General features: G+C 71.6%; 44 protein-coding genes and 5 pseudogenes. 29 read left to right on the top strand and 20 right to left on the bottom strand.

Annotation, left to right across the window (positions count from 1 at the left end):
- On the top strand, positions 1-458 hold a 458-nt coding region (locus NQU54_RS39980; protein ID WP_257635270.1), incomplete at its 5' end, for a TetR/AcrR family transcriptional regulator.
- A 99-nt stretch (positions 459-557) separates the two neighbouring features.
- Here the strand turns inward: NQU54_RS39980 and NQU54_RS39975 are convergent.
- From NQU54_RS39975 to NQU54_RS39965, 3 genes are all read right to left on the bottom strand, one after another.
- Positions 558-935, bottom strand: a complete 378-nt coding sequence (locus NQU54_RS39975; protein WP_257635269.1) for a hypothetical protein — start codon at positions 933-935, stop codon at positions 558-560.
- 232 nt (positions 936-1167) lie between these two features.
- The gene (locus tag NQU54_RS39970; RefSeq protein WP_257635268.1) at positions 1168-2070 is read right to left on the bottom strand and encodes a hypothetical protein; all 903 of its coding nucleotides are present in this window, start codon (positions 2068-2070) and stop codon (positions 1168-1170) included.
- A gap of 228 nt (positions 2071-2298) precedes the next feature.
- The gene (locus NQU54_RS39965; protein ID WP_372506285.1) at positions 2299-3441 is read right to left on the bottom strand and encodes a GlxA family transcriptional regulator; all 1143 of its coding nucleotides are present in this window, start codon (positions 3439-3441) and stop codon (positions 2299-2301) included.
- A 69-nt stretch (positions 3442-3510) separates the two neighbouring features.
- On the opposite strand from NQU54_RS39965, the gene NQU54_RS39960 reads away from it, so the two are divergent.
- A complete protein-coding gene (locus NQU54_RS39960; protein ID WP_372506284.1) occupies positions 3511-4563 on the top strand; it encodes an NADP-dependent oxidoreductase in 1053 nt (350 codons plus the stop codon).
- Positions 4564-4587: 24 nt separating this feature from the next.
- Here the strand turns inward: NQU54_RS39960 and NQU54_RS39955 are convergent, their stop codons facing one another.
- Positions 4588-5250, bottom strand: a complete 663-nt coding sequence (locus tag NQU54_RS39955; protein WP_257635267.1) for a phytanoyl-CoA dioxygenase family protein — start codon at positions 5248-5250, stop codon at positions 4588-4590.
- Between NQU54_RS39955 and NQU54_RS39950 the strand changes: the two genes are divergently transcribed.
- From NQU54_RS39950 to NQU54_RS39935, 4 genes are all read left to right on the top strand, one after another.
- On the top strand, positions 5212-7353 hold the full coding sequence (locus NQU54_RS39950) for a condensation domain-containing protein (protein ID WP_257635266.1): 2142 nt from the start codon (positions 5212-5214) through the stop codon (positions 7351-7353). The genes NQU54_RS39955 and NQU54_RS39950 overlap by 39 nt on opposite strands.
- A complete protein-coding gene (locus tag NQU54_RS39945) occupies positions 7299-7898 on the top strand; it encodes a class I SAM-dependent methyltransferase (RefSeq protein ID WP_257635274.1) in 600 nt (199 codons plus the stop codon). The genes NQU54_RS39950 and NQU54_RS39945 overlap by 55 nt, the downstream gene beginning before the upstream one ends.
- A 213-nt stretch (positions 7899-8111) precedes the next feature.
- Complete coding sequence (locus NQU54_RS39940; protein ID WP_257635265.1) at positions 8112-8888, top strand: SDR family oxidoreductase; 777 nt, start codon at positions 8112-8114, stop codon at positions 8886-8888.
- A 39-nt stretch (positions 8889-8927) separates the two neighbouring features.
- Positions 8928-9671: an SDR family oxidoreductase gene (locus NQU54_RS39935; RefSeq protein ID WP_257635264.1), complete on the top strand. Its 744-nt coding sequence runs from the start codon at positions 8928-8930 to the stop codon at positions 9669-9671.
- Here NQU54_RS39935 and NQU54_RS39930 read toward each other — a convergent pair.
- Together NQU54_RS39930 and NQU54_RS39925 are read right to left on the bottom strand one after the other, a co-directional pair.
- Complete coding sequence (locus tag NQU54_RS39930; protein WP_257635263.1) at positions 9620-10555, bottom strand: LysR family transcriptional regulator; 936 nt, start codon at positions 10553-10555, stop codon at positions 9620-9622. The two genes, NQU54_RS39935 and NQU54_RS39930, sit on opposite strands and share 52 nt — an antisense overlap.
- 183 nt (positions 10556-10738) lie before the next feature.
- Positions 10739-14152 carry a CARDB domain-containing protein gene (locus NQU54_RS39925; RefSeq protein ID WP_257635262.1) on the bottom strand — a complete coding sequence of 1138 codons (3414 nt, stop codon included), beginning with the start codon at positions 14150-14152 and terminating at the stop codon, positions 10739-10741.
- Positions 14153-14586: 434 nt separating this feature from the next.
- Here NQU54_RS39925 and NQU54_RS39920 point away from each other — a divergent pair, with 434 nt between their 5' ends.
- On the top strand, positions 14587-15018 hold the full coding sequence (locus NQU54_RS39920) for a DUF6069 family protein (protein ID WP_093704249.1): 432 nt from the start codon (positions 14587-14589) through the stop codon (positions 15016-15018).
- 208 nt (positions 15019-15226) lie between these two features.
- Here NQU54_RS39920 and NQU54_RS39915 read toward each other — a convergent pair whose 3' ends face one another.
- The 5 genes and pseudogenes from NQU54_RS39915 to NQU54_RS39895 form a co-directional block, all read right to left on the bottom strand.
- Positions 15227-15577 (bottom strand): ArsR/SmtB family transcription factor, encoded by a 351-nt coding sequence (locus tag NQU54_RS39915; protein ID WP_257635261.1) that lies wholly within the window; start codon positions 15575-15577, stop codon positions 15227-15229.
- Positions 15578-15823: 246 nt separating this feature from the next.
- Positions 15824-16174 carry a zinc ribbon domain-containing protein YjdM gene (locus NQU54_RS39910; RefSeq protein WP_069861613.1) on the bottom strand — a complete coding sequence of 117 codons (351 nt, stop codon included), beginning with the start codon at positions 16172-16174 and terminating at the stop codon, positions 15824-15826.
- A gap of 48 nt (positions 16175-16222) precedes the next feature.
- Entirely contained in the window at positions 16223-16618 is a 396-nt protein-coding gene (locus NQU54_RS39905) for an STAS domain-containing protein (protein WP_257635260.1), read from the bottom strand.
- 156 nt (positions 16619-16774) lie between these two features.
- On the bottom strand, positions 16775-18529 hold the full coding sequence (locus tag NQU54_RS39900) for a SulP family inorganic anion transporter (protein WP_257635259.1): 1755 nt from the start codon (positions 18527-18529) through the stop codon (positions 16775-16777).
- Positions 18526-18630: pseudogene (locus tag NQU54_RS39895) on the bottom strand (transcriptional regulator); the annotation flags it as partial. The gene NQU54_RS39900 and the pseudogene NQU54_RS39895, both read right to left, overlap by 4 nt.
- A gap of 275 nt (positions 18631-18905) precedes the next feature.
- Between NQU54_RS39895 and NQU54_RS39890 the strand changes: the two are divergent.
- From NQU54_RS39890 to NQU54_RS39880, 3 genes are all read left to right on the top strand, one after another.
- Complete coding sequence (locus tag NQU54_RS39890) at positions 18906-19100, top strand: hypothetical protein (protein ID WP_257635258.1); 195 nt, start codon at positions 18906-18908, stop codon at positions 19098-19100.
- A 5-nt stretch (positions 19101-19105) separates the two neighbouring features.
- Complete coding sequence (locus tag NQU54_RS39885) at positions 19106-19444, top strand: ArsR/SmtB family transcription factor (protein ID WP_257635257.1); 339 nt, start codon at positions 19106-19108, stop codon at positions 19442-19444.
- Positions 19445-19595: 151 nt separating this feature from the next.
- A complete protein-coding gene (locus NQU54_RS39880) occupies positions 19596-19751 on the top strand; it encodes a DUF6126 family protein (RefSeq protein WP_167459895.1) in 156 nt (51 codons plus the stop codon).
- 27 nt (positions 19752-19778) lie between these two features.
- On the opposite strand, the gene NQU54_RS39875 is transcribed toward NQU54_RS39880, so the two are convergent.
- Positions 19779-20516, bottom strand: coding sequence for an SDR family oxidoreductase (locus NQU54_RS39875; protein WP_257635273.1), 738 nt, complete (start codon positions 20514-20516; stop codon positions 19779-19781).
- Between the two features lie 93 nt (positions 20517-20609).
- Between NQU54_RS39875 and NQU54_RS39870 the strand changes: the two genes are divergently transcribed.
- Complete coding sequence (locus tag NQU54_RS39870) at positions 20610-21461, top strand: LysR family transcriptional regulator (RefSeq protein WP_257635256.1); 852 nt, start codon at positions 20610-20612, stop codon at positions 21459-21461.
- 20 nt (positions 21462-21481) lie between these two features.
- On the opposite strand, the gene NQU54_RS39865 is transcribed toward NQU54_RS39870, so the two are convergent.
- On the bottom strand, positions 21482-22060 hold the full coding sequence (locus tag NQU54_RS39865; protein WP_147967552.1) for a TetR/AcrR family transcriptional regulator: 579 nt from the start codon (positions 22058-22060) through the stop codon (positions 21482-21484).
- Positions 22061-22146: 86 nt separating this feature from the next.
- On the opposite strand from NQU54_RS39865, the gene NQU54_RS39860 reads away from it, so the two are divergent.
- From NQU54_RS39860 to NQU54_RS39845, 4 genes are all read left to right on the top strand, one after another.
- Positions 22147-23028 carry an SDR family oxidoreductase gene (locus NQU54_RS39860; RefSeq protein WP_257635255.1) on the top strand — a complete coding sequence of 294 codons (882 nt, stop codon included), beginning with the start codon at positions 22147-22149 and terminating at the stop codon, positions 23026-23028.
- Positions 23029-23189: 161 nt separating this feature from the next.
- Positions 23190-24038, top strand: a complete 849-nt coding sequence (locus NQU54_RS39855; protein ID WP_257635254.1) for an SDR family oxidoreductase — start codon at positions 23190-23192, stop codon at positions 24036-24038.
- A gap of 195 nt (positions 24039-24233) precedes the next feature.
- Complete coding sequence (locus NQU54_RS39850) at positions 24234-25529, top strand: family 2 encapsulin nanocompartment cargo protein terpene cyclase (RefSeq protein ID WP_257635253.1); 1296 nt, start codon at positions 24234-24236, stop codon at positions 25527-25529.
- Between the two features lie 5 nt (positions 25530-25534).
- The gene (locus NQU54_RS39845; RefSeq protein ID WP_257635252.1) at positions 25535-26461 is read left to right on the top strand and encodes a geranyl diphosphate 2-C-methyltransferase; all 927 of its coding nucleotides are present in this window, start codon (positions 25535-25537) and stop codon (positions 26459-26461) included.
- 63 nt (positions 26462-26524) lie between these two features.
- Here the strand turns inward: NQU54_RS39845 and NQU54_RS39840 are convergent, their stop codons facing one another.
- Positions 26525-27484 (bottom strand): Lrp/AsnC family transcriptional regulator, encoded by a 960-nt coding sequence (locus NQU54_RS39840; protein WP_257635251.1) that lies wholly within the window; start codon positions 27482-27484, stop codon positions 26525-26527.
- A gap of 181 nt (positions 27485-27665) precedes the next feature.
- Between NQU54_RS39840 and NQU54_RS39835 the strand changes: the two genes are divergently transcribed.
- The 10 genes and pseudogenes from NQU54_RS39835 to NQU54_RS50315 form a co-directional block, all read left to right on the top strand.
- Positions 27666-28955, top strand: a complete 1290-nt coding sequence (locus NQU54_RS39835; protein WP_257635250.1) for an amidohydrolase family protein — start codon at positions 27666-27668, stop codon at positions 28953-28955.
- A gap of 658 nt (positions 28956-29613) precedes the next feature.
- On the top strand, positions 29614-31146 hold the full coding sequence (locus tag NQU54_RS39830) for an acyltransferase domain-containing protein (protein WP_257635249.1): 1533 nt from the start codon (positions 29614-29616) through the stop codon (positions 31144-31146).
- Entirely contained in the window at positions 31143-37328 is a 6186-nt protein-coding gene (locus NQU54_RS39815; RefSeq protein ID WP_306279543.1) for an SDR family oxidoreductase, read from the top strand. Before NQU54_RS39830 ends, NQU54_RS39815 begins: the two co-directional genes overlap by 4 nt.
- 17 nt (positions 37329-37345) lie before the next feature.
- Entirely contained in the window at positions 37346-38374 is a 1029-nt protein-coding gene (locus NQU54_RS39810; protein ID WP_257635248.1) for a 3-oxoacyl-[acyl-carrier-protein] synthase III C-terminal domain-containing protein, read from the top strand.
- Complete coding sequence (locus NQU54_RS39805) at positions 38371-39825, top strand: cytochrome P450 (protein ID WP_257635247.1); 1455 nt, start codon at positions 38371-38373, stop codon at positions 39823-39825. The genes NQU54_RS39810 and NQU54_RS39805 overlap by 4 nt, the downstream gene beginning before the upstream one ends.
- 10 nt (positions 39826-39835) lie before the next feature.
- Entirely contained in the window at positions 39836-40945 is a 1110-nt protein-coding gene (locus NQU54_RS39800; RefSeq protein ID WP_257635246.1) for a Rieske 2Fe-2S domain-containing protein, read from the top strand.
- Positions 40946-41063: 118 nt separating this feature from the next.
- Positions 41064-41237: pseudogene (locus NQU54_RS50325) on the top strand (3-hydroxyacyl-CoA dehydrogenase NAD-binding domain-containing protein); the annotation flags it as partial.
- 60 nt (positions 41238-41297) lie between these two features.
- A pseudogene (locus tag NQU54_RS50320) lies at positions 41298-41405 on the top strand (3-hydroxyacyl-CoA dehydrogenase family protein); the annotation flags it as partial.
- Positions 41402-41692, top strand: a complete 291-nt coding sequence (locus tag NQU54_RS39790; RefSeq protein ID WP_257635244.1) for an acyl carrier protein — start codon at positions 41402-41404, stop codon at positions 41690-41692. The pseudogene NQU54_RS50320 and the gene NQU54_RS39790, both read left to right, overlap by 4 nt.
- 72 nt (positions 41693-41764) lie before the next feature.
- Positions 41765-42208: pseudogene (locus NQU54_RS50315) on the top strand (HAD-IIIC family phosphatase); the annotation flags it as partial.
- Positions 42209-42441: 233 nt separating this feature from the next.
- Here the strand turns inward: NQU54_RS50315 and NQU54_RS39775 are convergent.
- Positions 42442-43017, bottom strand: a complete 576-nt coding sequence (locus NQU54_RS39775; RefSeq protein ID WP_257635243.1) for a rhodanese-like domain-containing protein — start codon at positions 43015-43017, stop codon at positions 42442-42444.
- 79 nt (positions 43018-43096) lie between these two features.
- Between NQU54_RS39775 and NQU54_RS39770 the strand changes: the two genes are divergently transcribed.
- The gene (locus NQU54_RS39770) at positions 43097-43378 is read left to right on the top strand and encodes a metal-sensitive transcriptional regulator (protein WP_069861573.1); all 282 of its coding nucleotides are present in this window, start codon (positions 43097-43099) and stop codon (positions 43376-43378) included.
- A 30-nt stretch (positions 43379-43408) separates the two neighbouring features.
- Here NQU54_RS39770 and NQU54_RS39765 read toward each other — a convergent pair whose 3' ends face one another.
- Genes NQU54_RS39765 through NQU54_RS39755 form a run of 3 tightly spaced genes read right to left on the bottom strand, consistent with a single transcriptional unit; the run spans position 43409 to position 45948 of the window.
- Complete coding sequence (locus tag NQU54_RS39765) at positions 43409-44173, bottom strand: sulfite exporter TauE/SafE family protein (protein ID WP_257635242.1); 765 nt, start codon at positions 44171-44173, stop codon at positions 43409-43411.
- Positions 44170-44523 (bottom strand): rhodanese-like domain-containing protein, encoded by a 354-nt coding sequence (locus NQU54_RS39760; protein ID WP_257635241.1) that lies wholly within the window; start codon positions 44521-44523, stop codon positions 44170-44172. Before NQU54_RS39760 ends, NQU54_RS39765 begins: the two co-directional genes overlap by 4 nt.
- A 48-nt stretch (positions 44524-44571) precedes the next feature.
- Positions 44572-45948, bottom strand: coding sequence for an MBL fold metallo-hydrolase (locus NQU54_RS39755; protein ID WP_257635240.1), 1377 nt, complete (start codon positions 45946-45948; stop codon positions 44572-44574).
- A 346-nt stretch (positions 45949-46294) separates the two neighbouring features.
- On the opposite strand from NQU54_RS39755, the gene NQU54_RS39750 reads away from it, so the two are divergent.
- Complete coding sequence (locus NQU54_RS39750; protein ID WP_257635239.1) at positions 46295-47059, top strand: NHL repeat-containing protein; 765 nt, start codon at positions 46295-46297, stop codon at positions 47057-47059.
- A gap of 94 nt (positions 47060-47153) precedes the next feature.
- Positions 47154-47450 (top strand): annotated as a pseudogene (locus NQU54_RS49545) (response regulator transcription factor); the annotation flags it as partial.
- 148 nt (positions 47451-47598) lie between these two features.
- Here NQU54_RS49545 and NQU54_RS39740 read toward each other — a convergent pair.
- Both NQU54_RS39740 and manD read right to left on the bottom strand, forming a co-directional pair.
- Positions 47599-48384 (bottom strand): ABC transporter permease, encoded by a 786-nt coding sequence (locus tag NQU54_RS39740; protein WP_257635238.1) that lies wholly within the window; start codon positions 48382-48384, stop codon positions 47599-47601.
- A gap of 146 nt (positions 48385-48530) precedes the next feature.
- Complete coding sequence (gene manD, locus NQU54_RS39735) at positions 48531-49745, bottom strand: D-mannonate dehydratase ManD (RefSeq protein ID WP_257635237.1); 1215 nt, start codon at positions 49743-49745, stop codon at positions 48531-48533.
- Positions 49746-49904: 159 nt separating this feature from the next.
- Here manD and NQU54_RS39730 point away from each other — a divergent pair.
- Positions 49905-49991: helix-turn-helix domain-containing protein (locus NQU54_RS39730; protein ID WP_257635271.1), on the top strand; the 87-nt coding region annotated here is incomplete at its 3' end.

Here is a 49991-nt window from a genome sequence, read left to right as displayed (position 1 = left end):
GGCGGGGGGGGCGGGGCGGGCCGCTCACCCGCCACTTCGAGACCCGCGAAGCCCTCGTCGAGGAGGTCTACCGCCAGGAGGTCGACGAACTGTGCGCCGCACCCGCGGAACTCCTCGCCCGGAGCGCCCCGGAGGAGGCCCTGCGCCACTTCCTGCTGCTGCTCGTGGAGCACGCGGCCGTGGGCAAGGGAATGGCCGTCGCGCTGGAGAGCATCATGGCGACGGATTCACCCGTCTTCGATGACTCCCGTACGCAGATGGCGGAGGCTCTCGACCAGTTGCTCAAGGCGGGCGCGGCGGCCGGCACCATCCGTGGCGACGTCAGCGGGCGCACAGTGCTGCGCGCGCTGGGAGGCATCTGCGGAATGCACACCACGGAGGGCTGGCAGGACGAAGCCGTGCGCATCACGGCGATCCTCGTCGACGGTCTGCGGTTCGGCGCGGACCACGCGGGCTGAGCCGACGCGGCAGTCCCCTCCCCGCTCGCGAAAGCCCGCTGAGCCGGGAATTCCTCCCCGCCAGCGGGCTTCGCGCACCGTCGGGACGGCGGGAGCGGATCAGATGAGTGTGGCCACCTTCTCGGAGGGCTTGTTGCGCCGCCAGCCCACGGCGAGGTAGGCCAGCATCCCGGCGGGCGGGAGCGCGCAGACGGCCCAGCTGATGGACAGCGGCGGGCCCGGCTGGTCGAGCACGCCGACACCCCGCAGGGTGCCGCGCCCATGGCCGGCGTGACCGTCGACGTCGAACGTGAAGCTCCATGTGCCGGATTCCGGCAGGGCCTGAACGTCCAGGCCCCAGACATCCCGTTTGCGGGGGTGCCTGACCAGCGGGGTCTCCCGGTCGTCGGCGTCCAGACCGGGCCCGTCGAGAGTGAGCGTGCCGTCCTTCCCCGCGATACCGCCGTCGGGTGCGAATGTGAAGTCGAGTGACTGCATGGCCCCGCAGGGGCCACTCGGAGAACCCGACCGTCACCGTGTAGGGCCCCGCCTGTACCCGCTCGGTATGGACGACGCCCACCGGGGCGTACGCCGCGGCCGGCGCGGTCGACACCGCCACCAGCGCGAACGCGGCGGCCACCGCGAACACCAGCCGGCGTGCGTGGTCCCGCACCCACCGGGACGCGACGGCCACGGCGCGGAGTAGCGGTGAACGTGAGGAGCACATGGGTCATCGGCCCTTCGTGGCTGGTGCGGTGGAGTGCTCGCGCAGCAGAACGGCGAGCCGGGCGGCGAGATAGCCCGCGATGGCGCCGGTCACCAGGCCCACGGCCGTCATCGTCAGCAGTTCGGCCGCGGTCGGGCCGGTTTCGCCGAACAGGGCGCTCTGGACGGGAAGGGAGAGGCCGATCACGGCTCCGCCTCCGGCGCCCATGATCTGTGGTGCGATACGGCCCGACCAGCCCCGCTTCCTGCTCAGCCTCAGCAGTGCGGTGATGGCCGCCGCGGCGAGGAGCATGAACACCGGGATCTCGGAGGGCAGTTCGGGCGGGTTGTGGCCGAGGTTGTCGCGCAGCGGCAGACCGCTCGCGTCGGCGTAGACATGGGCCGCCCACGGGGAGAACCACCACAGGAGGATCTGTAGGGCGCCGAGGGTCGCGGCGGTCGTCAGTGCGGTGCTCCACCGGCCGATGGTGAGCGTTCCCATGATCAGCAGGAGGGTGGAGAACAAGATGTTCCCGACGAGATCGGGTTCGACCGGCAGCGGGAGGGCGTCGAACGCCTTCGTCGTGATGGGGCTGAAGGTGATGAGCACGGGGATGCTGAGGATCACCCCCGCTCGGCCCCAACGGGTGTCGCGCGCCGCGGCGAAGACGATGACGCTCCCCACCATGGTGAAGGAGATCGACAGGAACAGGCCGATATGGGGTGGTGAGTCCAGCACCGCGTCAAAGCCGTACAGCGAGTGCCACCACAGGTCCAGAAGCCCGAAGAGAAGGAACAGGGCGGCTCCCGTACCCGCGATCAGGTAGCCCAGCGGAGCCCGGAAGACCCCGCCGAAGACGCGTACGGGTTTGCCGCCGGGAAATCGGTCCACGGACCGGCCGGCGCGCTGGGCGGCGGTCGCGATCATCCGTCACCTTCTCCATGGACGGCACATGAGTCTGCGTATCCTCCTGGCCGACGACCACGCCATGTTCCGCTCCGGACTGAACGCGGTCCTGAGCACCCAGGACGACCTGTGCTGTGTCGCGGAAGTGGCCGACGGCCAGGCAGCTGTCGAGGAAACCGCCAGGTTGACGCCCGACGTGGCCATTCCGCATCGGGGCGTATGGTGCCCTGAAGTGAGAGGACGCCAGTTCTATTGTGAGCCGGACCGGCCTGAACCCGGCACTGACCGGGGACCGTCGACCGGGCCCGAGGCGCGGAAGGTGCGCCGGTACGCCGACGGGGCCACACCGGCCTCCGCCGCCAGATGGCGGCGGAGTGAGGTGGCGGTGGCGAAGCCGACCTCGTGGGCGACCCGTTCCACCGGCAGGTCGCTGGATTCCAGCAGGTGCCGCGCCCGCCGCAGCCGCTGCTGGGTCAGCCAGCGGCCGGGGCTCAGACCGGTCTCCTCCCGGAAGCGCCGGGCGAAGGTACGGGTGCTCATCGCCGCGTGCGCGGCCAACTCGTCCAGCGACAGCGGCAGTTCCAGCCGTCGCAGCGCCCAGTCGCGGGTCGGCCCGGTACCGGTTTCGCTCGCCGGGGGCAGCGGCCGCTCGATGTACTGCGCCTGCCCGCCGTCCCGGTACGGCGGTACGACACAGCAGCGGGCGACCTGGTTGGCCACCTCGCTGCCGTGGTCCTGGCGCACCAGGTGCAGGCAGACGTCGACACCGCTCGCCGCTCCCGCGGAGGTCAGCACGTCGCCGTGGTCGACGAAGAGCACATCGGCGTCGAGTTCGACCCGGGGGAACAGTTCCCGGAAGTGGCCGGTGAGGGCCCAGTGGGTGGTGGCCCGGCGCCCGTCCAGGAGACCGGCGGCGGCGAGCAGGAAGGCGCCGGTGCAGATGGACACCAGTCGGGCGCCGGGGCGGACCCGGGACAGGGCGGCGAGGGCCTGGGGGTCAGGGGCGGCGGCCGAGGCACGGGAGATCGCGTACGGCGGGATGACCACGGTGTCCGCCTCGGCCAGCACCTCGGGGCCGTGCCCGGGGGTGACGGTCAGGTCCGAGTCGGTACGTACGGGCCGCCCGTCCACGCTCGCGGACAGCACCTCGTAGCGGCCGTCCGCGGAGCCCAGGACCCGGTGCGGGATGCCGAGTTCGAAGGGGTAGACACCATCGAGGGCGAGGACGACGACCTTGTGGGCGCCGGGCCGCGGGGCCGGGCTCATCCGGCGGTCCAGTTCGGCCACGCGGTCGGCGAAGTCGCGGGCCGGGGCGGGTGCGGCGGACGCGGGGCGGGCGGTGGAGGTGGCGCGGGCACCGGGAACGCGGCGGGCGGCAGGGTCGACGGTCATGGCCAGAATGTATCGGAGACTGACCTTCTTGCCATCGCCCGGACCGGACCGTACGGCCAGGATCGAGGCATGACTTCGACGGACACCTCCGAGAACCTCGACTCCCCGGACCCGGCGGCCGCCGCCGACTCCCCGAACCCCGCCGCCTCGAACCCCGCCGCCCCGGAAGGCGCCCCGGACGCCGCCCCCGTGATGCTGGCCCTGCACCAGACGGCCCTCGGCGGCCCCGAGGTTCTGCGGCTGACCGAGCTTCCGCGGCCCACGCCCGGCCCCGGGGAGATCCTCGTCGCCGTGCACGCGGCCGGGCTCAACCCCACGGACTTCAAGCACCGCGCCATGTCCATCTTCCTGCCGCCCCCGCCGATGACCCTCGGCTGGGACGTCTCCGGCACCGTGCTGGAGACCGGCTTCGGCGTCACCCTCTTCCGGCCCGGTGACGAGGTGTTCGGCATGCTGCCCTACCCGCACGGGGCCGGGTCCCACGCCGAGTACGTGACCGGGCCCACCCGTGCCTTCGCCGCCAAGCCCGCCGGGATCGACCACGTCCAGGCGGCCGCTCTGCCGCTGGCCGCGCTCACCGCCTGGCAGGCCCTCGTCGAAACCGCGGACCTCCGGGCCGGACAGCGGGTGCTGATCCACGCCGCGGCCGGGGGTGTCGGCCATCTCGCCGTACAGATCGCCAAGGAGCGCGGCGCACACGTCACCGGGACCGCGAGCGCCCCCAAGCACGACTTCCTGCGCGAGCTCGGCGCGGATGCCCGCATCGACCACCGCACCGAGGACTTCACCGACACCGAGGAGCGCTACGACGTCGTCCTCGACACCCTCGGCGGGGAGAACGCCACCCGTTCGGTGAGCGTGCTCCGCCCCGGCGGCGTCCTGGTCTCCCTGCTGCCGGGCGCCCAGGACACCCCGGCCGCGGCGGAGAAGGCACAGGTCCGTGCCGTCACCCTGGTCGTCGAGCATGACCGGGCCGGGATGCGCGCCATCGCCGACCTCGTCGACCGGGGCAAACTCCGCGCCCATGTCTCCGGCACCTTCCCCCTCGCCGAAGGCGCCCGGGCCCACGTCCAGGGCGAGACGAACCGCACCACGGGCAAGCTGGTCATCACCGTGCGCTGAGCCGGGGTGTGGGCGGGCCGCGCCTCAGCCCGCCTCCAGGGGGAAACGCTTGTCCCACCGCGGCTTCAGCTGATCCGTGTTCCGGCCCACCAGGAATTCGGGGCGGACCGGATGGGGCGGCGCGTTGTCGATGGAGTTGTACGACACCATCAGCAGCGCCCGCCGGTCCGGCGAGGTGTTGTCCGACGAGGAGTGCACGATGTTCGGATGGAATGCCTGAATCGTGCCCGCCCGGCCGGTCGCCCGCGTACTGCCGTGGGTCGCGACCAGTTCCCGGGCGCGGTCGGCGTCCATGATGTGCTCGGGATCCGTGGCGAAGTTCCTGCGCCAGTCCCCCTTGTCGCCCGGTGTGACCTTGCCGGGGCCGAGGTAGCCCAGACGATGGGATCCGGGGATGAGCATCAGCGGACCGTTGCCCTCGTGGACATCGTCCAGCGGTACGGCGAGGGTGACCGCCGCGGGCCGTGGCATGCCGTCCTCCGCGTTCCAGAAGGCGAAGTCCTGGTGCCACGGCCACGCCCGGCCCTCCCGGGCCTGCTTCAGGTTCACCTTGAACTGGTAGACGTACACCGGTGTCCCCGCCAGTGCCTCGGCCGGCGCGAGAAGGTAGGGGTGGCGTACGAACGCCGCGCACACCTCGTCGAACGCGTGGCAGCCGTGCACCGCGCGAACAGCCGTGCTGTCCACGACCACCTCGCGGACCGGCTGCGTGCCCTGTGCCAAGAGGAGGGGGCGAGCCTGTTCATGGCGCTGCTCGCCGGGTTCTATGTCGTACTGCACCGCTACAGCGGTCAGGCCGACCTCCCCGTGGGCGGTACCAACGACCCTCACTGGCGCCGGGCCTGCGCCGTGACCGTTCCGGACATCGACGCCCATGTACGGCGCTGGCTCCCCGAGCCGGTGGTCCCGGCCCATTACGTCCCGCTGCCCGAGCTCCCGCTCACCTCGAACGGGAAGACGGACCGCGCCCAGCTGCGCCGTCTGGCCGCGGATCCCGAGGTCGTGGAGCGGGCCGCATGGACCGTGGCCACCCGGGAGCTCACCGGTACCGAACAGGTGGTCTCCGACGTCTGGCGCGAACTGCTCGACTGCGGTGACGTCACGCCCGACGACGACTTCTTCGGACTGGGCGGGCACTCCCTGCTCACCCTCCAGGTCGTCTTCCGCCTGCGCAAGCGCCTGAACATCGCCCTGCCTGCGCGCGCCCCGTTCGACCACCGGACCCTCGCCGAGCTGGCCGCCTGTGTCGACGCGCTGCGGGCGCCCGAGGCCGAGCCCGAGGCGGACACCGCACCGCCGCCGCTGACCGCCACCTCCCGCGCCGGAGCGCTGCCGGCCTCGTGCGCCCAGGAACGTCTGTGGTTCATGGACCGGTTGAACCCGGGTGATCCCCGGTACAACGTGCCGGCCTTCGACCGGATCCACGGTCCGCTCGACCCCGAGGCGCTGTCCCGGGCGCTGGACGCGCTCGTCGCCCGGCATGAGGTGCTGCGGACCCTGATCACCGCGCCCGAGGGCACGCCCCGGCAGGAGATCCGGCCGCCCGAGCCGGTGCCCTTCCCGCTGGTCGATCTCACCGCCCTGCCCCCGATCGCCCGCGAAGCGGAACTGGACCGGCTGGTACGGGCGGAGTACCACCGCCCCTTCGATCTGGCCGAGGGGCCTGTTCTGCGCGCCCATCTGGTGCGCCTCGCCCCCGAGGACCATGCCCTGCTGCTGTCGCTCCACCACATCGTGCACGACGGCTGGTCGTTCGGGCTGTTCAACTCCGACCTCGCCGCCTTCTACCAGGCCCTCGCCGAGGGAGGCGAGCCCGACCCGGACACGCCGCCGGTCCAGTACGCCGACTACGCCGTATGGCAGCGACGGCTGCTCGACGAGGGCCACTGGGACGGCCAACTGGCCTACTGGAAGCGCAGGCTGGCCGGTGTCACGGAGCTGCCCCCGTTGGCCACGGATCACCCGCGGCCGGTCCGGCCCACCGGCGGGGGCCGGCTGCTCCCGGTCTCGATCCCGGCGGAGGCCGTGGGTGAGCTCCGGCGGCTGTGCCGGACGGCCGGGACCACTCCGTTCGCCGTACTGCTCACGGCGTTCGGCACGGCCCTGTGCGGCTACACGGGCGAGCGGGAGGTGACCATCGGCACCGATGTCGCGGGCCGGACCGCCGCCGAGACGCAGGAGATGCTCGGCTTCTTCGTCAACCAGTTGGTGCTCCGGGTCGACCTGGCCGGCCGGCCGACCCGGTGGGAACTCCTGTCGCGGGTCCACGGCACGGTGCTCGAAGCGCTCAGCAACCAGGACGTGCCCTTCGAACGGGTCGTCCAGGCGCTCAATCCGCCCCGCAGCCGTCGGCACAGCCCGCTCTTCCAGAGCAAGCTCGTGCTGAACAGCACGCCGGGACGGCCCGGCCTCGAGCTCGCCGGGGCCGCTCAGCGCCGCCTGCTGGCAGGCGATGGCCGATGCCAGAGAGCCGGGCACGGGCGGCCGGCTCGACGGCCCCGGACGCGGGCCGGCCACACCGCCCCGCGGTCATCTCGCCCCCCTTGGTCTCCTCGCCCTCCGCGGCGCTCGTCAGGGATCTGGAGGCGCGCGGTCTGCTCGGGAACTCCGACTCCCGGATCGAGGCGTACGACGCGTTCTTCTACGTCCAGTTCGACCACACCGGAGTGCCTGACAGCGCCAAGAAGCGGCTGGAGTTGGTCCAGCTGCTCACCGCCATCGGGGATGTCTCCGCCGTGGCCACCTCGCTCGACGTCGGCAGCGGCACCTTGCGCTACCCCCAGGTGCTGAACCGGTTCGGGGTGCGGTCGTACGGGATCGACCTCAGCGACGCGGGGATCCGCGCCTGCGTGGACCAGCGGTGGGCGGGCAGGTTCGCCGTCGCGGACGGCACGGCGATGCCCTTCCGCGATGGCTCCTTCGATCTCGTCACCTGCATGATGGGCACGGTCAACCACCTGTCCGCGGCCCAGCGCGAACGCTTCCTCGCCGAGTCGTTCCGGACGCTGCGGCCCGGCGGACTCCTGGTGGTGAGCGCGTGGGATCCCGCGTGCCGCTTCCAGACGTTCATGTCCTTCTACTCCCCCGCCGAGATGGCCCAGCTGCGGACGCGGCTGACCGAGCGGGAGCCGCTCCGCGCGGAGTGCGCGGCGGCGGGCTTCGGCGATGTGCGCACCACGCCGTTCTGCACCTTCCCGGACTGGCTGGTGACGGGGGCCGGCGCGGCGGGAACGAACGCCGACCGCCTGGCCCGGCTGGTGGATCTGGACCGGGACCGCACGGCGCACGACCCCACGGTCTCCGGCCAGATGTTCCTGCTCAGCGCCCGTCGTTGACCTCTGACCGGGGCTTTCGGAGTCCGGTCGGGGGCCATAGGAGTTCCCTATGGCGCCTGCTGACATTTGGTCTTTGCCTCTCGTTCTTTTCCGGATCTACCGTGAAACAGCTCGACGAGGTGCTCACCGCGAATTCCCCGGAGAATCGCGCTCTGCGCATATCGACCCCTTTTCCGTCGAGCGGACGAATACGCGATCGAGAGGACCGGTGGCATGGCCACGAGCGAGAATGGATCGGGAACGCGAGAATTCGCGGGAAAGCGGGCCCTGGTCACGGGTGGTTCGCGCGGCATCGGAGCGGCCGTCGTGCGCCGGCTCCTGGACGCGGGCGCCGAGGTGCTCACGACCGCCAGGTCGGCGACGAGCACGGCGCCGGAGGGGGCCACCTTCGTGGCGGCCGATGTGCGCACCCGGGCCGGAGCCAAGGCGCTCGCCACGGCCGCGCGGGAGGTGCTCGGCGGGGTGGACATCCTGGTCCACAACGCGGGTGGGGCGGGACCGCACAAGAGCGCTCTGGACATCCCCGACGAGGAGTGGCAGAACGCGCTGGACCTGAACTACCTGGCGTCGGTGCGGCTGGACTCGCTGCTGGTACCGGGGATGCGGGAACGGCGTTCGGGGGCGATCGTGCACATCTCCTCGGCCGCGGTCCGCACCCCGGTAGGGCAGTTCCTGCACTACACGACGGCGAAGGCGGCGCTGGAGAACTACAGCCGGGGACTGGCCCTGGAGCTGGCCCCGTCCGGAATCCGGGTCAACACCGTGAGTCCCGGCAGGGTCGCCACCCCCGGCGGCGAGGCGACGCGGGAGCAGTGGGCGCGCCTGGCCGCGGCGCCGGCCCAGACCAATGTCGACGACGCTCCCCCGCTGGGGCGCGATGGCCGGCCGGACGACATCGCCCAGGCGGTGCTGTTCCTCGTGTCCGACCGGGCGGGCTGGCTGACCGGGAGCAATCTCTTCGTGGACGGCGGCGAATTCCCCAGGGGCTGACCCCGCCGAGTTGTGAGAGAAGAAACAAAGGAATCTGGCATGGATAAATACACCGGTAAGAATGCGGTGATCACGGGTGGCGGCAGTGGCATGGGGTTCGCCATGGCCAAGCTGCTGGTGGACGGCGGAGCCCGGGTGGTGATCACCGGTCGTTCTCGGACCACGCTCGACGCCGCGCGGGCGCGGCTCGGCGAGAACGCGCTGGCCGTCCGGGGCGATGTGGCCTCACTGCCCGACCTGGACGCTCTGGCCGAGCGGGTGAAGGACGAACTCGGCACGATCGACGCCCTGTTCGTCAACGCCGGTATCGCGACCCTCACACCCTTCGAGTCGACGACCGAGGAGATGTACGACGAGCTGTTCGCGATCAACGTCAAGGGCGCCCACTTCACCGTGCGGAAGCTCGCCCCGCTGCTGGCCACGGGCGCCGGTGTCGTCCTCACCACCTCCGTCGCGAACGTCATCGGCATGGTGGACACCAGTGTCTACGCGGCCGGTAAAGCGGCGCTGCGCTCGATGGCCCGCAGCCTCTCCCGCGAACTGCTTCCGCGCGGAATCCGTGTCAACGCGGTCAGCCCCGGTCCCATCGACACGGGCATTCTGGACGCCACGATGACCGAGGAGGACGCCGAGCGGTTCAAGGCGCAGCGGGTCGCGGACAATCCCATGCGGCGTTTCGGCACCCCCGACGAGGTGGCCAGGGCGGCCGCGTTCCTCGCCTTCGACGCCACTTACACCGCCGGTGCCGAGTTCGCCGTGGACGGAGGCGCCACCCAGCTCTGAGCTCGTCCTACCGGCTCGGACCAGGTCTCCTTGCGCAGGAGTTCGAGCAGGGCCGTCTCCGCCGGGCCCGCGGCGTGCCGGAGCACGGCGATGACGGGCTGGGACACGGCCGGGAAGACCGGGCGGACGAGGTGCTCATGGCCGTGGGGCACCGCGGAGGCCGGGACGAGCGTCACCCCCAGCCCGTGGGCGGCCCAGCGCACGGCCGTGGCCGTCTGGGACACCCGGGCGGCCGTGGTCGGGGCCAGATCGTTGTTCCGCAACACCTCCAGCAGCACGCCGTCGAGCGCGCTGTCGCGGTCGAACCTCACCCATGGCTCCCCCTCCAGCTCGCGCAGCTCGACCCGGTCCGCGGCGAGCCGCGGGTGCCCGGCGCCCAGCACCACGACGAATTCCTCGTCGCCGAGGTGGTGGGCGTCGTCGGGGGTCTGCTCACACGCCGCCATCAGGGCGAGGTCCAGCACGCCCCGGCGCCCCAACCGCTCCAGCTCGGCGGAGCTCGGCTCCTCGAAGACGGTGACCTCGAGCCGCGGGAAGCGGCGGCGCAGCGCGCCCAGCGCCCCCGGCAGCTGGCGCGTGCCGAAGCCCATCTGCACCGCGACCACCAGCTCGCCCACCAGCTGATCGGCACCGGCCCGCGCCGTCGCCCTCGCCCGCCGCGCGGCGCTCACCACGACCTCCGCCTCCCGCAGGAAGGCGCGGCCGACCACGGTGGGCACCAGCCCGGTCGGCGTGCGGGCGAACAGTTCCACGCCGAGCTCCCGCTCCAGGCCGCGGATCCGCTGGGACACCGACGGCTGGGCGACATGCAGCAGCTCCGCCGCCGCGGTCACCGAGCCCGCCTCGGCCACGGCCAGGGCGTACTCGAACTGCCGAAGGCTCATCGGCTCCCGTTCCCTTCCCGCGGTGGACCGCGGCCCACCCGGTTGTCATCGTCGCAACCGTAGGCAACCCGGTTCCGCCGACGGACATTCCCGTGGCCACCGGCGGGCCTCCCAGCAGCGGGCGGACGCCCGCCACGGCGCGTGTGCGCCGTGGCGGGCGTCCTCGGGTGACGGTGACGGCGGTCAGTCGCGTGGTGCGGAGGACCGGTTCGCGGAGCCGTTGATCACGAACTGTGAGCCGGGCTCCTTCACCACATCGCCCTGAGCCGAGTTGGTGATCGTCACGTTGGTCAGCGTGGCGTCGCCGCGTGCCCCGCCCATCGCGAGGATCCCGGACCCGTTGTTGGACTTGTCGATGGTGACGTTCTCGATCTGGACGCCGGGCATCGCGCCGCCGCCCGTCTTGAACTGGATGCCGTCGTAGGTGGAGTCATGGATGTCGGTGTCGCGGATCGTGACCCCGGGGATGTTCTGCCCCTGGGCGAACAGGGTGATCGCGCCGAACTCCTGCGCTTCGCCCCAGAACGCGCCGCCCGTGCGGTACAGGCCGTTGTTGGCGATGAGCGTCTCGCCCGAGAAGGGCAGCGGGTCGTGGTCGGTGGCCAGCATGATCCCCGGGTAGTTCATGGTGTCGGAGATCAGGTTGTTCTCGATCGTGTTGCCGTAGCCGCCGTAGACCGCGATGCCGTTGGCCCGCCAGGGCAGTTGGATGGTGTTGTTCCGGAAGTGGTTGTCGTGGCCGATGTCCGTCGAGGTGTCCTTCACGTACTTGTTGGCCCAGACCGCGAGTGAGTCGTCGCCGGTGTTGCGGAAGGAGGAGTTGTACACGGTGGAATTGCGGGTGCCGTTGGTGAAGTTGACGCCGTCGGCGTAGGTGTTGCGGATCCGTACGCCACTGAACTCGAGGCCGTCACCGGGCCCCCACAGCGCGGGGATGTTGGAGTAGTCGCGGCCGACCCAGGCACCGACGTTGGCGTGCTCGAGCCACACGTTGGTGATCTTGGTGTTCTTGCCGAAGCGGCCGTTGAGCCCGACCCCGCCCTCGGCGCCGCCGTCGCCGCCGCGGATGGTGCCGGAGCCGAAGATGGCGATGTCGGAGATCTTGGTGTTGTCGTCGATGTCGAAGCCGAAGTTGCCCTCGTGGGGGTGGTTGATGCCACCCGCTTCCTGGGGCGGGATGAGCGAGTAGAGCTGGGAGTGCCACATGCCGGCACCGCGGACGGTGACGTCCCGGATGCCCATCTGGTTGTACTGGCCCTGGTTCTGCGGATCGTCGGTCAGGATCTTCTTCTCCTGGCGCCACTGGCCCGCGGGGATCCACACACAGGGGATCGCGCCCTCCTGGTCCGCCGTGACGGCGCGCTGGATGGCGTCCGCGTCGTCGATGCCGTCGTTGGGCACCGCCCCGTAGTCGGTGATGGAGACGCATTCGGAGGGCTTGGCCGCCGGTGCCGCGACCTGCTCCAGATCGATCATGTCGATGATGTAGAAGGCCGCGTCGTCACCGCTGTCCCGCTGGAGCCGGAACTTCGTACCCACCGGGTAGGTGTCGGTGAGCAGGGCGTGGGACTCGTCGAACAGCCGCCGGGCGTCCCCGCCGGGCCGGTTGGTCAGGCCCTCCGGGTCGTCGGTCGTGCCGTAGAGCCAGCTGTGCTTGGAGGACAGGGTCAGTTTGCGGACGAACGTGCCGTCCGCGTAGAGGCTGATGGTCGCCTCCCTGCCGCCGCCGGCCGCCGCGTCCGGGATCGAGTTGCGGACGACGATCGAGTTGGACGGCGTGGTGGAGGTGAACTCCACGTACTGACCGGTGGTGTCGAGCCGGACCGACTCGCGCCCGGAGGACTCGGTGGCGAAGTTGGTGTGCCCGAAGGTGCGCTTGGCGTCCGTCTTCAGCAGGGTGCCGTCGTACCGGCCGTCCTCCGCCTCGTACTCGGTGTACGGCACCGCCGCGCCGCGTCCGACGACGAGGGAGCGGGCGAAGGTGTTGTTGTCCTCGTTGGTCTCGGCGACGGTGCCGGTGGCGTCGGCCGTCGCGGTGAGCGTCGCTCCCCCGCTGGTGGCGGTCCAGTCTCCGTTGACGGCCACGGTGGCCGTGCCACCGGCCGGGATGGAGCCCGTCGTGCCGTTCAGCGTGGTCCCGCCGACGGTGAGCCGGGTGACCGATCCGGCGGGCACCGTGCTCGTGCCCCTGTTGTGCACCGCGACGGTGAAGGTGACCTTGGCGCCGACCGCCGGGCTGGAGGGGTTGGTGGTGATGCCGGTGACCTCCAGGTCCGGTCCGGGGGCCTGGCCGACGACCAGCTTCGAGGCGGCGTTGCGGCTGTTGTTGGTGTTGTCGAGCTCGGCGACCGTGTCGGCCGGGTCGACGACGGCGGAGACGGTGTAGCTGCCCATGGGCCGCTTACCGACCTCGACCGGCACCTTCACCGACGCGCCCGGTGCGAGCGCGCCGACGGCGCCGCTGCCGGCGACCGTGCCCTCGAGGCTGACGTTCACCGTGGTCGCGGGCGCGGCGGCCGTCCCGGCGTTGCGGACCGTCGCCTCGACGGTGACCGCGTCCGCCTCGGAGGGCGACTCGGGCGACCAGGTGAGTTCGGTGACGGTCAGATCGGGGGCGGGCGCGGCCGTGCCGACGACCTCGAACTCGGCGACCTGTCCGCCGCCGACGCCGGTGTTGCCGAAGAACTGGAGGCGTATGTCCGCGTACCGGCCCGTGACCGGGATGGTCACCGTGTTCTTGTTCTGCGACGGGCTGAAGGTGTAGTCGGCCCGGTCCTTCAGCGAGGTGAACCCGGCCCCTCCGACCGGCCGTCCCAGCACCTGGATGCTCTGCGACCGGGCGCTCCAGACGGGATCGGGGTTCAGCTTGACGACGACACCGGTCAGATCGGCGTCGGAGCCCAGCTTCGCGGTCAGCGTCGAGGACTGGCCGCCCGCCTCCCAGTAGGTGGAGGTGCTGCCGTCGTTGGCATTGCTCGCGATGTAGTTCTGGGTGGTCGACGACGCCTCGATCGGCTTGCGCAGGGCCAGGTTGGTGCCCGCGGGCGGGTTCCCCGGAGGCTCCTCGTCGGCCTCCCCGCGCACCTCCACCTCGGAGAGCTGGGCGGCGTTCCAGCCGGTGTTGGCGGTCACCTGTACGCGCACGTACCGCGCCTCGGCCGTGACGTCGAGCGCCACGGTGTTGCCGGACGATGGCGAGAAGTCCTTGCGCGCCTCCGCGACCACGGTGGTGAAGTCCTGGCCGTCGGCGCCGGCCTGGACCCTCACGGCCTCGGTGCGGGACTCCCACGACGCGGGGAGCTTCAGGACCACCTCGTCGATGTCCGTCCTGGTCCCGAGGTCGACCTGTACCCACTGCGGGAACGAGCCCGGGGGACCCTCCCAGTAGGAAGCCTGGCTGCCGTCGGTGACATTGCTCGCCGGATAGGAGCCGTGTGCCCCGCCGGCCGTCACCGGCCTGCCCAGCGCGAGATTCGCTCCCTCCGCGGCATGGGCTCCCGCCGCGGCATGAGCTGTCATGGGCAGCGGCCCGACCGTGAGCAGACCCGCCGTCACAAGCCCGGCGAATAACCGCCGACCGTGCTGTCTTCTTCTCATGAGGCCCTCTCGATATGACGGTGTTCAGCGGGCCCAGACGGTGCCGCGGTGGATCCGAGCCAGCCGCAGTACAAGAGTTGAGTGATTTCGTCCATCTTTTGCAGCGATGCTTTGACAGATTTCTACCGCTCATCGACTTTGTCAACGGCCTGGTACGTCGCAGTACTTGATGGGCCGCCTGCTCACTCCGCCCAGGTGGCGGTCGACGTCCACGGCAGGGGGCGGGACAGCGGGACGGCGATCGGGCACAGACCGCCGGGAACGCATGCGCCCCTTGCCCCGGCGGGCCGTCGCCGGATGTGCCGGTGGCCGGAAGCGCGCCCTTCGAAACGATCAACGAGCAGAATGACCTGACCATTCAGCGGCCCCGCACTTCGCGCCATGCGATCCGCGGGCCCACCTCCCACTGTTCTCCCTGCCACGGAAGAAGTTCCATGACCTCCACCGCATCCACCCGCCCCACCGCCGCCATCGCGCGCCTCGTCATACCCGCTGCCCTGGCCGCGGCGGTCGCCGTCCTCGTGGTCTACCTGATCTTCGACGCCGCCGGAGCCGACTTCGAAGTCACCATGTCCGGCGACCAGAGCACCGTCACCGCGGTCCAGGCGGGCCTCGCGGCCTTGCTGGTGAGCCTGGTCGGCGGCACCGTCGCGCTGCTCATCGCCCGGCGTACCGCCCGGCCGGCTCGTACCTTCGCCACGATCGTGACCGTCGCCATCGTGCTGTTACTCGTCGGGCCGCTGGTGGGCGCCGACCAGGCGCTGACCGTCGTGGCCCTCGAAGTACTGCACCTGATCGCGGCGGCGGCCGTACTGCTCGTCATCCTGCCGCGCATCGACACCGACACCACGTCGACGGACGCCTGACCGTCTCGCGCCCGTGACCGCCTGACGACTCTGGACTCATGCCGCATCGCCGCGCGCACGAGTCCAGGGTCGGGCACCCGGCGCAAGAGAAGTGCGCTTCCCCATCCCGATGCCGCGCCGGATCCGGACAGTCCTGAACGCCGCCACGATCTCCACCCGGCTCCGGCGGGCAACTCCCGGTGGACGACCGCGAGTTCACGGTCCCTCGCTACGACCGCGGCTTCCTGGCGCCCTGCGCGGCCTTCAGGTCGGCCAGCAGCTCGGCCTGGCCGGCGAGCACTCCGGACAGGATCGTCCGTGCGACCCGCAGAAGCTCCGCGACCTGCGGGCTGGTCAGTGAGTAGTACACGGTCGAACCCTCCTTGCGGGTCCTGACCAGATTCGCCCGCCGCAACACGGCCAGCTGCTGGGACAGATGCGCGGGTTCGATGCCCACCTCGGGCAGCATCTCCCCGACCGCGTGCTCGCGGTCGCTCAGCAGCTCCAGGACCCGGATACGGGCCGGATGGCCGAGCGTTTTGAAGAACTCGGCCTTCAGCTGGTACAGCGGCGTACTCATCGTGCCGTCCCCTCCCCGACACCACAGCACGGCCCCGCCGGCCGGAGCTCGGCGCGTCCCATCCACCCACTCGTCAAGAACATACGGCCCATCCTCGCCTGCGCCACCGGCCGTGCCGAAACCCGCGGGCGGAAACCGAGCCGCCGAACCAGGCGGTGATGAGCCGGACCGAAGCGCGCCGGGGCCATACGCACGCGAAACCGCCCGGGACGTCGTTCCGGGCGGTCGGCATGGCGCGGTGCCGGGTCAAGCCTTCTTGACCACGCTGGATTTGAGCTGCATGGCGCCGAACCCGTCGACCTTGCAGTCGATGTCGTGGCCGTCCACGCCGTCGACGAGACGGATGTTGCGCACCTTGGTGCCCGCCTTGATCCCGGTCGGGCTGCCCTTGACCTTCAGCGTCTTGACCACCGTGACGGTGTCACCGTCCGCGAGCTCATTGCCGACCGCGTCCCTGATCACCTTGTTCCCGGTGCCACCCTCCGATTCCTCGGACGGCGACCATTCGTGCCCGCACTCGGGGCAGATCAGGAGCACACCCATCTCGTAGGTGTACGCACCGGAGCATTCGGGGCAGGCGGGAAGGTTGTCGCTCATGGCACCAGGGTCTTTCAGTCGGTGGGCCGATACGGGGGTGGGGCGGGGTCAGCTGGGCCGGCCGTCCGTGCGCCGCACCCGCTGCCCCTCCTCGGGGGCCGATGGGCGCCGGGCGTGCGCGGCGAGGGCGGCGGCCAGGTCGCGGTGGACGGGGATGTCCGGGCCGTCGCCGGGCGGGACCAGCGAGCCGTCGGCGGGGACGGCGGCCACTTCCAGGCCGCGCCCCGCCCCGGCGAGGTGGTGGGCCGCCTCGGTGATGGCCAGCCGGCCCTCGGCGGACCAGCTGCGCAGCCCGGTCAGGTCGAGGATGACCGGTCCGGTGCCGCGGGCGGCGACCCAGCCGACCGCGCCGGCGAAGCGGTGGACCGCGTCCGGGCCCAGGTATCCGGCGACGGAGAGGATGCCGTGATCCCGCTCGACGGTGTAGTGCCACTCGATGGTCATGGGGTGAACCTCCTTGCGGTGCGACCCGTCGGATTCAGCGGGGGCGGGTGATCCAGATGCTCTTGCCGTCGGCCGCACATCGACACCGCCCCGCGCCCCTTCGGGGCGCCTCCGCACCGGAGACCTCGACCATGCGCAAGGGCGCGGGGCGTAGGCTCATCGAGCGGCCTCCGCACGGATTTCGGGGGGTGTCGCGGGGTTCGGGACCCCCTTCTGCTTCTGCCCGGCGGCATCCGCGGGCAGGACTCCCGCCCACTCCAGGTGATCGCGAGCGGCCCGGATCGCCTCCGGGGTGGTGGCGTAGTCCCGGCCGTCGTGCCGCAGCGGTTCCAGCGCGCCGACGGAGTCCAGGACCTGGCGCTGGCCGGCGCGGATCCCGGAGGCCAGGACGAGGATGCCGCGCCGTCGCAGCTTCTCCACCGCGTCCTTGAGAACGAGGGCACCGGTGGCGTCCATGGTCGACACCCGCGACATGCGCAGGATGACCACCCGTACGTCGGCCACCTCGGTCAGCTCCAGCAGGAAACGGGGCGCGGCGGCGAAGAACAGCGGCCCGTCGATCCGGTAGGCCACGATGTGCTCGGCCAGCAGCGCGTGCTCCTCGTCGCTGTGATCGCCCCGGTCGAGCGGCACCTGGTCGAAGCGGACCTGTTTGGCCACCGCGCGCAGGGCGAGAGCACCCGCCACGACCAGGCCGATGATCACCGCGTACACCAGGTCGAGCGCGAGGGTCGCGGCCGCGGTCAGGGCGAGGATCAGCGCATCCGACCGGGTGGCCTTGGCCATCGCCCGCAGCGAGCCGACCTCGATCATGCGGACCGCGGTGGCCAGCAACACACCCGCGAGGGCGGCGAGCGGGATCTTCGACACCAGGGGCGCCGCCGCGAAAACGGTCACCGCCAGGATCGCGGCATGGGTCAGCGCGGCCAGCCGGGACCCGGCGCCCGTGCGGACGTTGACCGCGGTCCGGGCGATCGCGCCGGTGGCGGGCACCCCGCCGAACAGCGGGGCGGCGATGTTGGCCAGCCCCTGGCCGAACAGCTCGCGATCGGGGTCGTGTTTCTGCCCCACCGTCATGCCGTCCGCCACCGAGGCCGACAGCAGCGACTCCAGGGCCGCCAGCGCCGCCACCGCCACGGCCGGAGCGAGCAGCGTGCCGAGCGAACCGGCGTCCAGGAAGCCGAACGAGGGCGCGGGCAGCCCGGACGGAAGATCGCCGATCGGCCGCGCCGCGTCCAGGCCCGCCACCTGGGCGACGGCCGTGGCCGCGATGACGGCCAGGATGGAGAACGGGACGGTCGGCCGCCAGCGGGCGCCGAGCAGCATGACCACGGCCACCGACACCGCGAATCCGGCCGCCGTCCAGTTCGGATGCCGTACGAACTCCTCGACGGCCCGCCAGGTCACCACCAGCACGCGGTCCCCCTCGGGCGCCGGCACCCCGAGCGCGTTCGGGACCTGCTGCAATCCGATCACACAGGCGATACCGAGGGTGAAGCCCTCCACCACCGGCGCGGGCACGTAACTCATGTACTTGCCGGCCCGCAGCGCCGCGAGCGCCACCAGCATCACGCCCGCCATCAGCCCGACGGTCAGCACCCCGGCCGGCCCGTACTCGCCGACGATCGGCACCAGCACCACGGTCATGGCCCCGGTGGGCCCGGACACCTGGAGGTTGGACCCGCCGAACACGGCGGCGAGCGCACCGGCGACCACCGCGGTGGCCAGGCCCGCCTCCGCCCCCAGACCGGAGGAGACGCCGAAGCCGAGCGCGAGCGGCAGGGCCACGATCGCCACGGTCAGCCCGGCGAGCAGGTCCCGCCGGGGATCGTGCCGCATGTCCGCCAGGTCGGCGCGGGTGGGCAGAAGCACGGTGAGCCGGGCCGCGGCCCGGCTGATCGCCGAGGTCATCGCGCGGCTACCTCGGCTTCCCGCAGCTCCGCCGGCAGCGCGCCCCGCCCCGCGAGCATCTCGGTCAGGATCCGGCGCGCGGCCCTCATCAGGTCGGCGAAGAACTCGGCCTCGGCCTGGTACAGCGGAACGGACACGACCCCTCGGCTTCCCCTATCCACACTCCGCCCGTGGGGGGCGGACACGACTGCGCTGCGCCCGCGGCTACCGGTGGAGCGGGCGCAGCCACTTCAGCATGTATGGACTTGCGAAATTTTGCAATCCATACATCTGTCAGCGCCCCGCTCGGGCGGGCGTGGGACGGTGGAACCGCTACGCTTGAAGAGTTCTTCAATTCACTAGTTACCATGGAGCGGCCACCAGGGAGGAGATCCGGATGGGCAGGCCCGTGTTCGCCGAGGCTCTGCTGGAGCGGGTGCGTCAGGCGCGAGCGGCTCTGGAGGAGGCATTGGAGTCCGAGGACGCCTATGCCGTGGCCGTGGCCGAGGACGAGCTGGACGACGCGGTGCGGGTTGCGCGCGGGCTCGGAGTGGATGTCGAGGAAGACGAGATGGAAACGGAAGAGGGGTGATCCAGATGCCCGTTCCCCTCTATGAGGCGAAGGCCGAGTTCTTCCGGATGCTGGGGCACCCGGTACGCATCCGGGTGCTGGAGCTGCTCCAGGACGGACCGAAGCCGGTGCGGGACCTGCTGGCGGCGATCGAGGTCGAGCCGTCGAACCTGTCCCAGCAGCTGGCCGTGTTGCGCCGCTCCGGGATCGTGACCGCGACGCGCACCGGGTCGACGGTGGTCTACGCGCTGGCGGGCGGCGATGTCGCGGAGTTGCTCGCCGCCGCGCGGCGGATCCTGGCCGTGTTGCTCGCCGACCGGCAGGACCTGCTGGACGAACTGCGGGCGGCGGAGACGGCACGGTGACCGGCACCGTCGGGTTCCGGCCACCGTGGCGGCGGCAGGCCGGCGGCGGCGATGTCAGCGCCGGGCCGGCCGTCGAGCGCTGCGGCGAGGCCGTCCTCGTAACGTCCCGGATTCCTTCGCGGGCCCACGCACACAGCAGGGAGATGACACGGTGAGCGAGACGGAGAAGGCCGGTACGGGGCCGGACGACGAGAGCTGGAAGGAGCGCGGCATCAAGCTGCGCGTCTTCATCTACGTCTTCGCCACCCACATCATCGCGGGGTTCGTGATCCTCTTGTTCTACGTGGGCGACCACGCCAATAAGTAGCGGGCCCCCTGGGAACGCATCGGACCATCACCAGGGCACGACTCCCTTGTCGTCGAACAGCTGCCCGGTGGGGCCGTCGTCGGGCAGCGTGGCCAACCGGATCGCGATCGCCGCGCCCTGCTCGGGCGTCTGCGTACCGCTGAACCCATTGAGGTCGGTGGCCACGTAGCCGGGGCAGGCGTTGTTGATCAGGATGTTGGTGCCGCTCAGCTCCTTGGCGTACTGGATGGTGACGGCGTTGAGATGGGTCTTCGTCGGCGCGTAAGCCCCGCTGATCCCTCCGAGGTCGGCATCGGGCGCGGTCTGGAGGGCCAGAGAGCCGACATGGCTGGACTGGTTGACGATCCGCGGGTGGGCCGAGTGGCGCAGCAGCGGCAGCATCGCGTTGGTGACCCGGATGACGCCGATGACGTTGGTCTCCACCAGCCGCCGCACGGTCTCCAGGTCGATGGTCGTGGGCGCCTCCGGCCAGCCGCCCGCGACACCGGCGTTGTTGACCAGCACGTCGAGGCGTCCCGCCCGCTCCTCGATCAGCCGCGCGGCGGCGGTCACGCTCCCGTCGTCGGTCACGTCCAAGGGCACGCCGAACGCGTCGGCACCCGCCGCGCGCAGTTTCGCCACGGCCTCCGCCCTGCGCCGCTCGTCCCGGGCGCCGACACCGACGCTCCAGCCCAATGCGCCCAGCCCGGCCGCGATCTCGTACCCGATTCCCTTGTTCGCACCCGTGACCAGCGCGATCGTCTTCTCACTCATGGCAGCCAGCATGGCCGCGCCGCGACCGGGCACCAACACCATCTCGGTAGCGCAGCGATACCCGGGCGACATCGATCGACCGTCCGCCGGAGATACGGTGCACATATGGAGATACGCGAGCTGCGGTACTTCGTCGCCATCGCCGAGGAACTGCACTTCGGCAGGGCCGCCCAGCGTCTGGACATAGCCCAGCCGCCCCTGTCCCGCGCCCTCGCCCGGCTCGAACGACAACTCGGGGTCACGCTTCTGGAGCGCACCAGCCGCAAGGTGACGCTCACCGAGGCCGGAGCCGTGCTGCTGTCCGAGGGGCGCGCCATCCTCAGCGCGGTGGCCACGGCCGAACGGCGTACCCAGCAGGCCGCGCAAAGGCGTCCCCACCTGGTCCTCGCCGCCAAATCCGGCACCGCCGACGAGTTGCTGGCCAAACTCCTCGACGCCCACCGCGCGGAACCCGGCGCGGCCACCGTCGATCTCCTGCTCTGCGAGGCACATCAGCACCAGAAGTTGCTGAAGAATGGGCAGGCCGATGTGGCTCTGCTGCACTTGCCATTCGATTCGACGGCCGGACTCGACACCGAAATTCTGTATACCGAGCGGCAGGTGGCGATCCTGCCCACCTCCCACCCACTTGCCGGCCGCTCACGGATTCGGGCCGCCGAGGTCACCGAATTGCCGGAACTCCCGATGGCTCGCTGGCCCGGTCCCGATGGCGACTATCCGGAGGGACCAGGGGCGGAGGTACGGAATCTGACCCAGCTCTTCCAGCTGATCGCGCTCGGCCGGACGACCGTGATCATCCCCGAGTCCGCCGCCACCGGCCTGCGCCGGGACCTCGCCGCCGTGCCGGTCCTGGACGCTCCGCCCGTGACCACGGTGCTCGCCTGGCCCCCGCAGAGCCGACTTCGCGCGGTGGCCGACCTGATCCGGGTGGCGACACGTCTGACCACGGTTCCATGAACGGCGGGTGAGGCTGTCCGTCAGCCCAGCGACGCGCTCGCCGCACGCAGCTCGTCCAGGGCCACCAGGGCGTAACTGGCCAGCTCGTCCTTGCCGTCGCTGTCGCCCTCGGACCATTCCGCGTACCCCCGTTTGAAGGCGAGGACGCCCAGCTCGCCCGCGAGAGCCGCGGTCGAATCGGGCACGCCGCGGGCGATCAGGGCGGCGGTCATCGCGGCCGCGAGGCTGACGCTCTTGAGGGCGTCACGCTCCTGGAGCTCGGCGCTGGCGGCGATGGCCGCCTTCAGCCGGGGGGCGAGCTCCCGATTCACGGCGCCCATCGCGCTCGATGCGCGCTCGAGACCGGCGGCGACCGCCTCCAGCGGGCTGGCGTCGGCGGGCGCCTCCGCGATCCCCTCCGCCAGCAGTCGGCTGAGCGTCTCCTGCCCGGCCACCAGCAGCTCGCGCTTATCGGGGAAGTGCCGGAAGAAGGTGCTTTTGGTGACCCCGGCGCGCTCGGCGATCTGCGCGACCGTGGTGGCGTCGTACCCCTGCTCGGTGAACAGGTCGACAGCAGCCACGACGAGGCGTTCGCGCGCCCCTGGTTCCCACCGACCCATGCGCCCATCATACGTGATGGGACTCTTGTCCCATCACCCTGCTAATGTGATGGGACAAGAGTCCCATCACTCGTGGGAGAGTTTCCATGCACGTCTTTGTCACCGGTGGCACCGGCCTGATCGGTTCCGCCGTCGTCGCCGAACTCCTCGGCAACGGCCACACCGTCCTCTCACTCGCCCGCTCCGAGGCATCCGCGCAGGTCGCCGAGGCGGCCGGCGCCGAGCCGCTCCGGGGAGCCCTCGCCGATCCGGACGTCCTTCGCGCCGGCGCCGCCCAGGCCGACGGAGTGATCCACCTCGCGTTCGCCAACGACTTCAGCAGCGCCGAGGCCGTCGCCAAGGCGGTCGCCGAGGAAAGCGCCGCCATCGCCGCCATCGGCGAGGAACTCATCGGCAGCGACCGCCCCTTCGTCACCGCCTCGGGCACGCCCTGGGTGCCGGGCCGCGCCTCCACCGAGGCCGACCCGCCGCCCACCGACGGACCGGTCGGCGGTCGCGGCCTCGCGGTCACGGCGGCCCTGGGGCTGGCCTCGCGCGGGGTCCGGAGCACGGCCGTACGCCTGCCGCGCACGGTGCACAACCAGGGCACCGGCGGGTTCGCCGGTCTGCTGACCGACATCGCACGCCGGAGTGGAGTGTCCGGCTACCCTGGCGACGGCGCGCAGCGTTGGCCGGCCGTGCACGCGCTCGACGCGGCGGTCCTCTTCCGGATCGCCCTGGAGCGGGCACCGGCCGGTAGCTCCTGGCACGCCGTGGCCGACGAGGGGGACCAGGTGCGTGACATCGCCGCGGTCATCGGCCGGCGGCTGGGCCTGCCGGTCGAGTCGGTACCGGCGGAGACCTACGGTCCGCTCGGCCCGATCTTCGCCGGCGACCAGCCGTCCTCCAGCGCCCACACCCGGCAGGCGCTCGGCTGGGAGCCCAAGCATCCGCGCCTTCTGGAGGACCTGGAGAACATCCAGCCCTGACCGGGGACCGGGACGATCGGGCGGGCCCGCCTCGGGCGCCCGCGGCGGCAGCGGAATCCTCACCCGCGTCCATCGCGGCCGACCGTCCCGGCGCCGCGCCGCCGGCCGAGCGGCGATTCACATCCACGGACAACAGTCCACAACCAACAGGAGGTCCCGTCATGGTGACGGTTGTATTCGGCGCCCGCGGCAACGTGGGTCGTCATGTGGCCGATGGCCTGCTGGCCGCCGGTGAGCGGGTCAGGGCGGTCAGCAGAACCCCGGCCCCGGACTTGACGCCCGGGGCGGAACCGGTCGTCGCCGACCTGGAGCGCCCCGAGACGCTGCCCGCGGCGCTCGACGGTGCCGACAAGGCGTTCCTCTACGGAATGCTCGATCCCCAGAAGCCCTACGACATCGAGAAGGTCGCCGCGGCGGCCGAAGCCGCGGGGATCCGGCAGGTGGTTCTGCTCTCGTCGGTGTCGGTCCTGAACCCCGACGCCGACCACCCGGTCCCCCGTCAGAACCGCACGATCGAGCAGGCCATCCAACGGTCCGGCATGGACTGGACGTTCATCAGGCCGGGGACGTTCGCCATCAACACCCGCACCTGGTGGGCCGAATCCATCCGCACCGACAACGTCGTCCGCCTTCCCTACCCGCTGGCGCAGTCGGCACCCGTACACGAGAAGGACATCGCGGCGCTCGCGGTGACCGCGTTGACCGAACCGGGCCACTCCCACCAGTCCTACACCATCTACGGGGCCGAGTCCCTGACCCTGCAACGCCAGATCGAGCACATCGGCGAGGCCATCGACCGGCACATCCGGATCGAACACATCTCGGACGAGCAGGCTCGCGCGGAAGTCGGCAGAACGATGCATCCGGCCTTGGCCGAGGCGATCGTGGGTCAGTGGGCCGCCGGCACCGCCGCACCGGCCCCGACCTCCGCCATCGTCGAGAAGATCACCGGCACGCCGGCGCACACCTACGCCCAGTGGGCCCTCGGCCACGCCGACGACTTCCGCTGAGCATCCGGGCAAACCCCGTGCGGGGCACGATCATCTTATCGAGTTAATACAGACGGCTCCCCGAGGCCGAGTGGGTGCATCGGCCGCTACTGTTCCCCGGGTCTGGGCGGATTCCCGGATGTTTGCCCCCTCCTTTCCTCTTTGCCGGTGACACGCGCACATACGCCAGCCACCGGCCCCACCGAGGAGCCATGGATGCCCGCGCCCGAGCCTTCCCCTCCGCAGTCGAGCCCCTCTGCGGCCGCTTCCCACTCCGGGGCGTATGTCCTCGCCGAGGCCGCCGCCCGCGCCCGCGACATCGGAGCCGCCACCGGCGGCCGGCCTCTTGTGGCGCGGGTGCCGCCCTTGCCCACACCGCCTCCCGCCGACGCCCCCACCGCCGAGGCGCGAGCAGCGGGCGGCGCCCTGGATCGGATCCTGCGCGGGCCCAGTGGCCTGGGCACGGTGAGTCTGCGACCGGCCCGGTGCGAGGGCGCGTCGGCGCCCGTGGAGGCACCGGCGGCACCGGCGGAAGGCAGCCCGGTCCCGGGCCTCTACCACCATCCGGTGCCGGAGCCCGACCCGGTGCGGGTGGCGGAGGTCGGCCGAAGGATCAAGTCCTGGGCGCTGGACGAGGTCGAGCTGTATCCGGAGGACTGGGAGGACCAGTTCGACGGCTTCTCGGTGGGCCGCTATATGGTCGCCTGCCATCCGGACGCCCCCACCGTCGACCATCTGATGCTCGCCACCCGCCTGATGGTCGCCGAGAACGCGGTGGACGACTGCTACTGCGAGGACCACGGAGGATCGCCCATCGGCCTCGGCGGACGCCTGCTACTGGCGCACACCGCCCTCGACCCCTTGCACACGACGAAGGAGTACCAGCCGCGCTGGGCGGAGTCGCTCCATTCGGACGCGCCCCGGCGCGCGTACCGCTCCGCCATGGAGTACTTCCGCGGGGCGGCCAGCCCCTCCCAGGCGGACCGGTTCCGGCACGACATGGCGCGTCTGCACCTGGGGTACCTCGCCGAGGCCGCCTGGGCCCAGACGGACCACGTACCCGAGGTGTGGGAGTACCTGGCGATGCGGCAGTTCAACAACTTCCGCCCCTGCCCCACCATCACGGACACCGTCGGCGGCTACGAACTCCCAGCGGATCTGCACGCCGGGCCCGCCATGCAGCGCGTCATCGCGCTCGCGGGAAACGCCACCACCATCGTGAACGACCTGTACTCGTACACCAAGGAACTCGACTCCCCCGGGCGGCATCTGAACCTGCCCGTGGTGATCGCCGAACGTGAGGGCATCGCCGACCGCGATGCCTATATGAAGGCCATCGACGTCCACAACGAGCTCATGCACGACTTCGAAGCCGAAGCCGCGGCCCTGGCCGCCGCCTGCCCCGTCCCGGGCGTGCGGCGCTTTCTGCGGGGCGTGGCCGTGTGGGTCGACGGCAACCACTACTGGCATCGGACCAACACCTATCGCTACGGCCTGCCCGACTTCTGGTAAGAGAAATGGACTTATCCGTGACCAGCACCGAACTCACCACCGATGCCGCCATCTCCACCAGCGCCTCCGCCGCCACCGGCGCCTCCGTGTTCATCCCCACCCCGGGGACGCCCTACCAGGAGGACATCGCCCGCTACTGGGACCGCGAGGCCAGGCCCGTGAACCTGCGGCTCGGCGATGTCGACGGCCTTTACCACCACCACTACGGCATCGGCGACATCGACCGCACCGCCCTCGGCGACGCCGACGACAGCACGTACGAGAAGAAGCTGATCGCCGAACTCCACCGCCTGGAATCGGCACAGGCCGAACTCCTCCTGGACCACCTCGGCCCCATCGAGCGCGACAACACGCTCGTGGACGCCGGCTGTGGCCGCGGCGGCTCGATGGTCATGGCCCATCAGCGCTTCGGATGCGAGGTCGAGGGCGTCACGTTATCGGCCAAGCAGGCGAGCTTCGCCAACCGGCGCGCCCACGAACTCGGCATCGAGGACCACGTGCACGCCCGCGTCTGCGACATGCTCGGTACGCCCTTCGAGACCGGGCAGATCGCGGCCTCGTGGAACAACGAATCGAGCATGTACGTCGACCTGCACGACCTCTTCGCCGAGCACGCCCGTATCCTCGCGGCCGGCGGCCGCTATGTGACCATCACCGGCTGCTGGAACCCCCGTTACGGCCAGCCCTCGAAGTGGGTCTCCCAGATCAACGCGCACTTCGAGTGCAACATCCACTCCCGCCGGGAGTACCTGCGCGCCATGGCCGACAACCGCCTCGTACCCCAGGCCGTCATCGACCTCACCGCCGCGACCCTGCCCTATTGGGGGTTGCGAGCCACGTCCCCGCTGGTCACCGGCATCGAGGAAGCGTTCATCAACTCCTACAAGGACGGGTCCTTCCAGTACCTGCTGATCGCGGCCGACCGCGTCTGACCACCTGCCTGCCGAAGTGTTCGGCGGTTGCCACACCCTTCGAGCAGGGTCTGGTGGAAGCGCTCATGGACTCCCGGGCCTGAGACACCTTCCCGCGCGTTTGAGCGTGCGGGTGACCGGAGCGCTTTCCACCTGGGCGACGCCGGGCAGGGCGGCGATCGGACCGGTGAGGTAGGTGTGCAGTTCGCGGCTGTCCGCGCAGTTGACGGCCGCGTACAGGTTGGTGGGGCCGGTGGTGGAGGCCGCGAAGGAGACCTGCTGGTGTCCGGCGAGGGTGGTTCCGGCCTCGTCGAGGGCGGCGGGGGCGACGGAGAGCCAGAGCATGGCGGCGCGGGGGCGGTGGAAGACCTGGGGGTCGTAGTCCAGGTCGAAGTAGAGGACTCCGCGGCGTCTGAGCTCCGCCACACGTCGTTGGGCGGTGGAGGGTGAGCAGCCGGCGGCGTGCGCCAATTCCTTTGTGCTGGCGCGTCCGTCGGTGTGCAGGACATGGAGAAGGGCGTGGTCGACGGGGGTGAGCCGGGGTGAATCCGCGGTGTGGCCGGGCAGGGTGAGCTCGGCGATCTGTTGCGGAGTGAGGGGGCCGACCTTGTCGAGTGGGCTCTGCGGGCCGCCGAAGTAGGTGTGCAGCAGGCAGTGGGCGGTGAGGGTGGTCACCCGAGGGGTTTTGGGGAGGTTGCGGAGCAGCAGTGGTTCGCCGCTCTCCGCGTTGCGGGTGGTGCAGACGATCTCCGTCCCTCCAGAGGTGACATGGGCCCATACGGTCTCCTCGTGGCGGGCCAGCGCATGTGCCACCTCCTCGGTGGCCCCCGGGGCGCAGCGCACGCGCAGGAACCATTCCTCCTCGCCGACGGCATGGGGGTAGGTGCGGCCCAGGACGCGCAGGGACGCGGTGGTGCGCAGGTCGGCGTACCGGCGGTTGACCGTCTGCGGTGAGATGCCGAGGATCGCGGCGATCGCCCGGAACGAGGCTCTCCCATCGATCTGGAGGGCGTGGATGATTTTCCGATCGATGTCGTCGCTCATGGAACAAAGCCTCGCATCAGCTGTTCCTGACGTTCATCGTCCCACCGTCCCACCACCGCATGGGTCTTGGGCGCATGGGCTCCCCAGACTGGTCGGGAGGCGTCGGCGCGGGGGCCGGCCCCCGCGGCCGCCCGGAGCCATGGCCTTCCGAACACCCCCGCACAACCATCGAGGAGCGACCGTGACCACCCGCGTCTTCCGCAACGCCCGCCTGCTCACCATGGATCCCGCACTGGGTGATGTCGAACACGGCGATCTCATCGTCGAAGGTGACCGCATCCTGGAGGTCGGCACCGGCCTCCAGGCCCCCGCGGGGGCGGAGATCGTCGATGCCACCGACCGCATCATCCTGCCCGGCTTCGTCGACACCCACCGCCATATGTGGCAGGGCGTCCTGCGTGGCATCGCCCCCGGCCACACCTTCGAGCGGTACATGGAAAACATCCTCGACGACTTCGGTCCCGCCATGACGCCGCGGGACCTGTACACCGGCAACCTGCTCAGCGCCCGCGCCGCCCTCGCGTCCGGCATCACCACCATCCAGGACATCTCCAATATCCAGGACTCCCCCGCGCATACGGACGCCCTGGTCGCCGCCCTACAGGAGTCGGGGATGCGCGCCGTGTTCGCCTACGGCAAGAGCTTCCCCGACATCCTCGCCCACGGCACCGTCCTGCCCGACGACACCCGCCGCGTCCGCGCCGAGTTGCTCGCCGACACCGGCGCCCTGGTCACCATGGCCCTGGTCGCCGAAGGCGGCAGCGACGCGGACGAGCGTGCCAACGCCGCCCTGGCCAGGGAGCTCGAGGTGCCCGTCGCCCGGCACTTCTCCTCCCGCCTGTCCGCGGCCCACCTGCGCGACATCGACGCCCTGCGGCCCGGCACCACCTTCATCCACGGCAATGGGCTCGGCGCCGAGGAACTGGCCGTCATCGCCGACAGCGGCGGCAGCATCTCCATCTCCCCCGCGATCGAGATGATCATGGGGCATGGCTACCCCATGGTCGCCCCGGCACTCGCCCGGCCGAACCTGCCGGTCAGCCTCAGCGTCGATGTCGAAGTCACCGTCGCCGGGGACATGTTCACCCAGATGCGCGCCGCCTATCAGGCAGGCCGCCACGCACAGCACGCCGATGACTCCCGCACAGGGGTCACGGTCCGCGACATCCTGCGCATGGCCACTCTCGACGGCGCCCGTGGCCTGGCCCTGGCCGACCGCACCGGCTCCCTCACCCCCGGCAAACAGGCCGACATCCTCGTCCTGCGCGCCGACCGGCCCGATGTGACGCCGGTCCACGACCCCTACAGCACCGTCGTCCTCCAGATGGACCGCTCGCACATCGACACCGTCATGGTCGCCGGCCATGACCATGTCCGTGCCGGGCGCGCCATCGCCGACAGCTCCGGCCTCCTGCGCGACGCGGCCCGGACCGCGCGCCGCCTGGGCGAGGCGAATATCAGCGCCGCATAGCGGACCGCGATCGCCGGTCACGGCCGTGACCGGCGGAAAGGCCCGTCCCACACCCACTCCGGCCCGCCACACTCCGCACACCCGAGCCATTGACCTGCACAAATGAAGAAATCCGGCTGGAGCACTAACAGCTGAAGAACTGATTGGCGCACACAAGCACTCGATCTCAGCCACATTGGTTCACCGAAAAGTGGCCGAAACCCCGGACACATCATGTTTAAACATCTCAATCGTCTTGAAGCGAAAGGTATATAGCGGATATTGATGGCCCAATTGACCCGGGGCGGTTAACACGAGACCTCACCGAGCGACAAGGGCGCAATCGCCGCCCGGCATCACGTACTTCACTAGTCCTGAACAGAATCGGTTTAGGCCGAAACTGGGACCCTAAGATCGTTGACCCCCTGAAAGAAGCGCAGTTACCTTAACTAGCGAACCCGTTCAACAAGGAAAATCCTCTTCAGGGTCACGCATTTGCGGGAATGGCCACCAACAAATGGTGGCCAGGGTCGAATTTCGCTGGACTCGCCGCTCCGATATAGCGAAGCAAGCGGACGTATGTCGTCGATTTCATCGCGCCGTCGTGGCGTTTCAGTGCCCCGGCTGAGCCAATGCAACATCGCCGGCAGTCGGGACGGAGATGAGGGTGATGCACGTGGTGGATTCTGTCTTTGTCATGCCCGGTACGGTGGCTGCCCCGCGTGGAGGCATCCTGTGCGATCTGCACAACCGTTACGAGACCGTACGTGAAACGCTGTCCCGCATCGACAAGGCAGCCCGGGAAATGGGACTGCCCAACATCAGTACCCGGCTTGTCGAACAGAATGAGACCAGCGACCGGCGCGGCCCCGAGGTGCAATATCTGGAAATCTTCGCGGTCAGCATCGCGACGCACCATATGCTGATCGCCGAGGGCGCCAAACCCGTCGCGATCGTCGGGCAGAGCATCGGGGAGCTGTGGGCCCTGGCCGCCGCGGGGCATCTGTCCGTGGAGGACGCCGCGCGTCTGGCCGTGGCCCGGTCCCAGGTACTGACCCAGCAGGGCTGGGGCGGAAAGATGCTCGCGGTCGGAGTGGACGGCCGCCGGGCGGAGTCGCTCGCCGAGCTGATCAACCATCCGCACCTGGTGCTGGCCTGCGAGAACGCCCCTCGGCAGAGCGTCATCAGCGGCCCCGAGGCGTTGATCGAGCATGTGGAGCGGGTGGCCGACGCGCTCGGCTGGCCGAGTCTCCAGCTCGACGTCCCGCATCCGACGCATACTCCGGCGATGGCGCAGGCCGCGCGGGCCCTGCGGGAAACCGCGCCACGGGTTCCGTACGGTGCCGGGCGCTGGAGGGTGTGCTCCCCATGGATGGGGCGGGATGTCGGCGACGACGACCCGGTCGACCTGGTCGCCGGAGCGCTCACCGCCCGGGTCCGGATGCTGCACACCATCCGTGAGCTGCACGCGGCGGGCGCCGACGCCTTTGTCGAGTGCGGGGAGTGGCCCGTCGTCACCAAGTTCGTCGAGGCGTCGATCCCCGGTGTGCAGTGTGTCGTCCCGCTGAGCGAGAGCGACCCGGTCGAAGCCGTCCGGGCGCTGGTCGCCGACTCCACCGACGTGGGTACGTTCCGCTCGCGCCTGGCGGCACCGTCGAGCAACGGAGATGGTCCCGTCGTACGGGTGAGTGAACCCGCGCCGGCCGGAGCGGTCGCGACACTCCCCGTCGCCGATCTGCTGACCCGGACCGCCGTGCCCGCGCCCACGGCCCCGGTGTCCTACGTGGCCCCTGTCTCCGCCCCGGCCGCCCCCGCGGCTCCGGCTCCCCCGGCCGCTCCGGTTACGGTCGCCCCGGCCCCTCCGGCCGTCGTCGCCGCCCCGGCCACAGTCGCCCCGGCCGTCGCCCCGGCCGCCGTCGCCCCGGTCGCCTCGCCGTCGCCTGCCGGGCTGGACTACGACACGGTGCTGACGGAGTTGCGGACGCTCTACGGCGACTTCCTGGGCTACCCGCCGGATCTGCTCGGTGAGGACGACGGCCTGGAGGCCGACCTGGGTGTGGAGTCGCTCAAGCAGGTCGCCCTCCTCGGGCGGGTGTCCGACCGGTTCGACCTGCCCGATCTGCGGTCGGATTCCTCCCTGCTGACCGCCGGCACGCTGCGCCGGATCGCGGAGACCGTCGTACGCGCCCGAGCGGAGGCTGCCGGTCGATGACCTCCACCGAGCATCTGCGGGGTCGGGTCGCACTTGTGACAGGGGCCGCGAAGAGCCTCGGCGCGGACATCGTTCGCCGCTTGGCGGGGAGCGGGGCCCACGTGATCGTCAACTACTTCCACTCGGTCGAACAGGCGAAGCTGCTGCGGGCGGAGCTGGAGCAGGCCGGTCACAGCTGCGAGTTCATCCGCGCCTCAGTGGCCAAGACCAGCGAGATCGACCGGATGTTCGACCTGGTCCAGGAGCGGCACGGCGGCCTGGACATTCTGATCAACAACGCCGCGGGCGGGGCCTTTCTGCCTCTGTTCGACATCGATGACACCTACTGGCAGCGGGCGTGGTCCACCAATGTGATGGCGGCCTACCACTGTTCGCGCCGGGCGGCCGAGCTGATGGCGGGAAGAGACGGCGCGAGCATCCTCTGTCTGTCCAGCGTCGGGGCGCATCAGCCGGTTCCGGGTTACGGCCCCGGCGGTGTCACCAAGGCGGCCCTGGAGTCGCTGGTCCGCTATCTGGCACTCGAGCTGGTCGGCCAGGGCATCCGGGTCAACACCGTGCTGCTGGGCTCCGTCGCCAGCGAGATCGTCGTCAACCTCGACGCCCCGGCGGCGACGCCCGGTGGCCCGGCCGAGGCCAGCGAGCTGATGCGGCGTACCCTCTCGACGCCGGAGGCGGCCAGGTTGATCGTCCACCTCCTGCACGAGGACACCGGCTTCATCACCGGGCAGACCATCGTCGCGGACGGCGGCATCAGCATCGGCGGGATGCAGGGCCTGCGGCTGCACAGCAGGCTGGCGGACCAGGTGAGCAAGCCCGCCAGGCGCCAACCGGTGCCCGCGGCGGCGGTGACGACACCGGCCGTGACGAGCCTCCCCGCCCCCGAACAACCCGCGGCTGCCGACCCGGCGCCCGCGCCCGCACCGGAGCAGGTGGCGGCCCCGGCGCCGCGGATGCCCGCATCGGCACAGGCTCCGTTGGCCACCCCGGCACCGGAGCGAACACCGGAGACCTCCGCGCCGACACCAGTACAGACACCGGCTCCAGCACCGGAGCGAACACCGGAGGCCCCCGCGCCGACACCGGCTCCGGCCCCGCCACCGGCCCCGGTGTCGACACCGCTCCCGGCCCCGGCACCGGACCACGCGGCGGAGGCGGACCCCGGAGCCGTCGCGGTGGTCGGCCTCGGGCTGGCCCTGCCCGGCGCGAACAATACGGCGGAGTTCTGGGACCGGCTGCGGGAGGGCGCCCTGCTCTCCAGCGAGCCGTCCGCCTTCGATCTGAAGCACTTCTGGGCGCCGACCCGGGAGGACACCGACGCCTTCTACGTTCGCGAGGCCGCGTACGTCCACGGCTTCGTCCCCGACCCCGCCTCGATCGCCGAACCGGACGGGAACGTCGGCCACCCCGGCTGGCCGCGCACCACTCGCTGGCTGCGGCACTGCGCCGTCCAGGCCCTGGCAGGGGTGGGCCGGCGCCCGACGGACCGGTGGCTCGCCGCGACCACCGGTATCCATGACCAGACGGGGCTCGGCCCCCAGGGTGTCGTGCTGGGGGACGAGTACCGGCGCATGGTGCGCGAGGCGATCCCCGCCGATCAGGACGGTGACTGGCTGGCCGAGCTGGCCGACCACGCGATCAGCGCGCACTACGGCGGCGACGGCGGGGCCCCGCAGGCTTATCTGCCCGCGTCCGTCTCCCGCGACGCGCTGCGCGGGCTGATCCCCGACGACTCGCAGCACCTGACCCTCGACGCGGCCTGTGCCAGCGGACTGTTCGCCCTGGACGCGGCGGTCAAGGCGCTGCGCGAGGGTTCCTGTGACGTGGCGCTGGCCGGTGGCACCTCGGTGATCGAGCCGATCGGGTTCACCCTCTTCTGCCGGGCCCAGGGCATCTCGATGAGCGGCAGGGTACGCCCGTTCGACAAGGCGGCCGATGGAACCCTCATCGGTGAGGGCTCCATCATGCTCACCCTGAAGTCGTACGCACGGGCCGTGGCGGACGGCGACCGGGTGCTCGGTGTCATCCGGGGCACCGGTCTGGCCGCCGACGGCCGCGGAAAGGGCATCCACGCTCCGGCCACCCGCGGACAGGAGCTGGCGATCGCCCGTGCCTGGGCCGACGCGGGCGTCGAGGCCGACGACGTGGACTGGGTGGTGGCACACGGCACCGGCACACCGGTGGGCGACGAGATCGAACTACGTTCGCTGCTCTCCCGGTTGGGGCCGCGGAAGCGGGCGTGCCTGCTGACCTCGAACAAGCAGGTCTTCGGGCACACCGGTGTGCTGGCCGGCCTGGTCTCGGTCGCGCACGCGCTGGTCGCTCTGGACCGCGGGGCGGTCCCAGGTCAGCCCGTGGTCACCGATCCGCACCCGCTTCTGGAGGACGGCGCACGGCTGACCGTACCCGTCAGGGACGCGCCCTGGCCGACGGATGACACACGGCCGCGCGTGGTCGGGGTGTCGTCGTTCGGCCTCGGAGGAGCGGACGCGCATGTGGTCCTGTCCGACCGCGTGCCGACGGCCGCCCCCGCGCGGCGGCGGGGCGCGGACACTCCCGCGGACACGGAGCAACTGGTCGTCGTGGGCTGGAACACCCATCTGCCCGGTCTGGACACCGCCCAGGTTCCGGCCTGGCTGAGGGGTGACGGCCCGCTCCCGGAGGCCGACTTCGGCATGCCGTATCCGCTGCCGTCCCCACGTGAGGTGCGCATCCCGCCGCTGACGATGCGGCATATGGACCCCGCCCATCTGATGATGCTCCAGGCCCTCGGCCCGCTGCTCGACCAGCTCGGCGAGGCGGGCGTCAGCCTGCGGCCCACCACGGCGGTGGTGGTGGGGGCGACCCTGCCGACCACGCACAACACCCGGGCCGCGCTGCGGGTGCACGCCGGCGAGTGCGCCACCACGTTCGACATCCTGCCCGACCCGGCGCAGGCGCGGACGCTCAAGGAATACCTCGCGAAGGGGATGGCCGAGGCCAAGGGGGTGATCCCCGGCGACCTGAACGAGGACGACTTCACCGGGGCGGTCTCCTGCATCCTGTCGGGCCGGGCCGCCAACTACTACGACTTCCAGGGCATGGGCACCAGCGTCTACGCCCACCGGGACTCCGCGCACACCGCACTCGACGTGGCCCTGCGCCAACTCCGGCACCGCGCCTGCGACCTCGCCCTGGTCGGCGCGGTGTGCCAGCGGCCCATCAGCGGCTGGGACCGCCACCTCGACGATCTGGTGCCGGAGGGCCGGTCCATCGCGGAAGGCGCCGCCGTCCTGGCGGTCACCCGGCTCTCCACCGCGCTGGAGCACGGCCTGCCCGTCCTGGGCTCGCTCTCCACCGTGGTCGACGCCACCGATCCCGGGTCCGCGGCCACGCTCGCGCACGCCCTTCCCGTGCTGGCCGACACCGGACACACCTACCTGTCGCTGGACGCCCTGCTGACGGTTCTCAAGGCCCTCTCCACCGGAGCGGACACCGTCGTGACACCCGCCGCCGCCGGATCGCCACTGATCCGGTTCACCCCGCCGGCCGGCCCGCGGCACCACGGCCCGGCCCGGGACGAGGTGGCGCGGGCCGTACACACCGAGCCGGAGGGGGCGGCGCGCACCGAGCCGGAGCGGGCCGCGCCCGACCGGTCCGGGCCGGAAGACGCCCAGGACACCGGCCGCCGACAGACCTTCCGATTCGTTCCGACGGCCCCGCCGCGGAACGGCTCGGCCACGGGGTCGATCCCGCCGGGCACCATCGTCATCACCGACGCCCCGGATCTCGCCGCGGCCGCCACCGGCCCGGACATCGCCGTCTGGTCACCGCGGCCGGGCCTCGCCACCCACGTCGCGCCCGAGGAGGCGCCCGGCGCCCTGGCCGACCTGCCGTTCATCCCGCGCCATATCCGGGTCCTGTCCCGGCTGCCCGGCCAGGACGACGAGGACGACGGGGGCACCGACGCCGAGGCCACCCGTCTCGAGCACCTCCAGGACCTCATGTTCACCACACTCCAGGCGGCGCTGCCCGCGCTGCGCGCCGGCGGCTCGCTCGGCGCGCTGCTGCTCGGCGCGGTGCCGGACGATCTGCCGCCCCCGCTGAGCGGGCTGTTCACCGGCCTCGTCCGGTCCGTACGGGCCGAGGTCCCGCAGTGCGGCGGAGTGACCCTGCTCAGCGACGCACCGGACGCCGCGACCGCTCTGGACCAGCTGGCGCGGGCGGAGACCGCCCAGGTGCCGACCCACACGCTGGCCTGCCGCGGGGGCGACTGGTTCACCCTGGCCGTCGCCGACGACCATGCGGAGCCGCCCCCGGCGGGGACCCCCTCGCTGCCGCCCGGCGCGGTCGTGGTCGCCTTCGGCGGCGCCCGGGGCATCACCCCCGAGCTCCTCCACGCCATCGCCCGCACCAGCGACCGGCCGCATGTGTACGTCATCGGCCGCACCCCACTGCCGGAAACCGACGACGAGCTGCCGCCGCAGGCCGAGTTCATCGCCTCCGAGCACCGCAGCCGCCCCGGCGCGTCGGTGGGTGAGCTGCGCGCCGCCTACGAGCGGGCCCAGGGGCGCCTGGAGGTACGCCGTACCGTGCGACGGCTGACGGAACTGTGCGGCCAGGACCGTGTCCACCACCGGGTGTGCGATGTCCTCGACGCCGAGCGCACCGCCGCCGTCCTCGGTGAGATCGTCGATCGGCACGGACAGATCGACCTGCTCATCAACACCGTTCTCGATCTGCGGTCGCGTGCGCTGCACGCCAAGACCCTGACCGATTTCCGGGCGGTCCGGGCCACCAAGGCGACCGGATACCGCAACCTCAAACGGGCCCTGGCCGGGCGGCCGCCCCGGATCTGGTGCAACTTCAGCACCCTGGCGACGCTCGCCCCCGCGCCCGGTGACATCGACTACTGCGCCGTCAACGAGTACCTCGCGTACGCGAGCGCCTGGGCCCAGCGGCACGGACCGGACGGCCACCAGGAGTTGGCGATCCTCTGGAGCGGCTGGCGGGAGGTCGGCGTCGCCAGCAGCGTCACCATGCGGGAGACCCTCAAACGCAACCAGATGGACGCCTACATCAGCACCGCGCAAGGATGCGCGCAGTTCCTCTCCGCCGTGACCCGGCCGCCGGCCGGTGGGGTGGCGTTCTTCATCCGGGAGGAGGAACGGGTCCTGCTGGGCCGGCGTGGCATCAGCACCTACGGTTCCTCCGACGACTTGCGGATCCCCGCCCCGGACGCGCCGCCGCCCGCCCCGCCGGATCCCTCGCTGACCAGTCCGCTGCTCGACGGCGTCCTGCACCGCGGCAAGAACTGGGCCGTCTTCACCAAGACCTGGGATCCGGCCACCCTGGCCGAGCGGGACGGGCGGTGGATGCGCCACCACCGCGTCAACGGTGAGTACACGCTGGCCGGCACGTTCACCCTCGAAGCCGCGGCCGCCGCGGCCGCGACCCTCTGCCCCGACCTGGTGGTCACCGGGTTCCGCGGTCTGGTCTGCCGGACGTCGATCACGGTCAGGCTCGCCGGACCGCTGCGCACCGTCGCGGTGGAGGCCCGGGTCATGAGCCGGAGGCCCGGCGGCGCCGAAGTGGCCGTCAGAATGACGGCGCACCGGATCGGCAAGAACGGCAAGGTGCTGCGCTTCAACGACCTGCTGTGCGAAACGACGGTCATGCTGGCGGATCGCTATCCCGTGCTCACCGGGCCGCCCGACTGTTCGTCCCACGTCCCCGAGCCCGATTTCACGATGCCGGTCTACTCCCCCGACCCGCCGATCTCGCTCACCGGCCCGTTCGCCGGCACCAGCGACTACGCCCGCGGGCCGGACGGGAACAGCGCCAGGTTCGGTCTGGACCACGCCGCCTGGGCTCCGGCCCTGGCGGGGATGACCGTGCCGGCGATCCTGCTGGACGCGATGGTGCACCTGTTGCTGCTGCCGCCGCGCGGTGACCACCCGCCGCTGGTCGGCCCGATGGCCGGCCTCGACGAGGTCGAGCTCAGCGGACCGGGCGACGACTGCCGGCTCAGCGCGGAGCACCCGGCCATCCGGCTGCACTGCGACTTCGCCACCGGGGACCTGACCGCCGTGACCGGTGACGGCCGGGTGCTGGCCCGCATCACCGGGGTCACCGCACACCCCTTGGACCACAGCGGAGAACTGGTCCGGCCGCATGCCCGCGTTCCCCAGTCGCCCCTTTCGTGACAGCCGAGGAGACAGCAGTGTTGTGGCAGGACATCACGATCGCCGGGACCGGAGCGTGGGTACCCCCCATCAGGCCCGAGCACAAGCCGCGGGGCGGACCGGGCGCCGGGCAGCCCTCCATTCTGGCGCTCAACGGATTCACCTCGGCCGCCGTCTCGAAGGACAACACCGCGACGCAGATGGCGGCCCGCGCCGGTCTCAAGGCGCTGCGCCACGCGGATGTCGCCAGCTCCGATCTGAGTCTGCTCGTGCACGCCGGTTTCCAGGACGGGGACCACTACACGCCCACGGCCTATCTGATGCGGGTGCTCGGCGGAAAGGACACCGCCGGGGTCGAGGTCGGTGCCGCCAGTGACGGCGGGGCCGCCGCGCTCGTCGCCGCGGCCGAACATCTCACGGCCCGGCCGGATGCGAAGGCCACGCTGGTCACGACCGGTGTCCGGTTCCCGGACGAACGGTGGGGCTATTCCCGGGAGATGGGTTATGTGGCCGGTGACGCCGGCGCCGCCGCCGTCCTCACCCGGGGGACGGGCTTCGCCCGCCTGGTGGCGACCGCCCATGTCACGGAGCCGCAGCTGGAGGCGCAGACCCGGGCCAGGGAGGGCTACACCGGTGCCGCCCGGCGGTTCCCCGTCGAGGAGACCGGGTTCATGCCCCATATCGACGTGCTGCAACGGGCCACCCACCGCTGTATCGAGACCGTCCTCGACGAGGCCGCCGTGAAACCGGCGGACATCGCGCACGTGGTGCCCATCGCGATCGGTTCGGTCGTGCTCGACATGCTGCTCACCGGCTCACCGCTCGGCCTCCGTGCCGACGACACCAGCTGGACCTACGGCCGGCACATCGGCCACGCCGGCCCGTCCGATGTCCTGCTCGCCCTCGACCGGACGTTCCGCTCCGGCACGCTGCGGGCCGGGGAACGCGTCCTCGTCCTGAGTTTCGGGGTCGGCTTCCGCTGGACCACCGCGCTGCTCGAGGTCACCCGCGATCCCGTCGCCGCGGCACCGGCCGGTCGCGCACAAACAGAAGGAGGTTGTCCATGACGGACACGAATACGGCGACCGCCGCGTCGGTTCCGCTGGCTCCGCGGGCCCTGCCGCTGCTGGGCCATGCGCTGCCCCTGCTCCGCGATCCGCTGGCGTTCATCATGTCCCTGTCCGAGTACCGCGAGATGGTCCGCGTCCGGCTGGGCCCGACCACCGCCATGCTGATCTGCCATCCGGACCTGACCCGGCAGGTGTTCCTGAACGACCGTGTCTTCGACAAGGGCGGCCCGATCTACGATCGGATCCGCGAGGTCATCGGCGACGGCCTGTCCACCTGCCCGTACCCCCTGCACCGGCGGCAGCGGCGGCTGTGCCAGCCGTCGTTCCACCCCACCCGGCTCCCCGGGTACGGGGCGGTGTTCGCCCGGGCGGCCGAGCTGAAGGCGGACTCCTGGCGCGATGGCGACGTCCTGGACATCACCCAGGAAATGATGACGCTGACGACGCGGGCCACCATGGAGACGATGTTCAGCGGCTCGCTGCCGGCGGAGACCATGCGGCGGGCCCTGGCCGACACCGCCACCATCGTGAGCGCGTTCTTCCGCCGGATGATGACACCGGCCCTGCTGCGCCGGGTGCCGACTCCGCAGAAGCGGCGGTACGACCACGCCCGTAACCGGCTGGCGGCCACCATCGCGGAGATCATCGCCGAGCGGCGTGCCGATCCGACCGACCATGCCGACCTGCTGTCCACGCTGGTCGCCGCGGTCGACGAGGAGAGCGAGGACGGCCAGAAGCAACTGAGCGACACCGAACTCGCGGACGAGGCCCTCACGTTCTTCCTCGGCGGGATGGAGACCACGGCCATCACCCTGGCCTGGGCGCTGCATCTGCTCGCCACCAACCCGGACGTCCAGCACCGGCTCCGGGCCGAGACCCATCAGGTCCTGGCCGGTGGGAAGGTCGATGCCGCCCATCTGCCCTCGCTCGACCTGGCCGCCCGGGTGGTGACCGAGACGCTGCGGCTGTATCCGCCCGCCTGGATGATGACCCGCGCGGTCCGGCAGGACACCGAGCTCGGCGGGGTACGGCTCAAGGGCGGCAGCACCATCGTGCTCAGCCCGTACCTCCTGCACCGCAGGCCCGACCTCTACCCCGACCCCGACCGGTTCGACCCGGACCGCTGGCTCGGCGCTCAGCCCGACCGGGCCACCTACATCCCGTTCGGCGCCGGCGCGCGCAAGTGCATCGGGGACCAGTTCGCCCTCACCGAGGCCGTCCTGGCCCTCACCGCGATCGTCGCCCACTGGGAGCTGACCCCCGTCGGCGACCAGCCGTTCAAGCCCAAGGTGGAGACCAGCCTGAGTTCGCGCGGGCTGCGCCTGCGGCTCAGCGAGCGGCGGCCGAGCGGAACCGACGACGCCGAACTGCACACGGCCACGCCGCAGTCCACACCGTCCCAGCCATCCACGCCGCCGGGCGCCGGCGCCTGCCCGGTGAAGCACTAGGAGTGATGCCGTGAAGCCTCACCTGAAGCCCCTGGTGAAGCAGCTTCTCAACGCCCGGAGGGTCCGCCTGCCCGGTGCGGCCCCGGCCGACAGCCTGCGCACTCCCTCCCTCCCCTACCCGAACGGCTGGTTCTGCCTGGCCTTCGGCGACGAGGTGCGGCCCGGATCCGTCACCACCCGTCCGCTCGCGGGCACGGAGGTCGTGCTCTACCGGACGACCAGGGGCGTGCTGCGGGCCGTCCGGCCCCGGTGCCCGCATCTGGGGGCGCATCTCGGGGTCGGCGGATCGGTCGAGGGCGAGGACATCGTCTGCCCCTTCCACCGGTTCGCGTTCGACCCGGGCGGTACCTGTGTGCGCACGGGGTACGACAAACCACCGCCGAAGGCGTCGCTGGCGCAGTACCCGGTGTGCGAGGCCAACGGCTCGATCTACGTGTGGTGGCACGCCCTCGGCGTGCCCCCGCAGTGGGAGGTCCCGGCCTTCCCCATGGACGACCGGCAACCGTTCAGCCACGACACCTTCGACATCGCCGGTCATCCGCAGGACGTCATCGAGAACGCCTTCGACTGGGGTCATCTGCCGGCGTTGCACGGCCTCAAGGGTCTCGACATCGAGGGCACTCCGGTGACCGGGGAACCGACCAGCACCGTCACCGCGACCGCCCGCGGCACCATGATGCGCGGGTTCCGCCAGTCCTACACGCTCACGGTGATCGGCCTGGCCACCATCGCGGCACGCACGGTGCTGCCCAAGGGCGCGGGCACCCTCCATGTGATGCTCCACGCGACCCCCACCGGACCGGGGCGCATCCAGCTCCGGTTCGGTACGAAGCTGGAGCTGAACGGCATCCCCGGCGTGCCCGGGACGGTGGGGCGCGCGGCGGCCATGCCCGTCGCCCGGCTGCTCAGCGCCGTCCTCCAGCGGGTGGCGAGCGTCGACACCGGCGCGGACCTGCTGATGTGGCACTACCAGGAGCATGTCGAGCACCCGAAGCTGGCCAAGGGCGACGGTCCGATCGGCCGGTACCGGCAGTGGGCGCAGCAGTTCTACACGGAGCCCACGGGCGATCTCATGCCACCGCGGCCTCCCCGGGCCGGCGCGAGCCGCTCGGAGGAGTGACCACCGGCGACGGCGGCCCGGGAGCGCTCGCTCAGCTCCCGGGCCGCCGTCTCCGGCGAGCACCGTGTTCGACGTGGCCCGGCCCGGCCGGCCGGGCCGGGACCCGAAGAGAGGCGGCATGGCAGCGGAGAACGGTACGCCCGGCGCCGGGCGACGATTGGCGGTGCTCGGAGCGGGGGTGATGGGCTCGGGCATCGCCGCGCCGGCGGTCGGGCACGGGATCGCGGTGTCGCTGATCGACCCGGACCGGCGGCGGCTGGACGAGGCCCCGGCCAAGATCGACCACCAGGTACGGATGGCGCGGCTGATGGGTGCGCTGCCGGACGAGGCCGTCCCCGGCGCTCTCGTCACCGACGAAGGGTGCCGCCCCTGCGGCTTGCTGCTGGAGCTGGTGCGCGCCGGCCACCTGGGCCGCAAGAGCGGGCGCGGCTTCTACGAGTACGAGGGAGAACAGGCATGACCACGTCATCCGACCAGCCGGTGCCGGAATCCAGCGCCGTCCAGACGGAAATGCTGGGGTACCTGACGAAGCGTACGGGGACGACCTGGGCGACCGACGCGGATGTCTTCGGCTCCGGTGGGCTGTCCTCGCTCTTCGCCATGGAGCTGGTGGTGCATCTGGAGAAGTCGTACGGCATCGCCATCCGCGGCGCCGATCTGCGGATGGAGAACTTCCGCACCGTGCGGCGGATGGCCGCGCTGGTCGAACGGCTCCGGCAGCCCACCCCCGGCGGCTCCGGCGCGTGAACCCGTCGCCCCGGCGGCCGCGGCCGTCACCGAACTGGTCGGCGCAGTCTGTGCGGCTCGCCGCGGAGCGTCATGACCTCGCGGGGCATGGCCGCGTGGACCGTGGAACGGCTCGGTGACCCGGAACAGACGGCGGATCTGCTGCCGCGGCTCGCCTCGGGCGGAACGGCGGCCGTGGCCTTCAGCGAACCCCAGGCGGGCAGCGACCTGTCGGCCATCGCGACCACTGCCACCGTGGTCCGGGAGGTGATCGTCGGCCTGGACACCCGGGGCATACTCCAGTCGGTGTCCAGCCGCAACGACCACGACCTCGCCCGGGCACGGCTGGAGGCGCTCGGCGTCGCCGACTACTTCGTCCTGCCGGAGATCGGCTGGGGGCGCAAGTCGGACGCGGTAGGCCGGATCGCCGAGCGGCTGAACTTCGCCCCCGCCACCATCGCCTTCATCGACGACCAACCGGCCGAACGGGCCGAGGTCGCCCACCATCTGCCGGAAGTGCGCTGCTACCCGCACGACGGCCCGGCTCATCGCGCCGGATCTCATCGCCGACCGGGCACCGGCCCCCACGGGCCTCCTTGATTGAGCGCGGCACACCGGGGTCGGGCCGGTCGGGCCGGTCGGGCCGGCCCGACCCGGTGGCGGTCACCTCCGGCGGACCAGAGTGATGCCATCGGCCATCGGGAGCATGCAAACTTCGGCCATGACCTGCATCGCTTCCCCACCGGGCAGCTCCGCGCGGGCCGTCGGTGTCAGCCGCTCAGGGCGGCGAGGGTGGCGTCGAGGTCGGCGGCCCGCGGCCGGTTGTGGGGCAGCTTGGCGAGGACCTTGGCCATGCCACAGGTATCGGTGAGGGCGGAGAACACCAGGCCGCCGGCGACGCCCGCGGCCAGCCAGCGGGCGGCGGGCCGGCGCCGGCCGGTGAGCAGACCGGCCAGGACGAGGGATCCGGCGGCGAGGCGTACCTGGCGCTCCATCGCCCAGACGGCGCGGGCGCCGGCGGGGCGCAGCACGTCGTGGCCGAGTTGTATCCAGCCGTTGGTGCCGCCGGTGAGGTCGGCGGCGGCAATGCCGTATTGGGCCAGGCGCTCGCGGGCCTGGGAGGAGCGGGTGCCGGAGGCGCACACGAGGAGGAGGTCGCCCCGACCGGCGGCGGCCTCCAGGGCGGGCAGGGCCGAATCGAGGTGGTCCAGGGGGATGTTGTGGGCACCGGGCAGATGGCCGGAGGCGTACTCACCGGGGGTACGGACGTCGATGACGGTCAACTCGGCGAGGCGGGCATGGACCTGGGCGGCGGTGAGGGAGGTGAGAGAGGCGGTGGGTGTCACGGGGGACTTTCCTTTGCTCTTCAGGGGTTGCTCACAACGGTAAGATACCCAAGGGGGTATCTGTGAAGGAGTGCGGGCTGTGGAATTGGCGATGGCTGCTGAGGAACTGAAGACCGTGGTCAACCGGCTGCGCAGGGCGCAGGGCCAGATCGCCGGTGTGATCAAGATGATCGAGGAGGGACGGGACTGCGAGGACGTGGTGACCCAGCTTGCGGCCGCCTCACGGGCCCTGGACAAGGCGGGTTTCGCGATCATCGCCACCGGTCTTCAGCACTGCCTGACCGATGCGGACATGGCCGCCTCGGAGGACCGGGAGCAGATGCGCGCCCGGCTGGAGAAGCTGTTCCTGTCACTGGCCTGAGCGGCCGGGGCCGGGTACGCGCCGCTCGGCTCAGGCCACGGCGTCGACCAGCATGAAGGCGGCGACGGCCAGCAGCAGGATCGCGAACGTGCGCTTCAGCCGGGTGCCGCCGACCCTGGCGGCCAGCCGCTTGCCGTCCCAGGCACCGAGGATCGCGGCCCCGGTGAAGGGGGCGATCAGCCCCCAGTCGACGCCTGCCGTGGTGGCGCCGCGGGTGGCCAGCGAGGCGAGCGAGTTCGCCGCGATGACCAGCAGGCTGGTGCCGACGGCCGCCCGCATCTCGAACGCGGCCACCGTGACCAGGGCGGGGACGGTGAGGAAGCCCCCGCCGACGCCGAGCAGTCCGGTCAGCGCCCCCAGCCCCGCACCGGTGCCCGCGACCTTCACCGGCCGTACCGCCACCGCCCGGTCGCCGACCGCCGGGCCGCTGTCCGCCGGGCCGGGGCGCAGCATGCGTACGGCGGCGAGGGCGGCGACGGCGGCGAACGCGGCGGTCAGCACCGGCTGGGGCAGCCGGGCGGCCGCGGCGCCGGCCGCGGCGGCGGGCAGCAACCCGGCCGCGGCGAAGAGGGCGCCGGCCCGCCAGCGCACGGCGCCGGTACGGGCATGGGCGTACAGGGCGGTGATCGAGGTGGCGGTGACGATGATCAGGCTCGCGGTGGTGGCGGCGGCCGGGGTGAAGCCGAGGAGGTAGATCAGCGCGGGCACCGCCAGGACGCTGCCGCCCCCGCCGAGCGCGCCGAGCGCGAGCCCGACCACGGCACCGGCGGCCAGGGCCAGGACCAGCGCGCTCACGCTATGCCGCCGCTGCCGGCGGTGACCGGCAGGCCCTCGCGGGTCCGGGCGGTCGTACCGCCCACGACATCGGTGGCCGCCGCACCGCGGGCGGCGATGAAGCCGGTGGCCGTGCGGGAGCAGCTCCCGGAGCGGCGGACCGTGACCACGGGCCCGCCCTGCGCGGCCCGGGGAGGAGCCGCCCCCGCCCGCGGACGGCTCAGCGGCGGGTGCGGCGCACCGGGCGCGTGCCCGGTCAGCCGCCGCGGCAGCTCGCGGACATCCAGCGGAACCGCCCGCGCGTCACCGGTCCGCCGGTGGACCTGCCGTGCGGTGAGCCGGGCGGGGCCACGGCGAAGAAGCGGGAACATCGGGTTTGATCACTCCGTGCGGGTGGTGCGAGGTACGGGGTAGGTCGTTCAGCCGGCGTGGTCGGGCCAGGTGAGGGTGAGGCCCGCCGCGGTGGCGGCGGTGAAACCGTCGTCGACGGCGACCACATCGCGTCCGGCGGCATCGAGCAGGGAGGCGGCGATCGCCGCGCGCATCCCACCGGCGCAGTGCACCCACACCACCCCGTCGGGCACCTCGCCGATGCGGCCGGGGAGTTGGTGGATCGGGATGTGGACCGAGCCGTTCACGTACCCTTCCGCACGCTCGGCATCGCGCCGCACGTCCAGCACCACCACCCGCTCGCCGCGCTCTCGCACCTCGGCGAGGTCGGCGAAGCGGGCTCGCGGGAAGGAGACGAGATCCTCGCCCGTGCGGACCCAGCCGGCCGGGTCGCCGGTGGCGGCGGCGGCCGGGCGGTCGATGCCGACCCGGGCCAGCTCCCGCTGCGCGGAGGTGATCTCCCCGGGCGTCCCGGCCAGCAGGGTGACCGGCTTGCCCCATGGGATCAGCCAGGCCAGATAGGTGGCGAGCTGGCCCTCGCCCTCGAAGTTGAACGATCCGGCCACATGTCCCTGGGCGAAGGCGACCCGGCCGCGCAGGTCCACCACCCACTCCCCCGCGGCCAGCCGGTCGGCGATCTCCTTGGCGTCCGCGGGCACGGGCGGGGTGAGGTCGACCGGCGCGGGGCCGGCGGCGTTGGCCGGGCCCATGTGCGCGTAGTAGGCAGGCACATCGTCGAGCCCCGCGAGCATCTCGGCGACGAAGGTGTCCACGTCCCGGGTCAGCGCGTGGTTGGTCCCGCGCTCCTGACCGATGGTGGTGGCGTTCCCCTCCGCCTGGGAGGAGGAGCAGAAACTGCCGAACCCGTGGGTGGGCAGCACCGGGACCTCGTCATCCAGCTCCTCGGCCAGACGGTGGGCCGAAGCGTGCTGCGCGCGGGCCAGCCGCTCGGTCAGCCGTGGCTCGACCAGATCCGGCCGGCCCACGGCGCCGATCAGCAGCGACCCGCCGGTGAACGCCGCCACGGCCCGGCCGTCCGCCTCCAGCACATAGGAGGTGTGGTGCGGGGTGTGACCGGGGGTGGCGATCGCCCGCAGCACCAGGTGCTCGTCCACCGGGAAGGTGTCGCCGTCGGCGACCGGAGTGCGGGCGAAGGCGACCGATGCCCCGGTGGGCACCAGGTAGCGGGCCCCGGTCACACGGGCCAGCTCCAGACCGCCGGTGACGTAGTCGTTGTGCAGATGGGTCTCGCCCACGAGGGCGATACGCACCCCGCGCCGCGCCGCCGCGGCGATGACCTGCTCGATATCACGGGGCGGATCCACCACCAGCGCGGCGCCGGGGCCACCGGCCAGATAGCTGCGGTTGCCCAGACCCTCGATTTCCAGGGTGTCGACGAAGAACACGACTACGACTCTCCTCTCGAGCGAGCTATGTACCCCCGGGGGTATCTGGCACTCACCCTAACAGGAGTACCCCGGGGGGTATTCCGAAGGGGGGAAGCACCCCGCCGCCGGGCGGCGCTCCATCCGCCGCGGGTACCCCGCACCCGCCGAAAACCCCATCCGCCCCATCCGGCTCCGCCTGACGTGCGCCGCATGATGGAGTCGGATTATGCGATGGGTGGCAACTCTCTGTGACCGCCGCGGAGCCGCACGACGGCCGTACGGCGCTGAGGAGGTATCACCCTGATGAGGCTTGTTTCCGCTTCGCGTCTCGCGGTGGCGGCTGCCGGGGCCGTGCCCGGGAGGCGTGGGGCTGACCACCGCGCCGTCCATCCTGCCGGGCGGCCGGGTGGTGGTGGGCAGTCTGCCCACGGCCGACGGCACATCCGCCACGGCGCAGGCCGGGTGTCTGCTCGTGCTGGACAGCCATGGAAAGGTCCGGGAGACCTTCAGCGGCCAGGGGATCAACGGTCCCTGGGACATGACCGCGAAGAGCAGCGGCGACAAAACCGATCTGTTCGTCACCAACGTGCTCAACGGCACGGTCGCCGGCGGCGGCGACATCGTGCGACGCGGCACCGTGCTGCGGATCACCCTGCGCACCCACGACGACCGGCCGCCGACCCGGGTCGCCACGACCGTGATCGGTTCGGGCTTCGCCCAGAAGACAGACCCGGCGGCCCTCGTGATCGGGCCGACGGGTGTCGGCCTGCGGGACGGGACGCTCTATGTGGCGGACACCGTCGACAACCGCATCACCGCGATCCCGGACGCGCCGACCCGGCGCACCAGCGCCGGCATCGGCAAGGTGGTCAGCACCGACCAGCACCTCAACGGCCCGCTCGGGATGGCGATCACCCCGAAGGGCAACATCCTCACCGTCAACGGCGGCGACGGCAACATCGTGGAGACCACCCCGCGTGGCGTCCAGGTGGCCGTGCGCACGCTCGACACCAGCGGCAGCCCGCCGGGAGCGGGCGCGCTGTTCGGGCTCGCCATCGCGGAGGACCCCGACCGGGTCTACTTCGTCGACGACGCGACCAACACCCTGAACCTGCTCAGCCGGCCCTGAACCGCTCGCGCCGGGCCGATCAGGCCCCGCGCGAGCCCAGGCACACGAAACGGCTGGTCGCGCGGCCCCGGCGCCTCATGAGAAGGCCCACGGCCTGCGCGCCGCGGGCATCACCACCCCCGTGCTGGTGCTCACGGCCAAGGACGGGGAGTACGACGAGGCGGACGCCCTCGATCTCGGCGCGGACGACTATCTGACGAAGCCGTTCTCGTTCGTGGTGCTGCTGGCCCGGATCCGCGCGCTGCTGCGCCGCAGCGCCCCGCAGCGGTCGCCGGTGCTCCGTGCGGGCGATCTCTGGCTGGACCCGGCCGCCCACCGCTGCGGCCGGGGCGAGGAGCGCCTGGAGCCGACACCGCGCGAGTTCGGACTGCTGGAGTTCATGCTGCGCCGCCAGGACGCTGGCTTCCAGTTCCCCGGCCGGGCGGCGGTCGCCATGCTGCTCCGTCATGGCGTTCATTTTCGCAGACGGTCGTCCACGGCCGCGTCGTCCGACCACCGGCCCGCGGAGGACCGTCGCGGACTCACACCCCTCGTGGATGTCAGGCCGCCCGCCGTCCGGGGCGGAACAGACGATGCCGGGCGATGAGTTCGACGGTCACGGCGACCGCGATGGCCTGGACCGCCATCAAGGCGATCAGGACGAACAGCTGAACGGCACCGGCCATGAGCGGACTCGCCCCGCCCAGCAGCATGCCCACGAATGCCCCGGGGAGCGTCACCAGCCCGACGGTGCGCGTCTGGTCCAGCCCCGGCAGCAGCGCGTCGGAGGCGACCGGCCGTGCGATCTCCATGCGCGCGTCCCGGTCGAGGAAGCCCAGGGCCATCGCCGCCTCGACCTCGCCGCGGCGAAGTTCCAGCTCGTCGAGGGCGCGTCGGCCCGCGAGCACCGTCACCGTCAGGGCGCCGCCGATGAGGATGCCGCTGATGGGGATGAGCGCAAGGCCCTTCGCGGGAACCAGCCCGGTCAGCAGCAGCGCGGCCACCGTGGGAACGACACCGGCGGCGATCGGCGCGGCGGTCAGCCACCAGGTGCGGTTGCTGGTCAGCCGTCGGCCCGCCGTGCGCACGGCGACGCCGAACATCACGACCAGGAACGCCGCCAGACCCGCCATGTTGGTGACCGCCCAGGTGATGACCAGGGACACGGCGGCGAGCTGCGCTGCCGCGCGCACGCCCGAGACCACGATCTCCCGCGGGCGGTTGGCGGAGGGGCTGGGGGACAGACCGAACCAGTAGGCGACCCCCGCGGCCACGGCCAGCAGCACGGTCAACAGCACGCCGAGGGTGAGGTTGACCGGCAGCAGGGATCTCGCGCTCAGCGTCACGTGCCTCACCGTAAACGCCGATGGCGACGCGCGACAGCCCGTCCCGCGTTCCGCCGGCGCGACCGAGGGTCCTGCCGGGCCGCTGCCCGCCCCACACACCACGGCGCGTCGGGCGGGCCTGACGGCGCCCCGTCATCCGCGGCCGGTCACCAGTCGTGGACCGTACCGTCGTGGAGCCGGTTCACCGGCAGATACGCCTGCCGGTAGGGGTGGGCCGCGGCCAGGTCCTCATCCAGTTCCACCCCGATACCCGCCGCCTCGCCCGGGTGCAGATGGCCGTCGGTGAAGGTGTAGGCGTGCCGGAAGACCTCCCGTGTCAGGGCGTTGTGCCCCGAGTGCTCCTGGATGCCGAAGTTGTGGACCGCCAGATCGAGATGGACGGCCGCGGCCATGCCGACGGGCGAGATGTCCTCCGGCCCGTGGATGCCGCTCTTGATCTGGTACTGGGCCGCGAAGTCGAAGAGCTTGCGCAGCGGAGTGACACCGCCGAAGTGGGTGACGGCGGAGCGCACATAGTCGATCAGCTGCTCGGTGATGAGGGTCTGGTAGTCGTGGACGGTGTTGAAGACCTCGCCGATGGCGAGCGGCACGCTGGTGTGCCGCCGCACCAGTCGCAGCGCCTCCTGGTTCTCCGCGGGCGTGCAGTCCTCCAGCCAGAACGGGCGGTACGGCTCCAGCTCCTGGCCCAGTCGCGCGGCCTGGATCGGTGTCAGCCGGTGGTGAGCGTCGTGGAGCAGCGCCAGTTCCGGCCCGAACTCGGCCCGTACCGCCTCGAAGACCCGCGGAATGTGGCGCAGGTACGCCTCGGTGTCCCAGTCCTCGACGAGGGGCTTCGCCCCCTGGTGCGGTACGGGCTTGTCGTCGGTGTCCGTGGTGTGCACGCCGTACACCGAGGTGAGGCCGGGAATGCCGGTCTGGATCCGGATCGCCGGGAAGCCCTGGCTCAGCCGGGCGCGCACCGAGTCGAGGAGCTCGGGGAGGTCCCGGCCCTCCGCGTGGCCGTAGGTGCGGATACGGTCACGGCTCGCCCCGCCGAGAAGCTGGTACAGCGGCAGCCCGGCCGCCTTCGCCTTGATGTCCCACAGCGCCACGTCGACGGCGGCGATCGCGGCCATCGTGACCGGGCCACGGCGCCAGTAGGCCCCCCGGTACAGCGACTGCCAGGTGTCCTCGATCCGGTGCGCGTCCAGCCCTATGAGCAGCGGTACGACATGGTCCTCCAGGTAGCTCACCACGGCGAGTTCGCGCCCGTTGAGCGTGGCGTCCCCCAGGCCGGTGAGGCCCTCGTCGGTCGTCACCTTCAGCGTGACGAAGTTGCGTCCCGGACTGGTGACGACGACCTTCGCGTCGACGATCTTCATCGAGGCCTTCCTTCGTGGATATCCCGTCCTTTGGGGCGGGGAGGGAACGAAGCTCCTGCGGAGCAGGGCAGGAAAGCCGGTTCGCCGCCAAGGCGGACCGGCGTCTACCGATCATCGGCCGATACCCGTACTTACACCGAAACTGATGGGATGTGAGGCATGACGCGGCAGGTCGAGCGGGCTTTCAGGTACCGCTTTTACCCCACGGACGAGCAGGCGGCTGAGCTGTCGCGCACGTTCGGCTGC

The organism is Streptomyces malaysiensis subsp. samsunensis, assembly GCF_024519315.1.
GTDB classification, from domain to species: domain Bacteria; phylum Actinomycetota; class Actinomycetes; order Streptomycetales; family Streptomycetaceae; genus Streptomyces; species Streptomyces malaysiensis.
This window is presented reverse-complemented; position numbering and strand designations above follow the sequence as displayed.

Bases quoted from the DNA above. Each gene is read 5' to 3' on its own strand.
- NQU54_RS39890 (WP_257635258.1), top strand. From the start codon at position 18,906: ATGGGCAGGCCCGTGTTCGCCGAGGCTCTGCTGGAGCGGGTGCGTCAG.
- NQU54_RS39845 (WP_257635252.1), top strand. From the start codon at position 25,535: ATGGACTTATCCGTGACCAGCACCGAACTCACCACCGATGCCGCCATC.
- NQU54_RS39865 (WP_147967552.1), bottom strand. From the start codon at position 22,060: ATGGGTCGGTGGGAACCAGGGGCGCGCGAACGCCTCGTCGTGGCTGCT.
- manD (WP_257635237.1), bottom strand. From the start codon at position 49,745: ATGAAGATCGTCGACGCGAAGGTCGTCGTCACCAGTCCGGGACGCAAC.
- NQU54_RS39935 (WP_257635264.1), top strand. From the start codon at position 8,928: ATGGATAAATACACCGGTAAGAATGCGGTGATCACGGGTGGCGGCAGT.
- NQU54_RS39905 (WP_257635260.1), bottom strand. From the start codon at position 16,618: ATGACCATCGAGTGGCACTACACCGTCGAGCGGGATCACGGCATCCTC.
- NQU54_RS39940 (WP_257635265.1), top strand. From the start codon at position 8,112: ATGGCCACGAGCGAGAATGGATCGGGAACGCGAGAATTCGCGGGAAAG.
- NQU54_RS39815 (WP_306279543.1), top strand. From the start codon at position 31,143: ATGACCTCCACCGAGCATCTGCGGGGTCGGGTCGCACTTGTGACAGGG.
- NQU54_RS39840 (WP_257635251.1), bottom strand. From the start codon at position 27,484: ATGAGCGACGACATCGATCGGAAAATCATCCACGCCCTCCAGATCGAT.
- NQU54_RS39920 (WP_093704249.1), top strand. From the start codon at position 14,587: ATGACCTCCACCGCATCCACCCGCCCCACCGCCGCCATCGCGCGCCTC.
- NQU54_RS39870 (WP_257635256.1), top strand. From the start codon at position 20,610: ATGGAGATACGCGAGCTGCGGTACTTCGTCGCCATCGCCGAGGAACTG.
- NQU54_RS39790 (WP_257635244.1), top strand. From the start codon at position 41,402: ATGACCACGTCATCCGACCAGCCGGTGCCGGAATCCAGCGCCGTCCAG.
- NQU54_RS39930 (WP_257635263.1), bottom strand. From the start codon at position 10,555: ATGAGCCTTCGGCAGTTCGAGTACGCCCTGGCCGTGGCCGAGGCGGGC.
- NQU54_RS39850 (WP_257635253.1), top strand. From the start codon at position 24,234: ATGCCCGCGCCCGAGCCTTCCCCTCCGCAGTCGAGCCCCTCTGCGGCC.
- NQU54_RS39760 (WP_257635241.1), bottom strand. From the start codon at position 44,523: ATGTTCCCGCTTCTTCGCCGTGGCCCCGCCCGGCTCACCGCACGGCAG.
- NQU54_RS39910 (WP_069861613.1), bottom strand. From the start codon at position 16,174: ATGAGCGACAACCTTCCCGCCTGCCCCGAATGCTCCGGTGCGTACACC.
- NQU54_RS39805 (WP_257635247.1), top strand. From the start codon at position 38,371: ATGACGGACACGAATACGGCGACCGCCGCGTCGGTTCCGCTGGCTCCG.
- NQU54_RS39885 (WP_257635257.1), top strand. From the start codon at position 19,106: ATGCCCGTTCCCCTCTATGAGGCGAAGGCCGAGTTCTTCCGGATGCTG.
- NQU54_RS39915 (WP_257635261.1), bottom strand. From the start codon at position 15,577: ATGAGTACGCCGCTGTACCAGCTGAAGGCCGAGTTCTTCAAAACGCTC.
- NQU54_RS39965 (WP_372506285.1), bottom strand. From the start codon at position 3,441: ATGACCGTCGACCCTGCCGCCCGCCGCGTTCCCGGTGCCCGCGCCACC.
- NQU54_RS39925 (WP_257635262.1), bottom strand. From the start codon at position 14,152: ATGAGAAGAAGACAGCACGGTCGGCGGTTATTCGCCGGGCTTGTGACG.
- NQU54_RS39860 (WP_257635255.1), top strand. From the start codon at position 22,147: ATGCACGTCTTTGTCACCGGTGGCACCGGCCTGATCGGTTCCGCCGTC.
- NQU54_RS39855 (WP_257635254.1), top strand. From the start codon at position 23,190: ATGGTGACGGTTGTATTCGGCGCCCGCGGCAACGTGGGTCGTCATGTG.
- NQU54_RS39900 (WP_257635259.1), bottom strand. From the start codon at position 18,529: ATGACCTCGGCGATCAGCCGGGCCGCGGCCCGGCTCACCGTGCTTCTG.
- NQU54_RS39875 (WP_257635273.1), bottom strand. From the start codon at position 20,516: ATGCTGGCTGCCATGAGTGAGAAGACGATCGCGCTGGTCACGGGTGCG.
- NQU54_RS39960 (WP_372506284.1), top strand. From the start codon at position 3,511: ATGACTTCGACGGACACCTCCGAGAACCTCGACTCCCCGGACCCGGCG.
- NQU54_RS39975 (WP_257635269.1), bottom strand. From the start codon at position 935: ATGCAGTCACTCGACTTCACATTCGCACCCGACGGCGGTATCGCGGGG.
- NQU54_RS39970 (WP_257635268.1), bottom strand. From the start codon at position 2,070: ATGATCGCGACCGCCGCCCAGCGCGCCGGCCGGTCCGTGGACCGATTT.